55 protein-coding genes (1 of these 55 running past the window's edge) are annotated in these 57,671 nt (G+C 48.6%); 32 read left to right on the top strand and 23 right to left on the bottom strand.

Annotated elements, in window-relative coordinates; translation table 11 throughout:
• Together tdh and kbl are read right to left on the bottom strand one after the other, a co-directional pair.
• Nucleotides 1–842, bottom strand: partial view of an L-threonine 3-dehydrogenase gene (gene tdh, locus LVQ77_RS20155; RefSeq protein WP_151995384.1) — the 5' portion only. 184 nt of this gene lie to the left of the window's left edge; only the first 842 of its 1,026 coding nucleotides appear in the window; its start codon is at nt 840–842; the stop codon falls past the left edge of the window.
• Between the two features lie 10 nt (nt 843–852).
• Complete coding sequence (gene kbl, locus LVQ77_RS20150; protein ID WP_151995385.1) at nt 853–2,049, bottom strand: glycine C-acetyltransferase; 1,197 nt, start codon at nt 2,047–2,049, stop codon at nt 853–855.
• Between the two features lie 216 nt (nt 2,050–2,265).
• Here kbl and rfaD point away from each other — a divergent pair, with 216 nt between their 5' ends.
• The 6 genes from rfaD to LVQ77_RS20120 are packed head-to-tail and all read left to right on the top strand — an operon-like array spanning nt 2,266 to nt 8,485.
• The gene (gene rfaD / locus LVQ77_RS20145) at nt 2,266–3,198 is read left to right on the top strand and encodes an ADP-glyceromanno-heptose 6-epimerase (protein WP_064515027.1); all 933 of its coding nucleotides are present in this window, start codon (nt 2,266–2,268) and stop codon (nt 3,196–3,198) included.
• A 16-nt stretch (nt 3,199–3,214) separates the two neighbouring features.
• Complete coding sequence (gene rfaF / locus LVQ77_RS20140; RefSeq protein ID WP_232905344.1) at nt 3,215–4,264, top strand: ADP-heptose--LPS heptosyltransferase RfaF; 1,050 nt, start codon at nt 3,215–3,217, stop codon at nt 4,262–4,264.
• On the top strand, nt 4,264–5,241 hold the full coding sequence (rfaC, locus tag LVQ77_RS20135; protein ID WP_232905343.1) for a lipopolysaccharide heptosyltransferase RfaC: 978 nt from the start codon (nt 4,264–4,266) through the stop codon (nt 5,239–5,241). Before rfaF ends, rfaC begins: the two co-directional genes overlap by 1 nt.
• Before the next feature lie 6 nt (nt 5,242–5,247).
• Nucleotides 5,248–6,333 (top strand): glycosyltransferase family 9 protein, encoded by a 1,086-nt coding sequence (locus LVQ77_RS20130; protein WP_232905342.1) that lies wholly within the window; start codon nt 5,248–5,250, stop codon nt 6,331–6,333.
• A 35-nt stretch (nt 6,334–6,368) separates the two neighbouring features.
• The gene (locus tag LVQ77_RS20125; protein ID WP_232905341.1) at nt 6,369–7,283 is read left to right on the top strand and encodes a glycosyltransferase family 2 protein; all 915 of its coding nucleotides are present in this window, start codon (nt 6,369–6,371) and stop codon (nt 7,281–7,283) included.
• The gene (locus LVQ77_RS20120; RefSeq protein WP_232905340.1) at nt 7,277–8,485 is read left to right on the top strand and encodes an O-antigen ligase family protein; all 1,209 of its coding nucleotides are present in this window, start codon (nt 7,277–7,279) and stop codon (nt 8,483–8,485) included. The genes LVQ77_RS20125 and LVQ77_RS20120 overlap by 7 nt, the downstream gene beginning before the upstream one ends.
• Nucleotides 8,486–8,506: 21 nt before the next feature.
• On the opposite strand, the gene LVQ77_RS20115 is transcribed toward LVQ77_RS20120, so the two are convergent.
• Nucleotides 8,507–9,466 (bottom strand): polysaccharide deacetylase family protein, encoded by a 960-nt coding sequence (locus tag LVQ77_RS20115; RefSeq protein WP_232905339.1) that lies wholly within the window; start codon nt 9,464–9,466, stop codon nt 8,507–8,509.
• Nucleotides 9,467–9,625: 159 nt separating this feature from the next.
• Here LVQ77_RS20115 and rfaQ point away from each other — a divergent pair, with 159 nt between their 5' ends.
• From rfaQ to coaD, 7 genes are all read left to right on the top strand, one after another.
• Nucleotides 9,626–10,702, top strand: a complete 1,077-nt coding sequence (gene rfaQ / locus LVQ77_RS20110) for a putative lipopolysaccharide heptosyltransferase III (protein WP_370645068.1) — start codon at nt 9,626–9,628, stop codon at nt 10,700–10,702.
• Complete coding sequence (locus LVQ77_RS20105) at nt 10,699–11,826, top strand: glycosyltransferase family 4 protein (RefSeq protein ID WP_232905337.1); 1,128 nt, start codon at nt 10,699–10,701, stop codon at nt 11,824–11,826. Before rfaQ ends, LVQ77_RS20105 begins: the two co-directional genes overlap by 4 nt.
• 3 nt (nt 11,827–11,829) lie before the next feature.
• On the top strand, nt 11,830–12,930 hold the full coding sequence (locus LVQ77_RS20100; RefSeq protein WP_232905336.1) for a glycosyltransferase: 1,101 nt from the start codon (nt 11,830–11,832) through the stop codon (nt 12,928–12,930).
• A gap of 20 nt (nt 12,931–12,950) precedes the next feature.
• Entirely contained in the window at nt 12,951–13,952 is a 1,002-nt protein-coding gene (locus LVQ77_RS20095) for a glycosyltransferase (protein ID WP_232905335.1), read from the top strand.
• A gap of 166 nt (nt 13,953–14,118) precedes the next feature.
• Nucleotides 14,119–15,393 (top strand): lipid IV(A) 3-deoxy-D-manno-octulosonic acid transferase, encoded by a 1,275-nt coding sequence (gene waaA, locus LVQ77_RS20090; RefSeq protein WP_034461461.1) that lies wholly within the window; start codon nt 14,119–14,121, stop codon nt 15,391–15,393.
• The gene (locus tag LVQ77_RS20085) at nt 15,393–16,169 is read left to right on the top strand and encodes a glycosyltransferase family 2 protein (RefSeq protein ID WP_232905334.1); all 777 of its coding nucleotides are present in this window, start codon (nt 15,393–15,395) and stop codon (nt 16,167–16,169) included. Before waaA ends, LVQ77_RS20085 begins: the two co-directional genes overlap by 1 nt.
• Entirely contained in the window at nt 16,166–16,654 is a 489-nt protein-coding gene (gene coaD / locus LVQ77_RS20080; RefSeq protein ID WP_232905333.1) for a pantetheine-phosphate adenylyltransferase, read from the top strand. The genes LVQ77_RS20085 and coaD overlap by 4 nt, the downstream gene beginning before the upstream one ends.
• Before the next feature lie 116 nt (nt 16,655–16,770).
• Here the strand turns inward: coaD and mutM are convergent, their stop codons facing one another.
• The 4 genes from mutM to radC form a co-directional block, all read right to left on the bottom strand.
• Nucleotides 16,771–17,580 carry a bifunctional DNA-formamidopyrimidine glycosylase/DNA-(apurinic or apyrimidinic site) lyase gene (gene mutM, locus LVQ77_RS20075; protein ID WP_232905332.1) on the bottom strand — a complete coding sequence of 270 codons (810 nt, stop codon included), beginning with the start codon at nt 17,578–17,580 and terminating at the stop codon, nt 16,771–16,773.
• A 72-nt stretch (nt 17,581–17,652) separates the two neighbouring features.
• Nucleotides 17,653–17,820 (bottom strand): 50S ribosomal protein L33, encoded by a 168-nt coding sequence (rpmG, locus tag LVQ77_RS20070; protein ID WP_002208990.1) that lies wholly within the window; start codon nt 17,818–17,820, stop codon nt 17,653–17,655.
• 13 nt (nt 17,821–17,833) lie between these two features.
• Nucleotides 17,834–18,070 (bottom strand): 50S ribosomal protein L28, encoded by a 237-nt coding sequence (rpmB, locus tag LVQ77_RS20065; protein ID WP_034461465.1) that lies wholly within the window; start codon nt 18,068–18,070, stop codon nt 17,834–17,836.
• Between the two features lie 216 nt (nt 18,071–18,286).
• Nucleotides 18,287–18,964 (bottom strand): RadC family protein, encoded by a 678-nt coding sequence (gene radC / locus LVQ77_RS20060; RefSeq protein ID WP_232905331.1) that lies wholly within the window; start codon nt 18,962–18,964, stop codon nt 18,287–18,289.
• A gap of 164 nt (nt 18,965–19,128) precedes the next feature.
• Here radC and coaBC point away from each other — a divergent pair, with 164 nt between their 5' ends.
• The 3 genes from coaBC (at nt 19,129) to slmA (ending at nt 21,493) form a co-directional block, all read left to right on the top strand.
• Nucleotides 19,129–20,340, top strand: coding sequence for a bifunctional phosphopantothenoylcysteine decarboxylase/phosphopantothenate--cysteine ligase CoaBC (coaBC, locus tag LVQ77_RS20055; RefSeq protein ID WP_232905368.1), 1,212 nt, complete (start codon nt 19,129–19,131; stop codon nt 20,338–20,340).
• Nucleotides 20,318–20,776 carry a dUTP diphosphatase gene (dut, locus tag LVQ77_RS20050; protein ID WP_064514998.1) on the top strand — a complete coding sequence of 153 codons (459 nt, stop codon included), beginning with the start codon at nt 20,318–20,320 and terminating at the stop codon, nt 20,774–20,776. Before coaBC ends, dut begins: the two co-directional genes overlap by 23 nt.
• 120 nt (nt 20,777–20,896) lie before the next feature.
• Complete coding sequence (gene slmA, locus LVQ77_RS20045) at nt 20,897–21,493, top strand: nucleoid occlusion factor SlmA (protein ID WP_151995400.1); 597 nt, start codon at nt 20,897–20,899, stop codon at nt 21,491–21,493.
• Nucleotides 21,494–21,523: 30 nt separating this feature from the next.
• Here slmA and pyrE read toward each other — a convergent pair whose 3' ends face one another.
• Both pyrE and rph read right to left on the bottom strand, forming a co-directional pair.
• Nucleotides 21,524–22,165 (bottom strand): orotate phosphoribosyltransferase, encoded by a 642-nt coding sequence (pyrE, locus tag LVQ77_RS20040; protein ID WP_151995401.1) that lies wholly within the window; start codon nt 22,163–22,165, stop codon nt 21,524–21,526.
• Nucleotides 22,166–22,222: 57 nt separating this feature from the next.
• The gene (gene rph, locus LVQ77_RS20035; protein WP_034461471.1) at nt 22,223–22,939 is read right to left on the bottom strand and encodes a ribonuclease PH; all 717 of its coding nucleotides are present in this window, start codon (nt 22,937–22,939) and stop codon (nt 22,223–22,225) included.
• Nucleotides 22,940–23,063: 124 nt separating this feature from the next.
• Between rph and LVQ77_RS20030 the strand changes: the two genes are divergently transcribed.
• Complete coding sequence (locus tag LVQ77_RS20030; RefSeq protein WP_151995402.1) at nt 23,064–23,927, top strand: YicC/YloC family endoribonuclease; 864 nt, start codon at nt 23,064–23,066, stop codon at nt 23,925–23,927.
• A gap of 236 nt (nt 23,928–24,163) precedes the next feature.
• Entirely contained in the window at nt 24,164–24,781 is a 618-nt protein-coding gene (locus LVQ77_RS20025; RefSeq protein WP_151995403.1) for a trimeric intracellular cation channel family protein, read from the top strand.
• Here LVQ77_RS20025 and ligB read toward each other — a convergent pair.
• Nucleotides 24,775–26,466 carry an NAD-dependent DNA ligase LigB gene (gene ligB / locus LVQ77_RS20020; protein ID WP_232905330.1) on the bottom strand — a complete coding sequence of 564 codons (1,692 nt, stop codon included), beginning with the start codon at nt 26,464–26,466 and terminating at the stop codon, nt 24,775–24,777. The genes LVQ77_RS20025 and ligB overlap by 7 nt on opposite strands.
• Nucleotides 26,467–26,722: 256 nt before the next feature.
• Between ligB and gmk the strand changes: the two genes are divergently transcribed.
• Genes gmk through recG form a run of 5 tightly spaced genes read left to right on the top strand, consistent with a single transcriptional unit; the run spans nt 26,723 to nt 32,586 of the window.
• Nucleotides 26,723–27,346, top strand: a complete 624-nt coding sequence (gmk, locus tag LVQ77_RS20015; protein WP_034461475.1) for a guanylate kinase — start codon at nt 26,723–26,725, stop codon at nt 27,344–27,346.
• A gap of 54 nt (nt 27,347–27,400) precedes the next feature.
• The gene (rpoZ, locus tag LVQ77_RS20010) at nt 27,401–27,676 is read left to right on the top strand and encodes a DNA-directed RNA polymerase subunit omega (RefSeq protein WP_034461476.1); all 276 of its coding nucleotides are present in this window, start codon (nt 27,401–27,403) and stop codon (nt 27,674–27,676) included.
• An 18-nt stretch (nt 27,677–27,694) separates the two neighbouring features.
• Nucleotides 27,695–29,806, top strand: a complete 2,112-nt coding sequence (gene spoT, locus LVQ77_RS20005; protein WP_134187697.1) for a bifunctional GTP diphosphokinase/guanosine-3',5'-bis pyrophosphate 3'-pyrophosphohydrolase — start codon at nt 27,695–27,697, stop codon at nt 29,804–29,806.
• 4 nt (nt 29,807–29,810) lie between these two features.
• On the top strand, nt 29,811–30,500 hold the full coding sequence (trmH, locus tag LVQ77_RS20000) for a tRNA (guanosine(18)-2'-O)-methyltransferase TrmH (protein ID WP_151995405.1): 690 nt from the start codon (nt 29,811–29,813) through the stop codon (nt 30,498–30,500).
• Nucleotides 30,501–30,504: 4 nt separating this feature from the next.
• Nucleotides 30,505–32,586 (top strand): ATP-dependent DNA helicase RecG, encoded by a 2,082-nt coding sequence (gene recG / locus LVQ77_RS19995; protein ID WP_232865986.1) that lies wholly within the window; start codon nt 30,505–30,507, stop codon nt 32,584–32,586.
• Between the two features lie 4 nt (nt 32,587–32,590).
• Here the strand turns inward: recG and gltS are convergent, their stop codons facing one another.
• Nucleotides 32,591–33,793 carry a sodium/glutamate symporter gene (gene gltS, locus LVQ77_RS19990; RefSeq protein ID WP_232865985.1) on the bottom strand — a complete coding sequence of 401 codons (1,203 nt, stop codon included), beginning with the start codon at nt 33,791–33,793 and terminating at the stop codon, nt 32,591–32,593.
• Between the two features lie 229 nt (nt 33,794–34,022).
• Here gltS and LVQ77_RS19985 point away from each other — a divergent pair, with 229 nt between their 5' ends.
• Nucleotides 34,023–35,414, top strand: coding sequence for a nucleobase:cation symporter-2 family protein (locus LVQ77_RS19985; protein ID WP_232865984.1), 1,392 nt, complete (start codon nt 34,023–34,025; stop codon nt 35,412–35,414).
• A 125-nt stretch (nt 35,415–35,539) separates the two neighbouring features.
• Entirely contained in the window at nt 35,540–37,222 is a 1,683-nt protein-coding gene (locus LVQ77_RS19980; protein WP_232905329.1) for an AsmA family protein, read from the top strand.
• 22 nt (nt 37,223–37,244) lie between these two features.
• On the opposite strand, the gene fabY is transcribed toward LVQ77_RS19980, so the two are convergent.
• From fabY to typA, 5 genes are all read right to left on the bottom strand, one after another.
• Nucleotides 37,245–38,186: a fatty acid biosynthesis protein FabY gene (gene fabY / locus LVQ77_RS19975; RefSeq protein WP_232865982.1), complete on the bottom strand. Its 942-nt coding sequence runs from the start codon at nt 38,184–38,186 to the stop codon at nt 37,245–37,247.
• A 44-nt stretch (nt 38,187–38,230) separates the two neighbouring features.
• Entirely contained in the window at nt 38,231–38,668 is a 438-nt protein-coding gene (gene dtd, locus LVQ77_RS19970) for a D-aminoacyl-tRNA deacylase (protein WP_064514968.1), read from the bottom strand.
• Nucleotides 38,665–39,537, bottom strand: coding sequence for a virulence factor BrkB family protein (locus LVQ77_RS19965; RefSeq protein ID WP_064514966.1), 873 nt, complete (start codon nt 39,535–39,537; stop codon nt 38,665–38,667). The genes dtd and LVQ77_RS19965 overlap by 4 nt, the downstream gene beginning before the upstream one ends.
• Entirely contained in the window at nt 39,534–40,130 is a 597-nt protein-coding gene (gene yihX, locus LVQ77_RS19960) for a glucose-1-phosphatase (protein ID WP_232905328.1), read from the bottom strand. Before yihX ends, LVQ77_RS19965 begins: the two co-directional genes overlap by 4 nt.
• Nucleotides 40,131–40,283: 153 nt before the next feature.
• The gene (gene typA, locus LVQ77_RS19955) at nt 40,284–42,110 is read right to left on the bottom strand and encodes a ribosome-dependent GTPase TypA (protein ID WP_064514962.1); all 1,827 of its coding nucleotides are present in this window, start codon (nt 42,108–42,110) and stop codon (nt 40,284–40,286) included.
• A 343-nt stretch (nt 42,111–42,453) separates the two neighbouring features.
• On the opposite strand from typA, the gene glnA reads away from it, so the two are divergent.
• From glnA to glnG, 3 genes are all read left to right on the top strand, one after another.
• Complete coding sequence (gene glnA / locus LVQ77_RS19950) at nt 42,454–43,863, top strand: glutamate--ammonia ligase (protein WP_151995412.1); 1,410 nt, start codon at nt 42,454–42,456, stop codon at nt 43,861–43,863.
• Between the two features lie 132 nt (nt 43,864–43,995).
• Nucleotides 43,996–45,045: a nitrogen regulation protein NR(II) gene (gene glnL / locus LVQ77_RS19945; protein WP_232865980.1), complete on the top strand. Its 1,050-nt coding sequence runs from the start codon at nt 43,996–43,998 to the stop codon at nt 45,043–45,045.
• Between the two features lie 8 nt (nt 45,046–45,053).
• The gene (gene glnG / locus LVQ77_RS19940; RefSeq protein ID WP_232905327.1) at nt 45,054–46,463 is read left to right on the top strand and encodes a nitrogen regulation protein NR(I); all 1,410 of its coding nucleotides are present in this window, start codon (nt 45,054–45,056) and stop codon (nt 46,461–46,463) included.
• A gap of 31 nt (nt 46,464–46,494) precedes the next feature.
• Here the strand turns inward: glnG and hemN are convergent, their stop codons facing one another.
• Nucleotides 46,495–47,868 carry an oxygen-independent coproporphyrinogen III oxidase gene (hemN, locus tag LVQ77_RS19935; protein WP_232905326.1) on the bottom strand — a complete coding sequence of 458 codons (1,374 nt, stop codon included), beginning with the start codon at nt 47,866–47,868 and terminating at the stop codon, nt 46,495–46,497.
• A gap of 149 nt (nt 47,869–48,017) precedes the next feature.
• Entirely contained in the window at nt 48,018–48,539 is a 522-nt protein-coding gene (yihI, locus tag LVQ77_RS19930) for a Der GTPase-activating protein YihI (protein ID WP_232865978.1), read from the bottom strand.
• A 586-nt stretch (nt 48,540–49,125) separates the two neighbouring features.
• On the opposite strand from yihI, the gene yihA reads away from it, so the two are divergent.
• The gene (gene yihA, locus LVQ77_RS19925) at nt 49,126–49,782 is read left to right on the top strand and encodes a ribosome biogenesis GTP-binding protein YihA/YsxC (protein WP_193216279.1); all 657 of its coding nucleotides are present in this window, start codon (nt 49,126–49,128) and stop codon (nt 49,780–49,782) included.
• A gap of 96 nt (nt 49,783–49,878) precedes the next feature.
• Here yihA and spfP read toward each other — a convergent pair whose 3' ends face one another.
• Together spfP and polA are read right to left on the bottom strand one after the other, a co-directional pair.
• Nucleotides 49,879–49,926, bottom strand: coding sequence for a small protein SpfP (spfP, locus tag LVQ77_RS22520; protein ID WP_071892919.1), 48 nt, complete (start codon nt 49,924–49,926; stop codon nt 49,879–49,881).
• 153 nt (nt 49,927–50,079) lie between these two features.
• The gene (gene polA / locus LVQ77_RS19920; RefSeq protein ID WP_232905325.1) at nt 50,080–52,872 is read right to left on the bottom strand and encodes a DNA polymerase I; all 2,793 of its coding nucleotides are present in this window, start codon (nt 52,870–52,872) and stop codon (nt 50,080–50,082) included.
• Nucleotides 52,873–53,317: 445 nt separating this feature from the next.
• Between polA and yihG the strand changes: the two genes are divergently transcribed.
• Nucleotides 53,318–54,205, top strand: coding sequence for a 1-acylglycerol-3-phosphate O-acyltransferase, YihG family (gene yihG, locus LVQ77_RS19915; protein ID WP_232905324.1), 888 nt, complete (start codon nt 53,318–53,320; stop codon nt 54,203–54,205).
• A gap of 31 nt (nt 54,206–54,236) precedes the next feature.
• Here yihG and dsbA read toward each other — a convergent pair whose 3' ends face one another.
• The 3 genes from dsbA to LVQ77_RS19900 all read right to left on the bottom strand — a co-directional run bounded on the left by dsbA (nt 54,237) and on the right by LVQ77_RS19900 (nt 56,221).
• Nucleotides 54,237–54,860: a thiol:disulfide interchange protein DsbA gene (gene dsbA, locus LVQ77_RS19910; RefSeq protein ID WP_034461503.1), complete on the bottom strand. Its 624-nt coding sequence runs from the start codon at nt 54,858–54,860 to the stop codon at nt 54,237–54,239.
• A gap of 28 nt (nt 54,861–54,888) precedes the next feature.
• Nucleotides 54,889–55,875 (bottom strand): serine/threonine protein kinase, encoded by a 987-nt coding sequence (locus LVQ77_RS19905; RefSeq protein ID WP_232905323.1) that lies wholly within the window; start codon nt 55,873–55,875, stop codon nt 54,889–54,891.
• 76 nt (nt 55,876–55,951) lie between these two features.
• Complete coding sequence (locus LVQ77_RS19900; protein WP_034461496.1) at nt 55,952–56,221, bottom strand: YihD family protein; 270 nt, start codon at nt 56,219–56,221, stop codon at nt 55,952–55,954.
• Between the two features lie 72 nt (nt 56,222–56,293).
• Here LVQ77_RS19900 and mobA point away from each other — a divergent pair, with 72 nt between their 5' ends.
• Complete coding sequence (gene mobA, locus LVQ77_RS19895) at nt 56,294–56,875, top strand: molybdenum cofactor guanylyltransferase MobA (protein WP_232905322.1); 582 nt, start codon at nt 56,294–56,296, stop codon at nt 56,873–56,875.
• A complete protein-coding gene (gene mobB, locus LVQ77_RS19890; protein ID WP_232905321.1) occupies nt 56,876–57,379 on the top strand; it encodes a molybdopterin-guanine dinucleotide biosynthesis protein MobB in 504 nt (167 codons plus the stop codon).
• The last annotated feature ends 292 nt before the right edge of the window (nt 57,380–57,671 follow it).

The raw sequence follows: 57,671 nt of genomic DNA, 5'->3' as shown, positions 1-57,671 counted from the left end.
AAGCCCTTGAAGATGACTTTCGTCCAGTCGATAGACATATCTGACGGAGGAATACCCAGCATCGCAATACGGCCACCGTGATTCATGGTATCGAGCATGGTACGGAATGCCGGTGGAGCACCTGACATTTCCAGACCCACATCAAAACCTTCAGTCATGCCCAACTCTTTCATTACGTCGGTCAGGTTTTCTTTGCTGACGTTCACCGCGCGGGTCACGCCCATTTCACGCGCCAGCTCAAGGCGATATTCGTTCACATCGGTGATCACGACATTACGCGCACCAACGTGTTTAGCGACAGCCGCCGCCATAATACCGATTGGGCCAGCGCCTGAAACCAGCACATCCTCCCCAACCAGATCGAAGGACAGCGCTGTGTGAACAGCGTTGCCGAACGGGTCAAAGATAGAGGCTAAATCGTCTGAGATGTTGTCAGGGATTTTGAAAGCATTGAAAGCAGGCAGCACCAGGTATTCTGCGAAACAACCCGGACGGTTTACACCAACACCTGTCGTGTTACGGCACAAGTGAGTACGGCCGGCACGGCAGTTACGGCAGTGACCACAAGTGATATGGCCCTCACCGGAGACGCGGTCGCCAATTTTAAAGCCTTTAACTTCCTGCCCGATGCCAACCACTTCACCCACATATTCGTGACCGACAACCATCGGAACCGGAATAGTTTTCTGCGACCATTCGTCCCAGTTATAAATATGCACATCGGTGCCGCAGATTGCGGTTTTACGGATTTTGATCAGCAGATCGTTATGACCCATTTCAGGCGTGGGTGCATCCGTCATCCAGATGCCTTCTTCTGCTTTCAGTTTCGCTAATGCTTTCATGACCGCTCCCTCAGGCGATAACGCCCAACTGTTTACCGATACGCGTAAATGCGTCAACCGCACGTTCAATTTGTTCAGTCGTGTGGGCCGCTGACATCTGAGTACGGATGCGCGCCTGACCTTTTGGTACTACCGGGAAGAAGAACCCAGTGACATAAATGCCTTCTTTTTGCAGTTCACGCGCAAAGTTCTGCGCCACAACCGCTTCACCTAACATCACAGGGATGATGGCGTGATCCGCACCCGCCAGGGTAAAACCTGCTGCGGACATTTTCTCGCGGAACAAACTCGCGTTTGCCCACAGACGAGCACGAATTTCAGCGCCGGTTTCCAGCATTTCCAGAACTTTGATGGATGCTGAAACGATAGCCGGTGCCAAAGAGTTAGAGAAAAGATATGGGCGAGAGCGCTGGCGCAGCCACTCAATCACTTCTTTACGACCCGCGGTATAGCCGCCGGATGCGCCGCCGAGCGCTTTGCCCAACGTGCCGGTAATGATGTCTACACGATCCATCACATCGCAATATTCATGCGTGCCACGACCATTTTCACCGACAAAACCAACCGCGTGAGAATCATCAACCATCACTAGCGCGTCATACTTATCAGCCAGATCGCAAACGCCATTCAGGTTCGCAATCACGCCATCCATAGAGAACACACCGTCGGTGGCAATCATGATATGACGAGCCCCTGCCGCACGCGCTTCTTTCAGGCGAGCCTCAAGCTCTTGCATATCGTTGTTTGCATAGCGATAACGCTGCGCTTTGCACAGACGCACGCCATCAATAATAGACGCGTGGTTCAGGGCATCAGAAATAATCGCATCTTCTGGGCCGAGCAGCGTTTCAAACAGGCCGCCGTTGGCATCGAAGCAGGAAGAGTAAAGAATCGCATCTTCCATTCCGAGGAAGCCCGCAAGTTTACCTTCCAGCTCTTTATGGCTGTCTTGTGTTCCACAAATGAAACGCACAGATGCCATCCCAAAACCATGTGTATCCATGCCCTGCTTTGCGGCATCGATCAGTTGCGGGTGGTTAGCGAGCCCCAGATAGTTATTGGCGCAGAAGTTAATGACATGGCTGCCATCAGCAACGGTAATATCGGCTTGTTGAGCAGAAGTAATGATACGTTCTTCTTTAAACAACCCTTCCGCTCGTGCGGTTTCAAGTTGGGTTGTTAACTGTTGGTAAAAATCTCCGCGCATTGCGATTCTCCAGGCATGGCTAATTTCGGCACATATTACCCAAACCTATACCAGGACACGAGATTACGCTTCAATGAAATTGAAATTTGCAGCATAAATCACGAGGCGTAGAAACTTCCTCATATTAGGCGGGTCCATGAATGTAATGGTATGATAAGAGCCATTAGCGCGTGAGGTATTGTGCCTTACGGCCCTCTTTTTTTAAGGTTTTCGCTTATGATTATTGTCACCGGCGGTGCTGGCCTTATTGGCAGCAACATCATTAAGTCACTGAATGATATCGGCCATACTGATATCCTGGTGGTCGACAACCTGAAGGATGGCACCAAGTTCGCCAACCTCGTAGATTTGAATATTGCCGACTACATGGATAAAGAAGACTTCTTAATCCAGATTATGGCAGGTGAAGAATTCGGCGATATAGAAGCAATTTTCCATGAAGGTGCTTGTTCTTCCACCACCGAGTGGGATGGCAAGTACATGATGGATAATAACTATCAGTACTCAAAAGAAGTTCTGCATTACTGCCTTGAACGCGAAATTCCATTCCTGTATGCCTCATCAGCTGCAACCTATGGCGGCCGCAACAGCGATTTTATCGAGTCTCGTGAATTTGAGCAGCCGCTGAATGTTTACGGTTACTCCAAATTCCTGTTCGACGAGTACGTGCGCCAAATTCTGCCTGAAGCTAACTCCCAGATTACTGGCTTCCGTTACTTCAACGTCTACGGGCCGCGCGAAGGCCATAAAGGCAGTATGGCAAGCGTTGCATTCCATCTGAACACTCAGTTGAACAACGGCGAAAATCCAAAACTGTTTGAAGGCAGCGATAGCTTTAAGCGTGACTTCATTTACGTGGGTGATGTTGCAGCGGTTAACCTGTGGTTCTGGCAGAACGGCGTATCCGGTATTTATAACTGCGGTACCGGTCGTGCGGAATCCTTCCAGGCCGTTGCTGACGCAGCCCTGGCATTCCATAAAAAAGGCAGCATTGAGTACATTCCTTTCCCGGAAAAACTCAAGGGCCGCTATCAGGCATTTACTCAGGCCGACTTAACCAATCTGCGTGCCGCAGGTTACGACAAGCCATTCAAAACTGTTGCCGAAGGCGTAACAGAATATATGGCCTGGCTGAACCGTGACGCATAAGCAGGTAGCCTGACGCATGAAAATACTGGTGATTGGCCCGTCATGGGTGGGCGACATGATGATGTCGCAAAGTCTCTATCGCACGCTCAAGGCGCGCTATCCCCAGGCAATCATTGATGTGATGGCACCGGCATGGTGCCGTCCATTACTGTCACGTATGCCAGAAGTTAACGAAGCGTTGGCGATGCCACTTGGGCATGGCGCTCTGGAGATTGGCGAACGTCGCCGTCTTGGACACGCCCTGCGTGCTAAACGTTACGATCAAGCCTATGTGCTGCCAAACTCATTCAAATCTGCACTGGTTCCTTTCTTTGCCAATATCCCACAACGTACCGGCTGGCGCGGTGAAATGCGCTACGGATTGCTCAACGACGCTCGCGTGCTGGATAAGCAAGCCTGGCCATTAATGGTCGAGCGTTACGTTGCGTTAGCCTATGAGAAAGGGGTAATGCAGTCGGCTAAAGATCTCCCCCATCCGTTGCTATGGCCTAAGTTGCAAGTTAACGAAAGCGAAAAGCTCCAGACGACTGCTGCATTTAGCCTCGATGCCAAACGTCCGATTATTGGTTTCTGCCCTGGTGCTGAATTTGGTCCGGCGAAACGCTGGCCGCATTATCACTACGCAACCCTTGCTGGCAAACTCATTGATGATGGCTATCAAGTTGTGTTGTTTGGTTCGGCAAAAGATAAAGAAGCCGGGAATGATATTGTTGCCGCATTAACCACGCAGCAGCAGGCTTATTGCCGTAATCTGGCGGGAGATACTGAACTCGAGCAAGCCGTCATTTTGATTGCCGCTTGCCAGGCTGTGGTCACCAACGATTCCGGTTTAATGCACGTTGCCGCAGCGCTCAATCGCCCACTTGTTGCGTTGTATGGCCCAAGCAGCCCAGACTTTACCCCACCGTTATCGCATAAAGCGCGAGTCATTCGCCTGATTAGCGGCTATCACAAAGTGCGTAAAGGTGACGCCGCAGAAGGCTACCATCAAAGTTTGATTGATATTACTCCTGAGCGAGTGATGGAAGAGCTTGCAGCCTTGCTGCTAGCGGAGAACGAAGCGTAATGCGGGTATTAATCGTCAAAACATCGTCAATGGGCGATGTGCTGCATACTTTGCCTGCGCTGACTGACGCAATGAACGCCATTCCTGGTATCCGCTTCGATTGGGTAGTAGAAGAAGGCTTTGCACAAATCCCCACCTGGCATCCGGCTGTCGATAAAGTTCTTCCAGTGGCGATTCGTCGCTGGCGTAAAAGCTGGTTTTCAACTGCAGTGAAAGCCGAGCGTGCGGCATTCTCTCAAGCGCTACGTGTTGAGAATTACGATCTCATCGTTGATGCTCAGGGACTAATAAAGAGCGCAGCTCTGGTGACTCGTAAAGCCCGCGGGACAAAACATGGTATGGACTGGAATAGCGCCCGTGAACCGTTAGCCAGCCTCTTCTACAATCACCGGCATTCAATCGCGAAACAGCAACATGCTGTGGAACGTACACGTGAGTTATTTGCCAAAAGTATTGGTTATCAGAAGCCTGAAAAACAAGGCGACTATGCAATAGCCCGGCATTTTCTGGCTACCGCGCCGTCAGATATGGGGGAATATATGATTTTCCTTCATGCCACCACACGCGATGAAAAACACTGGCCGGAATCACACTGGCGAGATCTTATTCAATTAATGCACAATACTGGCTTACGTATTAAACTCCCGTGGGGCGCAAATCACGAGCACGAACGGGCAATTCGTTTAGCTGAAGGATTTGATAATGTTGAAGTGTTGCCACGTCTGTCCCTTGAACAGGTAGCCAAACAACTTGCCGGAGCCAGAGCTGTTGTCTCCGTCGATACCGGATTAAGTCATCTGACCGCCGCATTAGGTCAGCCAAACATCACATTGTATGGTCCAACCGATCCGGGTTTAATTGGTGGCTACGGTGAAAATCAACATGAAATCAGGGGCGCAGGAAAAAGTATGGCTAACATCTCCGCTGTAGACACATTTACCGCACTCCAGAAAATTAGCCACTTAAAGACAGAATAACGATTAATGAGCTATCTAATCCTCTTTATCCTCTTTCTTCCGTTCAAATTGATCGGAAAACTGTTTTATAAAAAAACAGGCCGGAACTTACTCATTCAAACGGCAAAAATAGGCGATTTCGTCAACGTAACGCCCTTGCTCGCCCATCTGAAGCATAGTGATGTTTTGATCAGCAAAACCGTTCTTCCTTTGGCTAAGCATGATGAAACTATCGATACCATTTTCTTGATTGAAGAACATAAAAAGAGCCTATGGCGCAAGTTTCGCCTGGCTTTCAAATTTATGAATCGCTACGAAAATGTTTACTTGTTACATCCAAATAGTACGAATCTTTTCTTTGCATCCGTCTGCAATGCGAAGAACAAACAGTACCTGTCGACTTACACGCGTCGCTGGTATCAAGCTCCGCTTTACTTTACAGCTACTGGTACTGTTGAACACAGAAAAGACCAATTAACTGTCGACGATTACCTTAAGCTCGCTGAGCGTAACCTGAGCTGGCGTAATGTTCCTAAGCATGCAACCCGGCCATTAAGAAAGCCTGAATCCTACCCAATATCGCTTGATAAACAAAACGTTATCAAAATTGGCCTGAGTATATCTGCAGGAAACAAGTCAAAAACTATTCCTGCCGTAGTATGGAAAAAAGTATTTGATGCGTTAGGTGACCTAAATTGTATTTACTATGTTTTCGGTCCTCAAAGCGAACAAGTATGGCTCGATGACTTGCATCGTGAAGTCGGAGTACGACAAAATATTGTGAGTCTGATTGGCGAATTACCTTTGGAAGACGTCCCTTTTGCCATCAGTAAAATGGATTTCTATATTGCATCAGACTCTGGAAATGTTTATATAGCAGATGCAGTTGGTGTCCCTATTGTTCTCATTTATGGCCCGTGCTGCATTGAAGAGCAACGTCCATTAGGTAACGTTCTGTTGATTGGTCACAAAGAGTATGAAAAATCATATATCTTTGAAGCCCCTTACTATTTTGATCGCTCAAGAGAAGAGATGTTTGCGTTGAGTGATGATGATCTTGAAACAATAAATAATTTCATCCGTAACAATGTCAATGAAACTACCAGAAGATAACTCAATTCTGCTTTTTGCTATTAATGAGTAGGTATATGGCCACCCTCCCTTTTCTAAGCATAATTATTGCAGCACATAATTGTGAAAAAACCATCGATGCTACATTTGATAGCCTTATCAACGCGCTAGGCCCTGCGATAAGTGAATCTGAGATAATTATCATTGACGATGGTTCAGAAGACTCCACTGCCAAGAAAATTTCGGCTTTCGCCGAAAAATTCTCCCAAGTTATCATCTCTTCAGTAAATTATAAAAATATTGGGAAAGTTCGCCAACATGGTGTTTCCTTGTCACAAGGTAAATACATCACAATGTTGGATAGTGATGATATCATCAAGGCCAAAACTTTAACGCCCATCTTTAATTTTTTAAATGATGTCAAACCTGACATGCTTCTCACTCGTTTACACGAAATTCGTGATCTTAATAAAATAAATCACCAGTGGTCGGGTTTAAATCCTGAAAAAATATCTCAGAATGAAGCTATAACTCGTTTTCTTATTCATAAAGATCTTCAAGCTCATCTTATTGGTCAATTTATTAAACGTGATATTTATCTTGAAAATGAAATTCCTCCGATGACATGCTATGAGGATTTTTATATTTTCCCTAAAATGTTGACGCAAGCGATAAACATTTATTTTCAGTTTGACAGCCATTATTACTATATAAAAAGGCAAGGTAGTTTATCTACCTCATTGGATCAGGATAAAATAAAAAATCTACTCATATGTACGATTAAGATGGAAGATGATTTACCAGTGAAATTCCGTCATCTTATATTGTGCCACTGGCTAGATATCTATCTGAAATACTATGATTCTTTGATAGAAAATGATCATCGAGCTATTGTTAAAAAACATGTAGTTATGACTCATTCATTTGGTTTTTTCCTAAACCGCCATGTTCGATTCAGTTATAAGAGAAAAGCTTTGAGTACATTATGGTAAAATTAAAATCTCGCATTTACGTTTCGGTTTTTATTTTTGCAGCTCTTTCGGTCGCATTCGCATTACTCAGTAACGGAAGGCAAAAGGATTTTTACTACATAGCAGTCTATTTGAGCATCATTGGCATAATCATTGAGCGGAAAAACCTCACCTTTAACAAATTTAACATTGCCTATCCGATAATGCTAATCGGTGTTGTAAAATTAATCTGGTTCTTATGGCTTGGTAAAGATGCAAATGGCTACAATACTTACAGCGATCAGTTTGGAGCAGGCAAAAAATTATTACTTGGCGGTGTGTTAGTTTTTTATATCACTCAATTCAGCCATTATATTCGAGCGATAAATTATAAAAACGTCATGCTTGCCATAATTGGCATTGCTTTTGTTTCAGCATCTTGCTATGCATTTTGGCAATCCTGGAACGGGATGGGACGGGCTGAAATGGCAATTAACAGAGCAACGATTTCTGCATATGTTTATTCAACGCTGAGCATTATTTTTGTTTATCTATTATATATTCAGAAAAAACCTTCATGCTATATTATAGCCGCATTAAGCATTGTTTTATCATTTATAGTTGTCATTTTAACCGGCACTCGTGCAGCAATTATTCTTCATTTGCTAATCATCGCAATGATGACGGTTTATTACTTTAAAAAACTTCACTTTAAGTCAACATTAATTGTATTAGTTATCGCACTACTTGCCAGTGTTGCTCTCTACAAAAACTACATTCACCCGAAAATACAACAAACATATAATGAAGTAACACTCTACCAGGAAGGTAAGGATAACACTTCTCTCGGTGCCCGCTTCTCTATGTGGACGGTTGGTTTAAACAACTTTGTTAACGCCCCATTTGGGCAATCTATGGAATCTCGATTTAATTACTCAGCGCAATATGTCTCAAAAAACCCTCAATATAAATCCACAATGGAATTTATCAACGTACATCTTCACGATGAAACGATTGAAACATTATCGCTGCAAGGGATATTTGGTGGGTTAACATTGTTGTGGTTCTATGTGAGTATATCCTGGGTAGCAATCCGCGACCGCAATACACCATTGTTATTTACAATGAACTGTTTAGCGGCATACGGTTTAAGTGATGTTTTACTTTTAAGCTCAGAAGCTGTTTTATTTTACATCGCTCTAATTGGAATCTGTGGAATTAAACTTCCCGAAAAACGCATTTAGAGAGAACGAAAAAGCCGGATTTTATCCGGCTTTTTTTGCGTCATAATACTCAGCCAGCGTCATCCCCACCGTTCTTTCAGCAAGCAAGGAAAATAACGTCTCTAAATCCTGATATAACTGCTCGATATCAGCTTCATTTTTAAATGTAGGGCTACCACCCGGCATAAACTCCGAGGAATGGAGCATAAACTCCACGTAGTCATTACCCTCAGCTAATGTTTTCTCCGCAACCGCTATCATTTGCGCGGCGTTACCACCCGATGGGCGCAACCAATTAACGGAAGGACTACGATATTTCCCACGAAGCCGGTCATAGCTTTGTTTAAAGCTATTCATTAACGGGCTGTGCTTATATTGAATGCTCATTGGGACTTCGAGCAGCGTAGAGTTACCGGACTGGCTAATATTTTCCAGATCCATGAAATAAGCCTGGGTCGGGAAATGTTGATAATCCGTTCCACCATTGCCTGTTGGGGCCCCCTTAGCATTTCGCCAGTTAACCCTTGGGGTCACTGAACAATCCACCTTATAACCCAGCTCCACCAAAAGTTTGGCGTAACGACTATCAAATGCCCAACGACCTGCACGATGGCTGATCATTTTTGTGCCGAAAGTTTCTTCCAATAGAGTGGTCATATAAACCACCTTCTCGCGTAGGACCTCATCAGGATACTCAATAAGATAAGGCTGCCAGCGCCAGTCATCACCAGTTAAATCATAATCCGGTGGGCTATTCCATGCATGCAAGTGCATGCCAACTTCACCCTGGCCACGAGCAATTACATCCTTAGCAAATTCGATGTAATCAGGGTCGATAGCCATTTCATAATTTGTCAGCCAAACCGGTTTAAAACCATATTTCTCACACAATGCCTGGAAACGAGGTAAAAAACGGGCATTCTCAGTTTTGATTTGCCGGTGGTTTTGCCACAGATTATCGCCTTCGGTATCAATAGTAATGATGAATGCTGGTTTAGTCATTTCCGTCTCTGAGCTAACACGAGGTTTACATCATGTTACGCAGCCTGTCTGATTAGGGCAAACCGCTTACGTTCAAATTTCTGACTTCTGAGCACAAATGTAGCAACCATACTCAAGGTCTATTAGAATCACCCTCTGGTTGATCACCTAAAGATGATAATGAATAACGCCTTGAATTCTCTCGCAAGCGAGCCACCTGCTCGCATTCTACTGATAAAGTTGCGCCATCATGGTGACATGCTGCTCACCACCCCAGTGATCAACTCATTACATCAGGCATGGCCACAGGCAGAAATTGATGTCCTGCTGTATGAAGAAACACGCGATATGCTAGCGGCTCATCCATTCATTCATCGTATTTATGGCATTGACCGTAAGTGGCGAAAACTCGGTACTCGCCAGCATTTATGCAAAGAATGGCAGTTACTCAAAACGCTGCGCGAGCAAAAATATAATCTGGTTATCAACCTTGCCGATCAGTGGCGTAGCGCCATTGTGACTCGTTTCACTGGCGCCCCTTCACGTATCGGTTTCGATTTCAATAAACGTCGCGGGTGGTTCTGGCGCAATTGCCATACGCAGCTTGCATCGGTAGCCCACCATCAGACTCTGCATACCGTTGAACAAAACTTATCCATCCTTGCTCCGCTTGGTATCTCTGAATGTCGCAGTGTGACAATGAGTTACCAGCCTGAAGACTGGCAAACCGTGCAAACTACGTTGCAAAGCAAAGGTGTGGAAGGTTCATTTATCGTGGTGCAGCCTACATCCCGCTGGTTCTTCAAATGCTGGGATGAGAGCAAAATGGCGCAAACTATCACAGCGCTACAAAATGACGGCCATACTCTTATTTTGACTTCCGGTCCCGATAAGAATGAAAAAGCGATGATTGAGAAAATCCGCGCATTATGCCCGCCAGAACGCATTCATTCCCTCGCAGGCGAATTAACCCTGCGACAATTAGCGGCGCTCATCGATCATGCTCGCCTGTTTATTGGCGTAGATTCGGTGCCCATGCATATGGCTGCCGCGTTAAGAACGCCCTGCATCGCATTATTTGGCCCGTCAAAATTGACGTTCTGGAGCCCGTGGGATGTCGTCGGCGATGTTATCTGGGCTGGAAATTTTGGTGAGCTTCCCGATCCAGACAAGATTGATACCAATACGAAAGAACGTTATCTCGATGCCATTCCGGTTGATGTCGTTGTTGCTGCCGCAAGGAAACAGTTGTTATGAAGCGCTGCCGTCTGGCAATCGTCCGCCAAAAATATCGCCCGGATGGAGGTGCCGAGCGTTTCGTTTCACGTGCACTTGAAGCATTAAGTGCCCATGACATGGAACTCAACGTTATCACCCGGCAGTGGGAAGGCGAACGCCAGGATAACTGGCATATTCATATATGTGACCCAATGAAGCTTGGTCGAATCAGCCGTGAAAAAGGCTTTGCTGATGCGGCCAGGAAACTTTGGCAACGTGAAAATTTCGATATTGTTCAGAGCCATGAACGCATCGCAGGGTGTGATATTTATCGGGCTGGTGATGGCGTTCATCGCCGCTGGTTAATGCAGCGAGCCAGAATTTTACCGGCATGGCGTGGAAAGTGGTTGTTTATGGACAGATACCACCGCTATGTCATGCAAGCTGAAAGGGCTATGTACCAGGCTCCTGAGCTAAAAGCCGTAATCTGCAATGCGGAAATGGTGAAGCAAGAAATCATCGAAGATTTCTCTATACCTGCTAACAAGATACATGTCATCTATAATGCCATTGACTCCTCCCGCTTCGTTCCAGCAAATGAAGAATTGAGAGCTAAGTTACGTAATGAAATGACCATCCCACAAAATGCGGTGGCGCTGGTTTTTGTAGGATCGGGATTTGAGCGCAAAGGACTTGCCAGTGCGATAAGAGCCATCGCGGGCACAGATCGCTATCTTGTCGTTGTCGGACAGGATAAAGCCGATAAACAGTACCAAGAACTGGCACAATCGTTGGGATGCCAGAACCGAGTGCGGTTTATGGGGATGCAGAAAAACACACTACCTTTCTATCAAGCTGTTGATGGACTATTACTGCCAACGCTATATGATCCATTCCCTAATGTGATACTTGAAGCAATGGCATGTGGTTTACCGGTTATTACTTCACACACCTGTGGTGGTGCTGAATTTATTACAACCGGACAAAATGGATACGTTTGTGATGCACTCGATATCCCACGATTGTCAGAAGCGGTAATGGCGATACCATCGCGCTTTGTTGATGAAAGTATGGGGATATTTGCTCGTGAACGAGTCAAGGATGCGACACCGGAAAAACTTTCACAGCAACTTATTTCGCTGTATCAAAACATACTGGATTAGATGATGCGTATCCTAATGGTTATTGATGGTTTACCTGGCGGCGGTGCTGAAAAAACCGTTCTAACCCTATCGCAAGGTTTGGTGGGCATGGGCCATCAGGTTTCCGTATTTTCTCTGCGCCGTGTCTGTGACTATGACATCCCTGAAGGCGTTGATTATCAAGTCATTCTGGATACCTGCAAAAAACCCTGGCGCAAGCTAACTGAACTCTCTCGCCGTGCAGCTCTGCTCGATAGCGCAGTTGAACAAGCGCAGAAAAAAGGGAAATTTGACCTCATCTTTTCGCATCTGCATAAAACCGATCGCATTGTTGCCCACACAAAATCTATACCGCGTGAAAAGCTCTGGTATTGCGTGCATGGCATGTTCTCCTTCTCGTATCTCCAACATCGCCATGGCTTCTCCCGTTGGTTAAAACGTAAAAAAATTCAAAGTGTTTACCAGAACAGTAACGTCGTCGCCGTCTCTAAAGCGGTGCTGCAAGATATTACTCAGGGTTTCGACATCACGCTTTCCCGCAGCTCCGTGATACATAACCCATTCGACATTGACGGGATTCATTTACGAGCGAAAGAGCCATGTGAGATGGCGGGGCAGGACTATCTCATTCATGTTGGGCGTTTCCATGAGCATAAGCGCCATGATCGACTCATCAATGCCTATGCACTTAGTAAGATTCAGATTCCATTAGTCTTGATGGGTAGCGGTAGTGAAGAACGCATTGCCGAAATTAAAGCAATGGCTTCTGCCGCGGGCGTTGCCGACCGCGTCATTATCAAATCATTCGTTCCCAATCCTTATCCGTGGATTGCCAATGCACGCATGCTGCTGTTGAGCTCAGATTGCGAAGGGTTTGGTAACGTATTAGTGGAAGCTCTGATTTGCCAGACACCAGCAGTCAGTACTCGCTGCCCGGGTGGGCCTGCAGAAATTCTCACAGAGGGACTGGCACGTGGCCTTTCGGGTATGACTGCTCAGGAACTTGCGAATACCATGCTGGATATTTATAGCAATCCACCGATTATCGATTCCACGAAGATTGAGTCTTATAGCATTGGTGCCATCTGCCAGCAGTACTTGTCGCTGGCGGCAGAAGAAAGATAACGAAATTTTCAGGTAATTTTATGCCACAAAACCTACGTCCACTTCTTAGCGTTGTCGTTGCTGTTTATAACGGCGAACTTTTCTTGGCGAAATTTTTTGCCTGCCTTGAAGCTCAGAATATCAGCAGCATGGAAGTCATTATGGTGAACGATGGTTCAACCGATGGCTCGATGGCGATAATTGAAGCATGGCGCAGCAAATTCCCCGGCATGAAAGTTCTGGAGCAGGAAAACCAAGGCGTTTCTATTGCACGTAATACAGGACTTGCAGTGGCTACAGGCCAATACCTTTCCTTCCCGGATATTGATGACGACTTTAAACCTGGTATGTACCGCCATCTTCTTGATTTAGCGCTGAAAAACAACCTGGATGTTGTCACGTGCAATGGTAATTACGTCTATGAAAATAATAAGAAACCTTCACGCCCAATTTTCCCGCAGGACAAACTTCAGTCTACTGATGTACTGACCGGCCCACAGTGGCTAAAGCGCGCTCTCGATTCACGCAAGTTTCTGCATGTCACGTGGCTGAATCTTTATCGCCATGATTTTATTCGTGAACATGGATTTACGTTTGAACCTGGTTTGCGCCATCAGGACATTCCGTGGACAACTGAAGTGTTACTAGCCGCAGAACGTGTTCAATATACTGACGAGCAATACTACGATTACTACATTCATTCAGCCTCGGTTTCCCACAAACCCGATACTGATGACACACTCATCCGCTCCGCTCGCCACTACATGAAAATTCTGGAGATGCTGGATGCTATTAACCAGCGCTATCCTGAAGCCGTCAAAAACATTCCAGCCTGCAATTGGCAAATTGCAAAAGAAGGCCTTGGAATACTGCATACTTTCAACAGTATGAAAGATCCGCATAAAAAGAAGATGATCATCCAGGAGTTTTTTGATCGCGGTATCTGGCGCCTTATCTGGAAAAATGCCCGCGGCTTCCGCCTGCGCTGGCGCTTGGGGCGTCGTTATCTAAAACTAAAGAAAGCAACACGAGTACCTGGTTGAGAAGCATTTCTTTTACGGGTAGTGCTTACTACCCGTCATTTTTGCAACACGACACAAACTGCTCCGAATACTAAGCAATGCCTTCGTGAAGTTACCAAAACAATAGCTTTAAGCTTCCCGAATGCTTAGAATTTGCCCGCCGATAATGAAAATACGGAAAATTCGCTTGGAATCGTTGTATACCGCACTGTTCTATCTTATTCAGCCAATTGTATGGCTGCGACTATTACTCCGTAGCCGTAAAGCTCCCGCGTATCGTAAACGCTGGGCGGAACGCTACGGTTATTGCCGTGGAAAAGTGGAGCCCGATGGTATTCTTCTGCATTCAGTTTCCGTAGGTGAGACACTGGCGGCAATTCCGTTAGTGCGAGCCCTACGCCATCGTTACCCAACGATTCCGATTACCGTCACCACGATGACCCCTACTGGCTCTGAACGTGCTCAGTCGGCGTTTGGGCAAAACGTACATCACGTCTATTTGCCTTACGATCTCCCCTGCGCCATGAAGCGCTTTTTCAACACCGTGCGTCCGAAATTAGTCATCGTGATGGAAACCGAGCTATGGCCAAACATGATCAACGAATTACATAAACGTAAAATCCCGTTGGTCATTGCCAATGCCCGTCTCTCTGCCCGTTCGGCAAATGGATATAAAAAGCTGGGTAATTTCACTCGTCGCCTGATGAGCAAAATCACGCTTATTGCTGCGCAAAATGAAGAAGATGGCGGCCGTTTCATCGAACTAGGATTGAAACGCTCGCAACTGACTGTTACCGGCAGCCTGAAATTTGATATCTCTGTGACTCCAGAGCTTGCCGCACGCGCGATTACGCTACGCCGCCAATGGGCTCCACATCGCAAAGTCTGGATTGCTACCAGCACCCATGATGGCGAAGAGAGCATTATTCTTGATGCGCACCGCCAGTTACTGGCCAAATTCCCTGATTTATTACTCATTCTTGTCCCACGCCACCCGGAACGTTTTAAAGACGCACGGGATATGGCTCAGAAAGCTGGTTTCAGTTACATCATGCGCAGCAGCGGAGAAAAACCGTCCAACAGCACGCAAGTGGTGATTGGCGATACGATGGGTGAACTGATGATGCTGTACGGAATTGCCGATCTCGCCTTTGTTGGTGGCAGCCTGGTTGAGCGTGGAGGTCATAACCCACTGGAACCTTCTGCTCATGCAATTCCGGTCTTAATGGGCCCGCACACCTTCAATTTCAAAGACATATGTGCCAGATTGCAGAATGCTGATGGGCTGATTACCGTCACCGATGCCAACTCACTGGTCAATGAAATCACCACTTTGCTGACTGATGAAGATTATCGTCTTTACTACGGTCGCCATGCAGTTGAAGTGCTTCACCAGAATCAAGGCGCACTGCAACGCTTGCTACAATTACTGCAACCGTATCTGCCACAACGGAGCCATTAATGCCCAATCGTTTGTCCGTCGTGATGATCGCTAAAAATGCGGCAGACGTATTGCCAGAATGCCTGGCTTCAGTCTCATGGGCAGATGAGGTGGTGTTGCTGGATTCAGGAAGTACCGATTCTACCGTCGAGATAGCCCTTCAGGCAGGTGCGAAAGTTTTCATTAATGAAGACTGGCAGGGTTTTGGCAAACAACGTCAGTTCGCACAGAGCTATGCCAGCCACGATTATATTTTGATGATCGATACCGATGAGCGCGTCACACCCGAACTGGCCAGCGCCCTCAAAGCGGTACTAGAAAATCCTCAGCCAGATACTGTTTACAGCATTGCACGCCGCAACCTGTTCCTCGGACGCTTTATGCGCCACAGCGGCTGGTATCCCGATCGTGTGACTCGCCTCTATGCCCGTTCGCGCTATAGCTATAATGACAATCAGGTTCATGAATCTCTCGAAGCACCCGGAGCAAAAGTTGTCCCACTTAAAGGGGATTTGCTCCATTTGACCTGCCGTGATTTCGCAAGCTTCCAACGCAAACAGTTAAATTATGCGACCGCGTGGGCGCAAGAGCGTCATCAACGCGGCAAACGAGTCTCCATTGCAGGTATTTTCGGTCACACCTTCGGGGCATTTTGTAAAACTCTGTTGTTGCGTGCTGGTTTTCTCGATGGGAAGCAGGGCTGGTTACTTGCGGTCGTCAATGCACAATATACGTTTAACAAGTACGCTGAACTCTGGGCACTGAATCAAAGCTACACGGAAAACAAACCACTATGACCACCCGAGCGATTTACCCAGGCACATTTGATCCCATTACCAATGGTCATCTGGACATAGTGACTCGCGGTGCGATGATGTTCGATACCTTAATTCTGGCTATCGCTAACAGCCCGCATAAAAAAACCCTCTTCACACTGGAAGAAAGAGTTCAGCTCGCTCAGGGGGTTACGGCGCATTTGCCTAATGTAGAAGTTGTCGGATTTAGCGACCTGATGGCGAATTTTGCGAAGACCCAGCAGGCGAATGTCCTGGTCCGCGGGCTACGCACAGCAGCAGATTTTGAATATGAGATGCAGCTGGCTCATATGAACCGTCATTTAATGCCAGAGCTTGAAAGCGTATTCCTGATGCCCTCGAAAGAGTGGTCTTTTGTCTCTTCATCGCTGGTAAAAGAAGTCGCCCGCCATCATGGTGATGTCGCTCATTTCCTGCCGAAAGCAGTTTGCAAAGCGTTACTGAAAAAAATGAACCAGCCCCAATAGCATTCGAGTTGTAGGTAGGCGGCAAGGAAGCTAATCCCCAGGAGCTTACTCTAGTAAGTGACTGGGGTTAGCGAGCGCAGCAAACACCCCTGCGGCTTGAAGGATGATGGGGATAATTAATTTTGGCAATGGCGGCAATAAAAAGTGCTGCGTTGCCCATGCTTGCTGATAATAATTGGCGCACCACAAACCCTGCATGATTCACCTGCCCGTCCGTAAACCTGTAATTCCTGAGCGAAATAGCCCGGTTTACCATCAGACTGAAGGAAATCTTTTAGCGTCGTCCCGCCTTGTTCTATCGAACGAAGCAGCACCGCTTTTATCGTTTTAACCAGTAAATCACATTCTATTTGAGACAATGACTGCGCAGCTCTGTCCGGATGGATCCCCGCAGCAAACAGCGATTCACTGGCGTAAATGTTACCCACTCCCACCACCAGCTTGTTATCCATTAGCCACGGCTTAATGGCGATTTTCTTTTTCGCGGATTTTTCACGCAGATAATCAGCCGAAAACTCGTCGCTCAGTGGTTCTGGGCCAAGATGCGCCAGCACATTGCTACCTTCCAGCTCCTTCGCCCACAGCCATGCACCGAAACGGCGCGGATCGGTATAACGCAGGACTTTGCCATTGCTCATCACCAAATCGACATGGTCATGTTTTTCAGCGGGATAATCTTCAGGAAGAATGCGCAGGCTACCCGACATGCCAAGATGGATAATAATCCAGCCATCGGGAAGTTCGAGCAGCAGGTACTTAGCGCGACGCTGCACACTTAAAACGGGTTTATCACTCAGAGCATGGATTTCATCGGAGACAGGCCAACGCAGTCGACCATTACGCACGACAGCATGCAAGATGGTTTCACCAACCAGATGCGGCTCTATACCACGTCGGCTGGTTTCTACTTCAGGTAACTCAGGCATCAATCCTCCACACTCAAAGTCCTAAAACAAAAAAACCCCGCCGAAGCGAGGTTTTCATCAAAGATACTAAAATTATTTAATTTTAGCTTCTTTGTACAGTACGTGTTGACGGACAACTGGATCGAATTTTTTCAATTCCAATTTTTCCGGCTTAGTACGCTTGTTCTTCGTGGTGGTATAGAAGTGACCAGTACCAGCAGAAGAAACCAGCTTGATCTTCTCGCGAACACCTTTAGCCATGACTTAGTTCCTCTTAGTACTTCTCGCCACGGGTACGCATATCGGCCAAGACCGTTTCGATACCCTTCTTATCAATTACACGCATACCTTTAGCAGATACACGCAGTGTGACAAAACGCTTCTCGCTCTCAACCCAAAAACGGTGAGAGTGCAGGTTCGGCAGGAAACGGCGTTTGGTCGCGTTCATTGCGTGGGAACGGTTATTACCGGTCACCGGACGCTTGCCAGTAACTTGGCAGACTCGGGACATGTCTATTCTCCAAAAATCAAATTAGCTCGAGCTTCGTATAGGGTTATGGCGCCTCGTCAGGCCGCAAGCCTGGTCCCTGGCGGTTCAATGTGAACCACAGTGCCAGGCGCATAATGCCAAAACCCGAGATTCTCAAAGGTGGCGTAGTATACGCTGCCTAACGCATGTGCTCAAGTCCCGAACAGACAAAGATCCCCAAGGATCGCGCAATTCGTCTTAAATCCACCCACGTTCGGCAAAAGAAACGTACTCTCCACGGCCAATAACAAGATGATCGAGCACTCGAATTTCCATAAACAGGCAAGCTTTTACGATACGTTCAGTAATAACACGATCAGCTTTACTCGGTTCTGCTCGACCAGACGGGTGATTATGCGCGAGTATTAGCGCCGCTGCATTGGATTTCATCGCTTCACGCACAATTTCTCTCGGATGAACCTCAACATGGTTCAATGTTCCCGAAAACATAGGGCAATGTTTAATCACCCGATGCTGATTATCTAAAAAAATAACCATAAAGATCTCACGCTCTGCTGTGGTCAGTTGGCTTTGGATGAAATCCCTTACGGAATCAGGCCCCTTGAGCGTTAATTCCTCAACACCACGAGAATAGTAATAACGCCTCGCAAGCTCAGCAATGGCATTCAACTGGGTGTATTTCGCGATCCCAATACCTTTCACATCTTTGAATTGCGAATAATCAGCCGACAGCAGCCGACTTAACGAGCCAAACTGATGTAGCAAACTTTGCGCAAATGCCATGACATTCATATTCCTGCATCCAGTGCGTAAGAAAAGCGCCAGTAACTCCACATCAGATAATGCGCTAGCCCCAAACTTTAAAAGCTTTTCCCGCGGCATATCCGCTTTGTCTTGCCTCAATGACTCATCCATCAGAACCTCCCTGCCCTTCGTTATCACTATTTAGCACAACTCAAGCAACGCATACGACACGCAGATATTCTCCATGCGGGATGTCTCGCAAACTGCAAAAAGTCGATACCGAATGAGTGTGGTAAAATATTCAGATGACTGTGACTTCTGGTGGAAAAATCATGATTGGGCTTGCTGGCAAAAAAATTGTTCTGGGTGTGAGTGGTGGTATCGCTGCTTACAAAACGCCAGAACTGGTACGCCGTCTGCGCGAACGCGGCGCTGAGGTGCGGGTAGTAATGACTGAGGCCGCCAAAGCCTTTATTACGCCACTGAGTTTACAAGCCGTGTCAGGTTATCCTGTGTCAGATAGCTTGTTAGATCCCGCAGCAGAAGCGGCTATGGGGCATATCGAATTAGGCAAATGGGCTGATTTAGTTATTCTTGCGCCGGCGACAGCTGATTTAATTGCCCGCATTACCGCAGGGATGGCAAATGACCTGGTGAGCACGATTTGCCTTGCGACACCCGCACCCGTTGCCGTTTTGCCAGCCATGAACCAACAAATGTATCGGGCAACAGCAACTCAGCACAATCTTGAGGTTTTATCTACGCGCGGCCTATTGATCTGGGGGCCCGATAGCGGCAGCCAGGCCTGTGGCGATATAGGTCCTGGCCGTATGCTTGACCCCTTAGCGATTGTTGAGATGGCAGCGCAACATTTTACTGTCATCAAAGATCTGCAACATCTTAATGTCATGATTACCGCAGGCCCAACTCGTGAACGCCTGGACCCGGTGCGTTACATCACCAACGATAGCTCAGGGAAAATGGGCTACGCAATTGCAGCTGCTGCTGCTGCACGTGGTGCAAATGTGACATTAATTTCCGGCCCTGTTTCTTTGCCAACTCCACCATGGGTAAAACGCATTGATGTCACCACGGCCCTCGAAATGGAAGCCACGGTTCAACAACATGTCCAGGGGCAGCAAATTTTTGTTGGCTGTGCGGCTGTTGCAGACTATCGTGCCGCCGCCGTTGCTGAAGAAAAAATCAAAAAGCAAGGCGATGAAATCACAATAAAAATGATAAAAAACCCGGATATTGTCGCCGGTGTCGCAGCACTTTTAACTCATCGTCCTTATGTTGTTGGGTTTGCCGCCGAAACAAATAATGTGGAAGAATACGCCAGGCAAAAACGCGTGAGTAAAAACCTCGATCTGATTTGTGCGAACGATGTTTCACAAGAAGGTCAGGGATTTAACAGCGAAAACAATGCATTGCACCTTTTCTGGCAGGATGGAGATAAAGTCTTACCTCTTGAGCGTAAGGAACTCCTTGGCCATCTTTTACTGAACGAGATAGTTACCCGTTATGATGAAAAAAATCGACGTTAAGATTCTGGACCCACGCGTTGGCCAACAGTTCCCACTGCCGACTTATGCAACTTCCGGCTCCGCAGGTCTTGACCTACGAGCCTGTCTGGATGAGGCCGTAGAGCTTGCTCCTGGTGTCACCAAGCTTATTCCAACCGGGCTGGCTATCCATATCGCCGATCCATCTCTGGCGGCAGTCATTCTGCCTCGTTCAGGACTTGGTCATAAGCATGGCGTAGTGTTAGGCAACCTTGTCGGGCTGATAGACTCCGATTACCAGGGTCAGTTAATGGTTTCCGTGTGGAACCGTGGACAAGACCACTTCACCATCGAACCCGGCGAACGCATTGCACAAATGGTGTTTGTGCCTGTCGTTCAGGCTGAATTCAATTTGGTAGAAGATTTCGACTCTAGTGACCGAGGCGAAGGCGGTTTCGGCCATTCTGGTCGCCAGTAACTTCGTTTATAAACGTAACCCCACAGCGTAAAAAATGTGAAAAAACCGCAAACTTTAAGTTTGCGAGCGCTGTGTGGCTACTTGCCTGACAAGTGTGTTATTTCAGGGGTATTTTAGAACATGGCAGAAAAACAAACCGCGAAACGGAATCGTCGCGAAGAAATACTTCAGTCTCTGGCCCAAATGCTTGAATCCAGTGATGGAAGCCAACGAATCACAACTGCCAAGCTCGCGGCGGCTGTTGGCGTTTCCGAAGCTGCACTTTATCGACATTTTCCTAGTAAAACGAAAATGTTCGATAGTCTTATCGAGTTTATTGAAGACAGCCTAATTACCCGTATCAATCTCATTTTGAAAGATGAGAAAGACACACACTCTCGGTTACGTTTGATTGTTCTACTGATTCTCGGGTTTGGCGAACGCAACCCTGGGCTTACACGTATTCTCACCGGCCATGCGCTGATGTTTGAACAAGACCGCCTGCAAGGCCGCATCAACCAGCTCTTTGAACGTATTGAAGTACAATTGCGTCAGGTGATGCGAGAAAAGAAGATGCGTGAAGGCGAAGGGTTTGTTACCGATGAATCGCTGCTGGCAAGCCAACTTCTGGCATTTTGCGAAGGGACATTGTCGCGTTTTGTACGTAGCGAATTCCGCTATCTGCCTACCGATGATTTTGATACCCGATGGCCACTGGTTGCCTCCCAGCTTCAGTAATTGAAAAGGGCCTTTTAAAGGCCCTTTTTCTTACACACCGTACTGAGTACGGTATTCCTGCACAGCCGCTAAATGCACAGCCATCTCAGGTTTTTCTTCAAGGTATTCAACCAAGTCTTTCAGAGTGATGATTGAAATCACTTTGCACTGGTAATCACGCTCAACTTCCTGAATCGCTGATATCTCACCACGGCCACGTTCCTGGCGGTCCAGAGAAATTAGCACGCCAGCCAGTGATGCATTATTAGCGGCAATAATTTCCATGGACTCACGGATTGCGGTACCTGCGGTGATTACATCATCCACCAGCATTACACGCCCTTGCAGCGCGCTACCAACCAGATTGCCACCTTCACCATGGTCTTTGGCTTCTTTGCGATTAAAGCAATATGGCAGATCAAGCTCATGATGTTCGGCCAACGCAACGGCGGTAGTCGTCGCGATTGGAATCCCTTTGTAAGCCGGCCCAAACAGCAAATCAAACTCAATTCCGGAATCCACTAACGCGGCAGCGTAAAAACGGCCCAATAGTGCCAGGTCGCGCCCGGTATTGAACAGCCCGGCATTGAAGAAATAAGGGCTGGTACGCCCGGATTTCAGCGTGAATTCGCCAAACTTAAGTACCTGCTTGTTAAGCGCAAACTCAATAAACTGGCGCTGATACGGTTTCATGGATTTGCTCCTCAGTAATTAAGACAAAAAAAAGGCGACTCTCAGAGTCGCCTAAAATCAATTTTCTAACGCCGCCTTCTGCGCCGTTACGATAGATTCAATTCCCCCTCGCGCCAGCGCCAGTAGCGCCAGTAGCTCTTCATGGGTGAACGGCTCGCCTTCAGCGGTGCCCTGAACCTCAATCATTCGGCCATCTTCCATCATCACGACGTTCATGTCGGTTTCTGCGGCAGAATCTTCAACATATTCCAGATCGCAAACAGCAGCACCATTAACGATACCAACTGATACTGCAGCTACCATCCCTTTCATCGGGTTGGTTTTTAATTTACCTGCGGCCACCAGCTTGTTCAGTGCATCAGCCAGAGCAACACAAGCACCAGTGATTGAAGCTGTACGAGTACCGCCGTCAGCCTGCAGAACATCACAGTCCAGCGTAATGGTGTATTCACCCAGAACTTTCAAATCGACTGCTGCGCGAAGCGAGCGAGCAATCAGACGCTGAATTTCAAGAGTACGACCGCCTTGCTTACCTTTTGCTGCTTCACGGAAGTTACGAGTATGCGTTGCACGAGGCAGCATCCCGTATTCTGCTGTGATCCAGCCCTGGCCCTGGCCTTTCAGAAAACGCGGAACGCCTTCTTCAACAGTGGCGGTGCAAAGTACTTTAGTGTCGCCGAACTCGACCAGCACGGAGCCTTCTGCGTGTTTGGTGTAATTACGAGTCAGGGTGACTGGACGCACTTGTTCGGCGCTACGACCTGATGGACGCATGGGTTATCTCCGGGCTAAAACGAATGTGGCTGCGCATTATACGGACTTCACTCGCTTATTCCTATCCTGGAAGTCCAGGCATGGCTATAATCCCCACATCTATTACGCAATACGGTTACGAAATATGATCCGCAGTATGACCGCCTATGCCCGACGTGAAGTAAAAGGCGAATGGGGCAGCGCCTCCTGGGAGTTACGTTCGGTAAACCAACGCTATCTCGAAACTTATATTCGTATGCCGGAACAGTTCCGCAGCCTCGAACCAGTGGCTCGCGAGCGTATCCGCACCCGCTTAACCCGTGGAAAAATTGAATGTAACCTGCGTTTCGAACCTGATGCTCGCTCTCAAAGCTCTTTGCTGCTCAATGAAAAACTGGCTAAACAGCTAGTTGAAGCAGCTAACTGGGTGAAAATGCAGAGTGACGAAGGCGAAATCAATCCGGTTGATATTCTGCGCTGGCCAGGCGTGATGTCGGCTCAGGAACAAGATCTTGATGCCATCACCGCTGAAATTCTTGCAGCCCTTGATGGCGCACTGGATGACTTCATTATTGCTCGTGAAACCGAAGGCGAAGCTCTGAAGGCGATGATTGAGCAACGCCTGCAAGGCGTGAGCGCTGAGGTCGTCAATGTTCGTGCACAGATGCCTGAAGTTTTAAAATGGCAGCGTGAACGCCTGGTGGCAAAACTGGAAGATGCACAAGTTCAGCTTGAGAATAACCGTCTGGAGCAAGAACTTGTGCTGATGGCTCAGCGTGTCGACGTTGCTGAAGAGCTGGATCGCCTGGAAGCGCACGTCAAAGAGACATACAACATTCTTAAGAAAAAAGAAGCTGTTGGCCGTCGCCTCGACTTTATGATGCAAGAATTCAACCGCGAGTCGAATACTCTGGCATCAAAATCTATCAATTCAGATGTCACCAATTCAGCGATTGAATTGAAAGTGCTGATCGAACAGATGCGTGAGCAGATTCAGAACATCGAGTGATGTTCACATTGCCTTTCTAAGCCCGCACTATGCGGGCTTTTGTCATTTAAGCGACCTTAAGCATCAATTTAAGTAACCCACTTCAAATAGATAAACCACAGAAAACCCCTACCTTTCTGCTATAAGAAACATTTATGCATTAGTAAATGTAATCAAACCCGCTTCGCTTTAAAAAAACTCAATCGTGACATTGTTCACAAAACGTTACCCTCTCAGCGTTTCCACTGGAGGTATCAATGCTATTACACATTCTTTATTTGGTCGGGATTACCGCCGAGGCAATGACCGGCGCACTCGCAGCAGGCCGCCGACGCATGGATACTTTCGGTGTCATCATTATTGCGACGGCTACTGCACTTGGCGGTGGTTCTGTACGTGATATTCTGCTTGGGCACTACCCGTTAGGCTGGGTGAAACACCCTGAATACGTCGTGATTGTGGCCATTGCCGCTGTACTCACCACGGTGTTTGCTCCTGTGATGCCTCATCTGCGTCGTCTTTTCCTGGTTCTCGACGCACTTGGGTTGGTTGTTTTCTCTATCATCGGTGCACAAATCGCCTTGGATATGGGTGAAGGCCCAATCATCGCCATTATTGCAGCCGTAGTGACCGGTGTATTTGGTGGTGTCCTGCGCGATATGTTCTGTAAACGTATCCCACTGGTTTTCCAAAAGGAACTGTATGCTGGCATAGCATTCGCCTCAGCAGTGCTCTATATCGTTTTGCAGCACTATGTTTCGAACCAGGACGTGGTGATCATTTCCACACTTATCTTCGGATTCACGACACGTTTGCTGGCATTACGTCTGCGCCTTGGATTGCCTGTGTTCCACTACAAACATGCAGATCACTGATCAATAAATCCCCGAATTCCTTGCTGTGCCAGAAAAGCCGCTAGTGCAGCTATTTGGGGATGATTCACAAACTCCACCAGCTTTTTTGCCCTTATGGAACCGACTCCCGGCAGCTTTTGCCAACTAAGCTCATCTCTGGCAACCAAATGTGACCATTGTGAATCGGGCATTGTGGTAAGTACTGCTCTTGGTAGTGGCAAGCCAAATGCCAGCAGCCACTGCCTGAATGGTTGCTGTCGGGCTTGCGAGAATTGCTGCCACAGATGTGCCGTTCTGGCCACAGACACATTACCAATCTGAGACAAATCATTCTGAGTGACTGCCAACCAGGAAAAGATATGTTCCAGGTTGAGATTTTGTTGGAGTTGCCGCCAGGAACGCACACTAACCCCGTTGATATCCAGTATTTCCGGAGAGCTTAACCACGTAAGACGAGCAATAAACTGCTCACGACACCTGCTCTCAAAATAGAGGCAGCTCAGCGTCGTGTTCTTTTGTTCGGATGGTGGTTGCGGTTTATTACGCGGATTAACTCGCCACACAACCTCGTCAAAACGAGGAATTCCCTGCCCGGCAAGGCTCACCATTATCTGATCGCCTGCGACAATATCCAACGTCTGCCATTTTCTAACTGAACCGATATTTACTCGTTTAACGTGTTTATCATCAATTTGTAAGGGATGCAGATTAAGTACAACGGAGACTTTGCCCGTACGCCCCACAGCAAACTGAACGCTTTTAACTTCAGCAACTTGCTGTAATGGTGGATATTTCCATGCAACTACCCATGCAGCCTTTCCCGGAGCCCAGTACTTTCCCGTTGGTTCAACCCCGTCTCGGACAACCACGCCATCTGTCACAAAGGGTAATGGGGTCGTAAACCATGACTCGCGCAGCTTCGATATCTCATCCATAGAATTAACGGACTTTGACCAGGTTTTAGTCAGCGGGAAACCGGCCTGAGCAAGTACTTCCATTTTCTGGTTCATTTGCGTTGGCCCGTCGGGCCAGGCCCATATAAAGATCCCCAACTCTTTGAGTAAAGCAGGGTCACCCTTGCGCATCATAGCGCCAGCAGTTTTTCCTCGGGCGTTAATGCTGCCCATTGTTTTCTGTACGTGATTATCTCTTTTCCAGAAGATCTCACCCTGCAGCACACTATTGGCAAGTGGGCCGATAAGGGTTTGAGGGATGTCAGGAATCATTTTGGCTTTTACTGTCCAATCCTGCCCTTTTTCACCATCACCCCGGCTCAGAAGTTGAACGAGGCGACCCTGGCGATAAACCAATGTCACTGCCACACCATCCACTTTCGGCTGTACCCAGAGATCGGTTTTGCCTTTTACCCACAACGCAACGGCTGCTCTGTCGGGAAGTTTTTTAACGCCAGTATGAGCAACGGGATGAAGCGCTTTGCCGTGTGTGAATAATCCAGGCTGTTGAGGTTCTTCTGTTGGGCTAAAGCACCGCTGCCAATTATTGAACTGGTTACGTAGGCCATCGTATGTAGCATCACTGACGATACTGATACCTTGTTGATAATAGGCTTGATCCCATTCCCCAAGCTTTTCTTTCAATGTCGCCATCTCCTGCTGGGCTTGCTCAGAGGACCAGACCGGACATGATGCTGACGCCATTGCGCTGAACATCCCCAGCAACCCGATAAACTTTGTTATCCACCTCATATGACCCTCCGTGTAGAAGCAAAGAGAGATATAACGCTCAAAAACAAGCTGTGCGATTGGGTTTTAAAAAGGATGCGAGGGGCTTTCAGAGGTTTTTAATGTGTTGCAGTAATACGGCATGTTTTTTGGAAATCCTTGCGCAAAATGGCAGAAATATTGCTGGGGAGTGCGACAAATTCTCCGTGACACGTAGACGGCGTGTATAATAGGGCCGTATACGCACTTCTTTTTATGCTTACCGAATAAGTTAGAACTCATGGCTCAAGGCACGCTTTATATCGTTTCCGCCCCAAGTGGCGCGGGGAAATCCAGCCTCATCCAGGCTTTGTTAAAGACACAACCGCTGTATGACACGCAAGTTTCTATCTCCCATACCACTCGTGGTATTCGTCCGGGAGAGAAACATGGCGAGCACTATTTCTTTGTGGAAAAGGAAGAGTTTAAGCAGATGATTGCTGAAGACGCGTTCCTTGAACACGCGGAAGTGTTTGGTAATTACTACGGCACTTCACGCCATGCCATTGAGCAAGTTTTGGCAACAGGTGTAGATGTTTTTCTGGATATCGATTGGCAAGGTGCCAAGCAGATTCGTGAGAAAATGCCGCAAGCCCGCAGTATTTTTATTCTGCCACCGTCGAAAGACGAGTTAGACCGTCGCTTACGTGGCCGTGGGCAAGACAGTGAAGAAGTTATTACGAAGCGAATGGAGCAGGCTGTTGCAGAAATGAGCCATTACGCTGAATATGACTATTTAATCGTCAACGACGATTTTGACACCGCACTGTCAGATTTAAAAATTATCATTCGTGCCGAGCGTCTACGAATGGGTCGCCAAAAAGCGCGACATGACGCTTTAATCAGCAAACTATTGGCAGACTGAGCCCAGTTTCAGTATCATGCCCAGTCATTTCTTCATCTGTGGAGCATTTTAATTATGGCACGCGTAACTGTTCAGGACGCTGTTGAGAAAATTGGTAACCGTTTTGACCTGGTTCTGGTCGCCGCACGTCGCGCTCGTCAGATGCAAACTGGTGGTAAAGATCCACTAGTGCCTGAAGAAAACGATAAAACGACTGTAATCGCACTGCGCGAAATCGAAGAAGGGTTGATCACTAACCAGATTCTCGATGTTCGTGATCGCCAGGAACAGCAAGAGCAGGAAGCCGCAGAACTGCAGGCTGTTACCGCTATTGCTGAAGGTCGTCGTTAATTAGCCTGCGGGTAGCCCTTGTATCTGTTTGAAAGCCTGAATCAACTGATTCAACCATACTTGCCCGAGGAGCAGATAAAGCGACTTCGGCAAGCATACCTTGTTGCGCGTGATGCTCACGAGGGACAAGCACGTTCAAGCGGTGAACCCTATATCACCCATCCCGTAGCTGTAGCCTGCATTCTGGCCGAGATGAAACTCGACTATGAAACGTTAATGGCTGCACTATTACATGATGTGATCGAAGACACCCCTGCCACCTACCAGGATATGGAACAACTGTTTGGCAAAAGCGTTGCCGAACTGGTGGAAGGGGTATCTAAGCTCGACAAACTGAAATTCCGCGATAAGAAAGAAGCTCAGGCTGAAAACTTCCGCAAAATGATCATGGCGATGGTGCAAGATATCCGCGTCATTCTGATCAAACTCGCCGACCGTACGCATAACATGCGCACTCTCGGGGCTTTGCGCCCTGATAAGCGTCGCCGCATTGCTCGCGAAACCCTCGAAATTTACAGCCCTCTGGCACACCGTCTTGGTATTCATCATCTGAAAACCGAGTTGGAAGAGCTGGGCTTTGAAGCGCTATACCCGAACCGTTACCGCGTGATTAAAGAAGTGGTTAAAGCGGCACGCGGTAACCGCAAAGAGATGATTCAAAAAATCCTCTCTGAAATCGATGGTCGTTTGCAAGAAGCCGGTATTCCGTGCCGCGTCAGCGGTCGCGAAAAACACCTTTATTCCATTTACTGCAAAATGACGCTCAAAGAGCAGCGTTTCCACTCGATTATGGATATTTACGCCTTCCGCGTAATTGTTCACGACATGGATACCTGTTACCGCGTTCTTGGGCAGATGCATAGCCTATACAAGCCACGTCCGGGCCGGGTTAAAGACTATATCGCCATTCCAAAAGCGAACGGATATCAGTCACTGCATACTTCAATGATTGGCCCACACGGTGTGCCGGTTGAAGTGCAAATCCGTACTGAAGATATGGACCAGATGGCAGAAATGGGTGTTGCTGCTCACTGGGCTTATAAAGAGCAAGGTGAGAGTGGTACTACCGCGCAAATCCGTGCCCAACGCTGGATGCAGAGCTTGCTGGAGCTCCAGCAAAGCGCCGGTAGCTCATTTGAATTTATCGAGAGCGTAAAATCCGATCTGTTCCCGGATGAGATTTACGTTTTCACCCCGGAAGGGCGCATTGTCGAATTGCCGGCTGGTGCGACACCTGTCGATTTCGCCTATGCCGTACATACCGATATCGGCCACGCATGCGTTGGTGCTCGTGTCGACAGACAACCCTATCCGCTGTCTCAGTCGCTCAGTAGCGGCCAGACAATCGAAATCATTACCGCACCGGGCGCTCGCCCGAATGCCGCATGGTTGAATTTCGTTGTGAGCTCTAAAGCCCGCGCCAAAATTCGCCAGATGCTGAAAAACCTTAAACGTGATGACTCTGTTAGCCTCGGGCGCCGCCTGCTTAACCATGCGTTAGGTGGTAGCCGCAAGCTTGCCGAAGTTCCGCCAGAAAATATTCAACGAGAGCTTGAGCGCATGAAACTCGCCACGCTTGATGATTTGCTGGCTGAAATTGGCTTGGGTAACGCTATGAGTGTAGTTGTCGCGAAAAACCTGCAAGGTGAATCACAAGCGTCTTTACAGGCGAATGCTCTGCCGCATAGCCATCTGCCTATCAAAGGTGCAGACGGCGTGCTGATTACTTTTGCTAAGTGTTGCCGCCCAATTCCTGGCGACCCGATAGTAGCTCACGTTAGCCCTGGTAAAGGGTTGGTTATCCACCATGAGTCTTGCAGGAATATTCGTGGCTACCAGAAAGAAGCCGAGAAGTTTATGGCGGTGGAATGGGATAAGGAAACTGAGCAAGAGTTCCTCACTGAAATCAAAGTAGATATGTTCAACCATCAGGGTGCGCTGGCAAATCTGACGGCTGCTATCAACACAGCAGGCTCAAATATCCACAGCCTGAATACCGAAGAAAAAGATGGTCGCGTCTATAGTGCGTTTATCCGTATGTCTGCCCGCGATCGTGTTCATCTGGCTAATATTATGCGCAAAATCCGCGTGATGCCGGATGTGATCAAAGTTACCCGCAACCGAAACTAGTGTTATGAATCCTCAACGTTATGCGCGTATTTGCGAGATGCTCGCCAGGCGTCAACCTGATCTGACCGTCTGCATGGAGCAAGTCCATAAACCTCATAACGTCTCGGCGATTATTCGCACCGCAGATGCCGTGGGTGTACATGAAGTCCACGCAGTCTGGCCGGGTAACCGAATGCGCACCATGGCCTCTTCTGCTGCGGGAAGTAATTCCTGGGTTGAAGTTAAAACGCACCGCGACATTGGCGAAGCAGTTGGCTATCTAAAAAGCAGCGGGATGCAAATCCTCGCCACCAACCTTTCTGATAAAGCCGTCGATTTCCGCGAAATTGATTACACCCGTCCGACCTGTATTTTGATGGGACAGGAAAAAACCGGTATCACCCAGGAAGCTCTAGCACTGGCAGACCAGGACATCATTATTCCGATGATCGGGATGGTGCAATCGCTCAATGTGTCCGTAGCTTCCGCACTTATTCTTTATGAGGCACAGCGCCAGCGCCAGAATGCCGGGATGTACCAGCGCGAAAACAGCACCCTGCCGGAATCCGAACAACAGCGCCTGCTGTTTGAAGGCGGCTACCCTGTACTGGCGCGAGTTTCCCGCCGTAAAGGTTTGCCCTACCCACATGTGAATCAGCAAGGTGAGATAGAAGCTGATGCCGCATGGTGGGCCACAATGCAATCTGCGGAGTAGCTGGATGAAAGGCCGTTTGCTGGATGCCATACCGTTAAGCACGCTTGCCGGAGTCGGCGCCAGCCAGAGCGGCAAACTGGCCAAAATTGGCCTGTACACCATTCAGGATCTTCTGCTCCACCTGCCGCTTCGCTACGAAGACCGTACCCATCTCTACCCTATCAATGACCTGCTGCCAGGCGTTTACGCCACGGTGGAAGGTGAAGTGCTGAACTGCAATATCAGTTTTGGCCGCCGCCGTATGATGACCTGCCAGATTTCTGACGGTACCGGCATCCTGACGATGCGTTTTTTCAACTTCAACGCGGCAATGAAAAACAGCCTCGCGACCGGTAAACGCGTGCTTGCCTATGGTGAAGCAAAACGCGGCACGCACGGCGCAGAAATGATTCATCCTGAATACCGCGTTCAGGGCGACCTCAGTACGCCAGAATTACAGGAAACGCTGACGCCGGTTTACCCGACAACCGAAGGTATTCGCCAGGCTACATTGCGCAAGCTGACCGATCAGGCTCTGGAATTGCTCGATACCTGCGCCATTGCAGAATTGCTCCCGGCTGATTTGAGTAAGGGAATGATGAGCTTGCCAGAAGCGCTGCGCACTCTACATCGTCCGCCGCCATCAATGCAGCTCGCCGATCTGGAGACGGGAAAACACCCGGCTCAACAGCGCTTAATTCTCGAAGAATTACTGGCACATAACCTGAGCATGCTCGCGCTTCGTGCTGGTGCTCAGCGTTATCATGCGCTGCCTTTGCATGATCATGACGATTTAAAAAACCGCCTGCTAGCCGCCCTGCCGTTTAAACCAACCGGCGCGCAGGAACGAGTCGTAGCGGAAATCGAGCACGATTTGGCGCTGGATGTCCCGATGATGCGCCTGGTACAAGGTGATGTGGGGTCTGGTAAAACGTTGGTTGCCGCACTCGCCGCGCTGCGTGCGATTGCGCATGGCAAACAAGTGGGCCTGATGGCTCCAACCGAATTGCTCGCCGAGCAGCACGCTAATAACTTCCGCCAGTGGTTTGCGCCGCTGGGCATTGAAGTGGGCTGGCTTGCTGGTAAGCAAAAAGGCAAAGCGCGTATCGCTCAACAGGACGCGATCGCCAGCGGTCAGGTGTCGATGGTAGTGGGAACACATGCGATCTTCCAGGAACAGGTGCAGTTCTCGCAACTTGCACTGGTTATCATTGATGAACAACATCGCTTTGGTGTTCATCAACGCCTGGCGTTGTGGGAAAAGGGCCAGATTCAAGGCTTCCATCCACATCAGTTAATCATGACTGCAACCCCCATTCCGCGCACTTTAGCGATGACGGCCTATGCCGATTTGGATACTTCGACCATTGACGAACTCCCACCAGGCCGAACGCCAGTCACCACCGTCGCGATCCCTGATACCCGCCGCAACGATATTATCGACCGGGTGCGTGGAGCTTGCAGTGATGAAGGCCGTCAGGCGTACTGGGTTTGTACGTTGATTGAAGAATCAGAATTGCTCGAAGCCCAGGCCGCGGAAGTCACGTGGGATGAGCTAAAAATCGCCCTGCCTAATCTGAATGTCGGCCTGGTTCATGGCCGTATGAAGCCACAGGAAAAGCAGGCTGTGATGCAGGCTTTCAAAGAAGGCTCAATTCATCTGCTGGTTGCGACAACAGTTATTGAAGTTGGTGTTGATGTACCGAATGCCAGCCTGATGATTATTGAAAACCCTGAGCGTCTGGGTCTTGCGCAACTCCACCAGCTTCGTGGCCGTGTGGGTCGTGGGGCGGTTGCATCTCATTGTGTGTTGCTTTACAAGTCGCCACTGTCGAAAACCGCACAACTACGTTTACAGGTACTGCGTGATAGCAATGATGGCTTCGTGATTGCTCAGAAAGATTTAGAAATTCGTGGTCCGGGGGAATTACTCGGCACGCGCCAAACGGGAAGTGCCGAGTTTAAAGTAGCAGATCTATTGCGCGACCAGGCGATGATCCCGGAAGTACAGCGCCTTGCGCGCCATATCCATGAACGCTATCCGGAACAGGCAACCGCGCTCATTGAACGCTGGATGCCTGAAACGGAACGTTATTCAAATGCCTGATAGCTTAGCCAAAGATTGGCAGCATCAGATACATCTTGATGACCAGCGCGTTGACGATATCAATAAAGAACGCGCCGACCATCGGTACTACCAAAAATGCCATGTGTGACGGGCCGAATCGCTCGGTAATCGCCTGCATATTGGCGATCGCCGTAGGCGTAGCCCCCAGGCCAAAACCACAATGCCCCGCAGCGAGTACCGCCGCATCGTAGTTCTTCCCCATTAAGCGGTAAGTCACGAAAATCGCATACAAAGCCATAAAGATGGTTTGCACCGTCAGAATTGCCAGCATCGGCAACGCCAGTGATGCCAGTTCCCACAGCTTGAGGCTCATCAGTGCCATGGCGAGGAACAGCGACAAACAGACGTTCCCCAGCACGGAAACCGCGCGTTCAAATACCCGGTAGAAGCCAAGCAGTGAGAGCGTATTGCTGAGGATAACCCCAACAAATAACACGCAAACGAATGTCGGCAATTCGAAGCTGGTGCCTTGAATGAGATGGCCGACAAACTTACCAACAGTCAGGCAGATAGCAATCATCGCGATGGTTTCTATCAACACCATAGAGGTGATCATGCGCCCTACCGCTGGCTTTTCGAATGCGGTTGGATCAATGCTATCTTCTGGTGTGCCATCGGGTGTTGAGGAGTGTTTGACCAGATAACGCGCCACTGGCCCGCCAATCAAACCGCCCAATACCAGACCAAAGGTTGCGCAAGCCATTGCCACTTCGGTGGCATTCTGGAAACCATAACGTTCGGTAAACAGTTTGCTCCAGGCTGCACCCGTACCATGCCCGCCTGATAACGTAATAGAACCCGCCAGTAAACCCATTAATGGATCAAGGCCCAACAGGCTCGCCATACCGATACCAATGGCGTTTTGCATGACCAGCAAACCCACCACCACAACCAGGAAAATACCGACAACTTTGCCACCCGCTCGCAAGCTAGACAGGTTGGCGTTCAGGCCGATTGTGGCAAAGAAGGCGAGCATCAAAGGATCTTTGAGGCTCATATCAAATTCAAATTCCCAACCGACACTTTTTTTGAGTACCAGCAAGGCAAGGGCGATTAAGAGTCCACCCGCTACGGGTTCAGGGATAGTGTATTTTTTTAATAGCGGTATGGTGTGGACCATTTTTCGGCCCAGTAATAACACGAGAGTCGCAGCAACAAGGGTAGAAAGGGTGTCGAGATAAAACATAGAAGTGCTCCTGTTTGCGCATATTTCTCACAGACGCTTTTAATTATCCTTCACTGGAATTTCAGGTTCTAGAAAAGTCAGCAGCTGGATTTTAACCAAAAAACAGTCGAAAGTTATATAAAAAGCTCGGCATATACACTTTTTATCTTAGGAAACACCCTTAGCAAACGTTTGCTTTTGGCCTTCAGTCCGCTAAAATCACCGTTTTTTCGGGAGGGGATAATTTCTAATGTCTGTTAATGCTGTTGAGTCTGAAGGTGCGCAACCGATTGCCCACGCTAGTTCCAGTGAGTTGATTTACCGCCTGGAGGACCGTCCACCTCTCCCGCAAACTCTATTCGCTGCTGGGCAGCATTTATTAGCTATGTTTGTTGCGGTGATCACACCTGCGATGTTGATTTGCCAGGCTCTGGGACTTCCAGCAGAAGATACCCAACACATTATCAGTATGTCCCTGTTCGCATCAGGCGTGGCATCAATTATCCAGATTAAAGCGTGGGGCCCGGTAGGCTCTGGGCTTCTGTCTATTCAAGGCACCAGCTTTAACTTTGTCGCACCGCTGATTATGGGTGGCATGGCATTAAAGAATGGCGGGGCTGATGTTCCGACGATGATGGCTGCACTTTTTGGCACCTTAATGCTCGCAAGCTGCACCGAGATGCTTTTATCGCGCTTCCTTCACCTTGCTCGCCGCATTATCACGCCACTGGTCTCCGGTGTAGTTGTGATGATTATTGGTCTTTCCTTAATTCAGGTTGGCCTGACATCTATTGGCGGTGGCTACGGCGCAATGAGCGACCACACCTTTGGCGCACCGAAAAATCTGCTGCTGGCAGGCGCAGTATTAGTGGTCATTATTCTTCTGAATCGCCAGCGCAACCCGTACTTGCGCGTGGCTTCGCTGGTTATCGCCATGGCAGTAGGTTACGCACTTGCCTGGGCGATGGGCATGCTGCCTGATGTTGCGCCATCAACCAATACTGATTTAATTATGGTGCCAACGCCGCTTTATTACGGCCTGGGCATTGACTGGAACCTACTGATTCCGCTGATGCTGATCTTTATGGTGACATCCCTTGAAACCATTGGCGATATTACGGCGACGTCTGACGTCTCCGAGCAACCGGTTTCTGGCCCGCTCTATATGAAGCGACTGAAAGGAGGCGTACTGGCCAACGGCCTGAACTCCTGCGTTTCTGCCGTATTCAATACTTTCCCTAACTCTTGCTTCGGCCAGAACAATGGCGTGATTCAGCTTACGGGTGTTGCCAGCCGTTATGTTGGATTTGTCGTCGCGTTGATGCTGATTGTGTTGGGCCTGTTCCCGGCAGTAAGTGGGTTTGTGCAGCACATTCCTGAGCCAGTTTTAGGTGGCGCTACTATCGTGATGTTCGGCACGATCGCTGCATCCGGTGTGCGTATAGTCTCCCGCGAGCCACTAAATCGTCGTGCGATTATGATTATCGCGCTGTCTCTGGCGGTGGGTATGGGCGTTTCACAGCAGCCACTGATTCTTCAGTTTGCTCCTGATTGGCTAAAAACGTTGCTCTCCTCCGGTATCGCTGCCGGTGGTATCACCGCTATCGTGTTAAACCTGATTTTCCCACCTGAAAAAAATTGATGTACCTCACGCGCTGGTTATTTGTTAGCGCCAGCGCGTGTTACCCCTCCTGACAATCCCATCCTTGAGCTATAACGGTAAATGGGGCATAACACCCTTACCGAAACTTCATGGGATGGAAGACAATGAAATTTCTAGGAAAGCTGATCATAGCTTTACTGGTTGTCATAATAGTGGCACTCATAGCCGCTTATTTATTACTTCAAACTCGTTGGGGAGCATCCCAAATCAGTAGTTGGGTCAATGAGAAGAGTGATTACAATTTCTCTTTTGAAGTGATCGACCACAAGTGGGCATCGCCCACTCATGTCACGCTGACAAACGTCACCTTCGGACGCAAAGGCCAGCCAGCGACTCTGGTTGGGCAAAATATTGATATTGGCCTGAGCTCACGTCAATTTTCAGAGCCTTTGCACGTCGATACGATTTTGCTGCAAAACGGAACGCTAAATATCAGCCCCAATGCTGCCCCGCTACCCTTCCAGTCCGATATGCTGCAATTGAGCGATATGGCAATCAACAGCCCAAATACTGGGTGGGATCTGCACGCTCAACGCGTCAACGGAGGAGTAATACCCTGGCAGCCAGAGCAAGGTAAAGTGCTGGGTAATACTGCTGATATTCAATTTAGCGCCGGTTCCATGACACTCAACGGTGTTCCGGCTACCAACGTCTTGTTGCAAGGTGCGATTAATAACGAACAGGTGACGCTCTCAACCATCGGTGCAGACATTGCGCGTGGCTCGCTCACCGGTAATGCAAACCGCCTTGCCGATGGATCCTGGCAGATTGGCAGCTTACGGCTCAACGATATCCGCCTACAAACCAATAAATCCATTACCGATTTCCTGGCCCCTCTTGGCAGTGTCCCTTCACTGAAAATCGATAGTCTTGAGGTGACAGATGCACGCATGGAAGGAAAAGACTGGGCAATAACCGATTTAGATCTGAGTTTGCGCAACCTGACGTTGGCAAAGGGCGGCTGGCAAAGCGATGACGGGCGTTTATCGATGAATGCCAGTGATTTTATTATTGGTGCGTTGCAGCTAAACGACCCTATCGTGAATATCGATTTTAACCCGCAAACCGCTGTGATTCGCCAGTTCACTTCCCGTTGGGAAAGAGGCATGGTTCGCGCCTCAGGCGAATGGCAGCGCAATGAGAATAAACTGACACTTGATGAGCTGGTCTTTGCCGGGCTGGAATATACGCTGCCAGCCGACTGGAAAGCACGCTGGATAGAGCCTTTACCGCAGTGGTCAAACACGGTGACGATTAAAAAACTGTCGGCAAACCGTAATTTGATCATCGATATTGATCCCGCCTTCCCGTTCCAGCTCACCGCATTAGATGGCACGGCGAATAATCTCGAAGTGGTGCGCAATAGCCAGTGGGGAATATGGAGTGGGAACGCTACGCTGAACGCCGCGGCCGCCACGTTTAACCGCGTCGATGTTCGCCGCCCATCCATTTCATTGAATGCTGCTGACAGCCAAATATCTATTACAGAACTTAGTGCTTTTACTGGTGAAGGTATGCTGGAAGCGACTGGCGCTATCTCGCAGGCTCCGCAACGCAATGCGGCGATGAATCTGCGCGGGCGTGCGGTGCCAGTAAATGTGTTGCAGCAATGGGGATGGCCAGCGCTACCGCTTGAAGGCAACGGTAATTTGCAGCTTTCAGTAACCGGTAACCTTGCAGCTCAAACACCACTGAAACCCACGGTGAACGGGACACTACAGGCCACCAGCGCCGACGGAAAACAAGTACAACAGACCATGCAGAATGGGGAAGTACCCGGCGCATAAGCGCCGGGCTGTAACCCTTCAACTATTCTTCTTCGTTGCCGCCCTCTTCAAGCGGGCCAAAAGGTTTCGCGGGGAGAACCAGATACACACCTTCAAAAACAGCGCCTTGCGTATCATCACCGTAAAGCTCAACTTGCAACGCAACGCGAGCTTTGCGGCCACGCGCCAGGCGGTCGAGATCGCCGCTCAACGAACCTAAATCAGCAATCGCCCCCGGTCTTCCGGTGATCGGGCTGCTATATCGGATATGCGCATCAGCAAGAATAATCGTGCCGCCCAGATGGCGCTCCCGCAACATCAGCCAAATAAGTCCCCAGCCCGTCAGAGTCGCGAGCGAAAACAGGCTGCCGGCGAATAAGGTTTGATGGGGATTTTGGTTGCCCGCTTCTGGCATGGTGGTAATGAATTTCTGCCCGGTGTATTGCAGGATGCGCACGCCCATTTTTTCACTTAATGGAATGTGTTCGTACCAGGCCTGCTGCAACTGACCGCACCAGTCGGCGCGATGAAGAATGTCATCTAGCGAAGCGACGGGTTTTATCATCAAATAGTGGCGAATGGGCGTGGTCGAAGGCGTAGTAATTTCACCCTGATTCTCAAAGCCCAATTTGGCAAAGAACTCGACCGCATCTTCACGTGCGCTACATACCACACGTTTAACCCCTTCCTGGCGCGCGACAGTTTCCAGCGTCATTGCCACCAGCGTACCCAGACCTTTGTCTTGCACCGAGGGGTGAACCGCCATAAAACGGATCGCTGCTTCGTTATCAGCATTGATGTACAAACGGCCAATTGCGACCGGATTGCCTTCTTCATCTACCACCATCTGGTGGTGAGCTAAGGCATCCCAGGCATCGCGCTCGGAGCCTTTGGGTTGATGCAACGGCTTACGTAGCATCTCCCAGCGAAACTGGTAATAGAGCTCAAGCTCTTCTTCGGTTTGCGGTACGCGAAGGTGATACATACATGTACTCTCTCTTGTTACGCGGGACCGTAAAGGCTGCGAATTCAGACCTGTAACCAAAACGTCACTGGGCCATCGTTGGTCAGGCTGACTTTCATGTCGGCGGCAAAGCGACCTGTTTCGGCAACAATGCCCTGCTGTCGACAGCGTTGGACAAAGTATTCATATAGCTCTTCAGCAAGCTCAGGTGCTGCGCCACAAGAAAAACTCGGGCGCATACCGCGTTCGGTATCAGCGGCGAGGGTAAACTGCGACACAACTAGTACGCTGCCACCGGCTTGCTGAACATTCAAATTCATCTTGTCGTTTTCATCGCCAAAAATGCGGTAACCCAAAACACGTTCGCAAAGGCGATTCGCTTTCTGTTCGTTATCTTCTTTTTCGACACCCAATAACACTAAAAGTCCCGGGCCAATTTCACCCGTCACTTCACCGTCCACGGTGACGCGAGCGTGGGTGACACGCTGTATTAATGCAATCATGGTTCTTCCAATTCTTCCTGCTGTGCTTCGACACGGAGTTTGCGGTAATCACCGAGAGTGACAGTAATTTCGGCGCCGAGCAACACGATACACCAGGTCCAATAGACCCAGACAAATAAAATGGGGATCACGGCTAACACGCCGTAAATCAATTGGTAAGAGGGGAACATGGTGATGTAGAGGGCAAAACCTTTCTTCCCAAGCTCAAACAAAAGAGCAGCCACCAGCGAGCCAATCAGTGCATCTCGCACCGGGACTCGAGTGGTTGGAACAATGCTGTATAACATCCAGAATGACAGCCAGGAGAGCAGCAAAGGGAAGATACGCAACACGATATCAATCGTGCTGTTAAAGCCCGTCACCCAGCGCAGCGAAAGCAGATACGAACTGATCACCAGACTCGCACCTGCCAGCAGCGGCCCTAGCGTCAAAATCATCCAGTAGACGGCAAACGAGTATATTTTTGGCCTGGTTCGCGTGCTGCGCCAGATAGTATTTAGCGCGCTATCCACGGCATACATCAGCAGCAATGCAGTAACGATAAGGCCACAGGCCCCCACAGCAGTCATCTTGTTGGAGTTAGCAACAAACTGTTCGATATAGCGCTGGATGATATCGCCCGTCGCGGGCAGAAAATTTGAGAAGACAAAATGGCGCAGTTGGATGCTAACGTCGGCAAACATCGGGAAAGCTGCAAATAACGCAAACACTACCGCAACCAAAGGCACTAGTGAGAGCAATGACACGTAAGCAAGGTTACCTGCAAGCGTGGTCATATTGTCCTGGTCAATCCGATGCCAGAGCAATTTACCCCAGGCGATACAGGGCCTGAGGTGCTTGCTCGTTTTGCGATGAACGTCTTTTATCATAGGCTTTTTGAGAAATAATCGGGCACCGTGTTTTTACCGGTCACCAAAATGCTGGTGATCCCCACCTGTTGAGCTCCTTTAATATTATCGGCGTTGTCGTCAAAAAAGACGGCTTCACTGGCAGAAAAACCTTCTTCTTCGAGGAGTTTTTGATAGATCTCAACGTCGGGTTTACGCATGCCCATTTCCTGGGACAGATAGATTTTATCTGCCGCCTCGGCTATTTGCGGGTATTCACCTGGCCAGAAATAAGTATGTAAGCGGTTGGTATTAGAGAGCACAACGACACGATGGCCTTGTTCACGAAGTTTGTTTATCACATCAATAACTTCCGGGCGTAGGCCAACAAAAATAGCCTGCCAACCGGCAGAGAACTGATCAAAGCTCAACGCCATGCCCATTTCTTCGCATACCGCAGCAGCAAATTCTTCGTCGCTAATTTGCCCCCGCTCGTGGCGTTGAAACGCCTCGCCCATTACAAAGCTTTTCTGCAAATTCGCTAGCGGGACACGGCTGTAATCGCTCCAGACCCCCATTACTCGGTTGAAGTCGATATCAACGATGACGTTTCCTAAATCAAAGATATACAGCATAAGCCTCTCCTTTGCGCATGGACAAATAACTGTAGCGGTAAAGGGTAGCTTTGACTATCGCTGATAAAAAGGCGATCCGGGTTCTGCGAGTTATTAAGCAAAAAAAAGCCCCGCCTAAACAGGCAGGGCTTCAATGCTTTGCAGGAAAGAAACTTACGCTTCTTTGCTACCACGACCCGCACGTTTGCGGTCGTTTTCAGTCAGGTGACGCTTACGAATACGTACGGAAGTCGGAGTAACTTCTACCAGTTCGTCATCATCGATGAATTCCAGAGCTTGCTCCAGAGACATCTTCAGTGCAGGAACCAGAGTTGTTGCTTCGTCAGTACCGGACGCACGCATGTTGGTCAGTTTCTTACCGGTCAGGCAGTTTACAGTCAGGTCGTTAGAACGACTGTGAATACCGATGATCTGGCCTTCGTAAACTTCTGCACCGTGACCCAGGAACAGCTTACCGCGGTCCTGCAGGCTGAACAGCGCAAACGCGACTGCTTTACCCTGGCCATTAGAGATCAGCACGCCGTTCTGGCGCTGGCCGATTTCGCCTGGCTTAACGTCGTCGTAGTGGCTGAATGTGGAGTACAGCAGACCAGTACCAGAAGTCATGGTCATGAACTCAGTACGGAAGCCGATCAGGCCACGTGCTGGGATTAGGTAATCCAGACGGATACGGCCTTTGCCGTCAGGGATCATGTCTTTGACATCGCCCTTACGCTCACCCATCGCCTGCATGACAGAACCCTGGTGCTGTTCTTCGATATCCAGAGTCACGTTTTCGAACGGCTCTTGCATACGACCATCGATCATACGGTTGATTACTTTCGGACGGGACACAGCCAGTTCGAAGCCTTCACGACGCATGTTTTCGATCAACACAGACAGGTGCAGTTCGCCACGACCGGATACACGGAATGCATCCGCATCTTCGGTTTCTTCAACACGCAGTGCAACGTTGTGCACCAGCTCTTTGTTCAGGCGGTCAAGGATCTGACGAGAGGTAACGAATTTACCTTCTTTGCCACAGAACGGAGAGGTGTTGACGTTGAAGAACATAGTAACAGTTGGTTCATCAACAGACAGTGCTGGCAGCGCTTCAACATTTTGCGTATCGCAAAGGGTGTCGGAGATGTTCAGCTCGCCCAGACCGGTAATCGCGATGATGTCGCCGGCTTCAGCTTCGGTGGATTCAATACGCTCCAGACCGAGGTGAGTCAGTACTTTACCGACTTTACCGTTACGAGTTTTACCTTCGCTGTCGATGATAGTGATTTGCTGGTTAGGCTTCACTTTACCGCGTTTGATGCGACCGATGCCGATAACGCCAACGTAGTTGTTGTAATCAAGCTGGGAGATTTGCATCTGGAACGGACCATCAGAGTCAACGGATGGTGCTTTAACGTGGTCAACAATCGCCTGGTACAGCGGGGTCATGTCTTCCGCCATCTCATTGTGATCGTTACCCGCGATACCCATCAATGCTGATGCATAGATGATTGGGAAATCGAGCTGCTCGTCGGTCGCATCAAGGTTAACGAACAGGTCAAATACCTGATCAACAACCCAGTCAGGACGCGCGCCAGGACGGTCAACTTTGTTGATTACAACAATTGGCTTCAAACCGTGGGCAAATGCCTTTTTAGTTACGAAGCGCGTCTGCGGCATTGGGCCATCCATTGCGTCAACGACCAGCAGAACGGAGTCTACCATGGACATTACACGTTCAACTTCACCACCGAAGTCGGCGTGCCCAGGGGTATCAACGATGTTGATACGGTAGTCATTCCATTTGATAGCGGTGTTTTTAGCGAGGATGGTAATCCCACGCTCTTTCTCCAAATCGTTGGAGTCCATCACGCGTTCAGTGGCTTCAGCACGTTCGTTACTGAAAGTACCAGATTGCTGCAGCAGCTTATCAACCAGGGTAGTTTTACCATGGTCAACGTGCGCGATGATGGCGATATTACGCAGATTTTCGATCACAACTTTGCCTCAGGCATTAGAAATAGCGCGTTATTGTACACGTATTAATCGAAGGACATAACAGGATCACAAAGAACTTTTACAAACAATGTAAAAAGTAATGGTTTGTGATCGCTTTCACGGAGCAAAAAAGGGAGCCACAACGAAAATTGCACCAATATGGTGCTCAAATCTCAGACTGAAGCACTACATTGGTGCAAACTATCCATCGTGGTGCAGCCCTTTTGCACTATAGTGCGCATGATAGCGCCTTTTTGGGGTAATTTAAAAGTTGGCACAGATTTCGCTTTAATCATTTCAGGGCAACAAGCCAATTCAATGACCAAATCCGGGAGAGTTAAGTATGTCCGCTGAACACGTTTTGACGATGCTGAATGAACACGAAGTGAAGTTTGTTGATCTGCGCTTCACTGACACCAAAGGTAAAGAACAGCACGTCACTATCCCTGCTCATCAGGTTACTGCTGACTTCTTCGAAGAAGGCAAAATGTTTGATGGCTCTTCAATTGGTGGCTGGAAAGGCATCAACGAGTCAGACATGGTTCTAATGCCAGATGCGTCTACTGCTGTCATTGACCCGTTCTTCGCTGATTCTACGCTGATCATTCGTTGCGACATTCTTGAGCCAGGCACCATGCAGGGTTATGACCGCGACCCACGCTCCATTTCCAAGCGCGCTGAAGATTACCTGCGTTCTACTGGCATCGCCGATACCGTACTGTTCGGGCCAGAACCAGAGTTCTTCCTGTTCGACGACGTTCGTTTCGGTAGCTCTATTTCCGGTTCTCACGTTGCTATCGATGATATCGAAGGCGCATGGAACAGCGGCACCAAATACGAAGGCGGCAACAAAGGCCACCGTCCTGCGGTTAAAGGCGGTTACTTCCCAGTTCCACCAGTTGACTCCGCACAAGACCTGCGTTCTGCAATGTGTCTGACTATGGAGCAAATGGGCCTGGTTGTTGAAGCTCACCACCACGAAGTAGCAACTGCTGGTCAGAACGAAGTGGCTACCCGCTTCAACACCATGACTAAAAAAGCAGATGAAATTCAGATCTACAAATATGTGGTTCATAACGTTGCTCATGCTTACGGCAAAACAGCGACCTTTATGCCAAAACCAATGTTTGGCGATAACGGTTCTGGTATGCACTGCCATATGTCCCTGGCTAAGAACGGCGTAAACCTGTTCGCTGGTGACAAATATGCTGGCCTGTCTGAGCAAGCGCTGTACTACATCGGCGGTGTTATCAAACACGCTAAAGCCATCAACGCCCTGGCTAACCCAACTACTAACTCCTACAAGCGTCTGGTCCCAGGTTACGAAGCTCCAGTAATGCTGGCTTACTCTGCAGCTAACCGTTCTGCTTCAATCCGTATCCCAGTTGTTGCGTCTCCGAAAGCACGTCGTATCGAAGTACGCTTCCCGGACCCAGCGGCTAACCCGTACCTGTGCTTCGCAGCACTGCTGATGGCTGGTCTTGATGGTATCAAGAACAAAATCCATCCGGGTGAAGCAATGGACAAAAACCTGTACGACCTGCCGCCAGAAGAAGCGAAAGAGATCCCACAAGTTGCTGGCTCTCTGGAAGAAGCACTGAGCTGCCTGAACGAAGACCGCGAGTTCCTGACTGCGGGCGGCGTGTTCACTGATGAAGCTATCGATGCTTATATCGCGCTGCGTATGGAAGAAAACGACCGTGTGCGTATGACTCCGCACCCAGTTGAGTTTGAGCTGTACTACAGCGTTTAACTAAGTAGTCATCTCCAATTTTAGCCCATCGTTGATGGGCTTTTTTATCCACAAATAACCTGTTGCAGCAACGTTTTTTGCCGCCAGGAAACTATAATGCACCATCACAGTGCAATTATCGGAGACTGCTGTATGGCAACCGGCACACTGCCCGATGCTGGGCAGATCCTGAATTCTTTAATCAACAGTATTTTACTGGTCGATGACGAGCTGGCGGTCCATTACGCCAACCCGGCGGCACAGCAACTTTTGGCGCAGAGTTCGCGCAAACTTTACGGCACACCGCTACCAGAACTGTTGAGTTACTTTTCGCTAAATGTTGGCTTAATGCAGGAAAGCCTGACCTCAGGCCAGGGCTTTACCGATAACGAAGTCACACTGGTTATTGATAGCCGCTCTCATATTCTTTCCCTGACTGCACAACGTTTACCAGAAGGTTTCATCCTGATGGAAATGGCGCCGATGGATAACCAACGTCGTTTAAGTCAGGAGCAGCTACAGCAAGCGCAGCAAATTGCCGCTCGTGACTTAGTCCGTGGGCTGGCTCACGAGATTAAAAACCCTCTCGGCGGGTTACGCGGTGCAGCGCAGCTTCTGGCTAAAGCCTTACCGGACCCTTCGCTCACTGAATACACCAAAGTGATTATTGAGCAAGCCGACCGCTTACGTAACCTGGTCGACAGGCTGTTAGGCCCGCAGCAACCAGGCATGCACGTCACAGAAAGTATTCATAAAGTCACCGAACGGGTGATGAAACTGGTGTCGATGGAGTTGCCAGCGAATGTCACTCTGATAAGAGATTACGACCCAAGCTTGCCTGAACTGGCGCACGACCCGGATCAAATTGAACAGATTTTACTGAATATTGTGCGTAACGCGCTTCAGGCGCTGGGCAGTGATGGTGGCGAAATAGTGTTACGTACGCGTACCGCTTTTCAGCTTACTCTGCACGGCACTCGCTATCGCCTGGCTGCACGTATTGATATTGAAGACAACGGTCCGGGTATTCCGGCCCATCTGCAGGACACACTATTCTACCCAATGGTGAGCGGACGTGAAGGCGGGACCGGTTTAGGTCTTTCTATTGCACGCAACTTGATCGATCAGCATTCGGGAAAAATCGAATTTAACAGTTGGCCAGGTCATACCGAGTTTTCGGTTTACCTGCCTATTCGTAAGTAGAGGTCTTTATGCAACGAGGGATAGTTTGGATCGTTGATGACGATAGCTCCATCCGTTGGGTGCTGGAACGCGCACTGACTGGGGCTGGTTTAAGCTGCACAACATTTGAGAGCGGCAGTGAAGTCCTGAATGCTCTTGCAACCAAGACCCCGGATGTTTTGTTATCTGATATTCGCATGCCTGGCATGGACGGTCTGGCGCTGCTCAAGCAGATAAAACAACGCCACCCGATGTTGCCGGTCATCATAATGACGGCTCATTCAGATCTTGAAGCTGCGGTGAGTGCTTATCAGCAAGGCGCTTTCGATTACCTGCCTAAACCTTTTGATATTGATGAAGCGGTCGCACTCGTTGAGCGCGCCATCAGCCACTATCAAGAACAGCAGCAGCCGCGCAATGTGCAAGTTAATGGGCCAACCACCGATATTATCGGTGAAGCGCCTGCCATGCAGGATGTGTTTCGCATTATTGGCCGCCTCTCCCGTTCATCAATAAGTGTGTTGATTAACGGCGAGTCTGGTACCGGTAAAGAGCTGGTCGCACACGCACTACACCGTCACAGCCCGCGTGTGAAATCCCCTTTTATTGCGCTAAACATGGCTGCAATCCCGAAGGATTTGATTGAGTCTGAGCTGTTTGGCCATGAGAAAGGCGCGTTTACCGGCGCTAATCAAATTCGCCAGGGCCGTTTTGAGCAGGCAGACGGCGGCACACTGTTCCTCGATGAAATCGGTGATATGCCGCTGGATGTGCAAACTCGTTTGCTGCGCGTGTTAGCTGATGGGCAGTTTTATCGCGTTGGTGGCTATGCACCGGTAAAAGTTGATGTGCGAATTATTGCCGCGACGCACCAGAACCTTGAGTTGCGCGTGCAGGAAGGGAAATTCCGTGAGGATTTATTCCATCGCCTGAACGTGATTCGTGTTCATTTGCCCCCGCTGCGTGAGCGCCGCGAAGATATTCCTCGTCTGGCTCGCCACTTCTTGCAGGATGCCGCCAAAGAATTGGGTGTGGAAGCCAAACTGCTTCATCCGGAAACGGAAAATGCGTTAACGCGCCTGGCCTGGCCCGGAAACGTGCGCCAACTGGAAAACACCTGTCGCTGGTTAACCGTGATGGCTGCGGGCCAGGAAGTATTGATTCAGGATTTGCCTGCCGAGCTATTCGAGACAACCATTCCCGATAGCCCGGCGCATTCTCAGTCAGACAGTTGGGCAACATTACTGGCGCAATGGGCTGACCGCGCATTACGTTCCGGTCATCAAAACCTGCTTTCTGAAGCGCAGCCAGAAATGGAGCGCACATTGCTAACGACGGCACTGCGTCATACGCAAGGTCACAAGCAGGAAGCGGCTCGTTTACTTGGCTGGGGGCGAAATACCCTGACGCGTAAATTGAAAGAGTTGGGAATGGAGTAACAAAAAGGCGGCTTTCAAGCCGCCTTTAGTTTTATATGACACGGGAAAATTGTTGCAGTCGCGCCTTCTGCCGCAAATAACTATCAAAACACATGCAGATATTACGGATTAGCAGGCGGCCTTTTGGCGTCACCTGAATATGTTTGCCGTCGATATCCACCAGCCCATCGTTGGCCAGCGGTTCGAGTAGCTTCAAATCTTCCGCAAAATACTCTGCAAAGTTCAAATCCCAAAGCTGCTCGATTTCAGCAAATTTAAGCTGGAAGTTGCAGATCAGCGCTTTGATAACATCGCGTCGAATGCAGTCATCGCGGGTTAATGCCAGGCCGCGCCACAGCGCATCGCCCTGGCTATCTACCTGTTGATAATAAGTTTTAAGCTCTTTCTGGTTCTGCGCATAACAGTCGCCAATCATGCTGATGGCAGAAACACCCATCCCCAGTAAGTCTGTATCACCCTGAGTGGTGTAGCCCTGGAAATTACGGTGCAACTTCCCTTCACGCTGCGCAATCGCCAGTTCGTCATCTGGCCGCGCAAAGTGGTCCATGCCAATAAATTGGTATCCGGCATCGGTCAGCGAGCTGATGGTTTCTTGCAGGATATCGAGCTTTTGCTGGGCGCTCGGTAAATCTTCGTCTTTGATTTTGCGCTGCGCGGCAAATAAAGTCGGTAAGTGCGCATAGTTAAAGACACTTAAACGGTGCGGGCTCAGTTCTGCAACACGCTTGAGGGTGAAGGCAAAGCTTTCTGGCGTCTGTTTTGGCAGGCCGTAAATGAGGTCGATATTCGTCGATGTGAAACCGAGTTCACGGGCACGCTGAATCAGCGCGAAGATAAACTCTTCATCCTGCTCACGGTTAACCAGGCGCTGCACTTCTTTGTTGAAGTCCTGCACGCCCATACTCAGACGGGTAAACCCTTCCTGACGCAAATGGTCGAGCACATTGAGTTCAATTTCACGCGGATCGATTTCAATGGAAAGCTCGGCATCTTCATCGAAATGGAAATGAGCCCGTAGAAGCCCCATCAGACGGCTTATCTGCGCTTTACTGAGGTAAGTTGGAGTACCACCGCCCCAATGCAACTGACTGACGTGACGGCCTTTAAAGAGCGGCGCACGGTGGGCTATCTCTTGTTCAAGCGCATCAAGATACTGATCGGCCTTATGAGTCTGACGAGTGACGATTTTATTGCAGCCACAGAAGTAGCAAAGCTTGTGGCAGAACGGGATATGAATATACAACGACAGCGGGCGCTCGGGATAACGAGCAACCGCTTCAAGAAATGCCGCCTCACCGAAGCCTTCTGAGAACTCCAGCGCGGTAGGATAAGAGGTATAACGCGGCCCTGAATAATTATATTTCTGGATCAGGGCCAGATCCCAATCGATTAACTGCTCAGACATACTCACTTCCTCCGGTGATGCCGCATTCGTTGACGGCGCAACGATTTTTGCAATCGCGACAACCGCCGTAGTTTAACGAATAACCACAGCAGATAACACACCAGCGGAATAACCACGATAAGAACAGGTAATCCCATTGAGGTAGACTGTTAGTCAGTGCCTTTGAGAAGACGCATCAAATCATCGCCTTTCTCTTTTTCTTCTTCATCTTCGTCATCTTCATAGGCGATGCCGAGTTCTGCCATCAGCGCATCAATGCGATCAAGCTTAGCGTTAACCCAAGCCTGCTCTTCTGCGTTGAGTGTTTCACCTTCTTCAAGACGCTCTAACAGCGCATCCAGGCGCTCATCGTTCTCCAGCAAATCCAGTTCAGCCTGTGGTGTTAGCATAGGTTTCTCGACTTTAGGTTTGTGCTGTTTAGGTTTTTTGACCTGGACTTCAGTTACACCCAGGGCGATTGGTTTTTTACTGCCAATGCGCGGATCTTTAGCCTGTGTGCTGCCACTTCCACTTTTTTCCTGGGTGCCGCCGGTTGAACGGCTACCCGCTGCATGTCCGCTGCGTTTTTTCTCACGCTTACGGTCACGTGCTTCACGATCGATCTCTTCACGTGTTTTGCGACGTGCTTTTGAAGGTTTAGAGCCAGGTGCTGCTGAGTTTTGTTGCTTCATAATAAATTATCTTGAGCCATTTTTATTCAGTATAGAATTGCGGCGGAATCTAGCAGAAAGCAAGCAAAGAAAAAAGGCGGCAGGTTAACCTGTCGCCTTTTTCTTGTCTCTGGACCTATATAAGGTCACACAATCCCTGTTTGCACTCGACGCCCTGTCTTTCCCTTGCAAACAACTTCCGTGTAAATCCTTGTCCTTTTTAAACGTCTCCAGACGTTGCCTCATGGCATTTCCTTGGTTCTTCGCCATCCTGACGATCCTGAACCCTCATCCTGAGTTGCTATCCTTTGTGGCTATCCTTTGCCTGTGCCGCTTACTTTACTCTTAGCCTTTGATTCTACAAGACGACTATTTGGGTTAAGTCATTAATGTAATCCATCGAAAAACACCTAATACATTGTTATATATGTTCTTTTAATTATACCTGCATCTAACAACACTGCGTTGTCTGTCAATATGAATGGTCAATGTCTTACAAACCTCGGGCGGATTTCTGTAATCCTGTAAGCCTTGCCGAGAAACACGGCGTTTTCCCCATGTTCAGGTATAATCCCCAACAATGCTCATCCTGAGGGAGACAACCGTTTTGAAAAACTGGAATTACCAGCTGACCCACTTCGTGCTTAGCGCACCGGACATTCGCCATTTACCTTCTGATACCGGTATTGAGGTTGCTTTCGCAGGCCGCTCTAACGCAGGGAAATCCAGCGCATTAAATACGCTGACCAACCAGAAAGCCCTGGCGCGTACCAGTAAAACGCCTGGTCGTACGCAGCTCATCAACCTGTTTGAAGTGGCTGAAGGCTTACGTGTGGTGGATTTACCGGGCTATGGCTACGCCGAAGTACCAGAAGAAGTAAAACTGAAATGGCAGCGCGCGCTTGGCGAGTATCTGCAAAAACGTAATAGCCTGAAGGGATTAGTCATCCTGATGGATATTCGTCATCCACTGAAAGACCTTGATCAACAAATGATTAATTGGGCTGTTGCGAGCAACATTCCAGTGATGCTGCTGTTAACCAAGGCTGACAAGCTGGCATCTGGTGCTCGTAAAGCACAGTTAAAGATGGTTCGCGAAGCGGTGGTAGATTTTGGCGGTGATATTCAGGTAGAGGCGTTTTCGTCACTGAAAAAGATCGGTGTCGATGTACTACGTCATAAGCTTGATGGTTGGTATAACGATATCCCACCAGCAACCGAAGAAGATGATGTAGAAGAAGACGACGAAACAGCTGGCGAATAAAAAGAAGCATGGGTTCGCCCGTGCTTTTCCTTATTTTCCTGACTTGCGTGCAATAAAAAACGCCCCAGTCATTACTGACTGGGGCGGCTAAAATATTCAGCCAAATCCGATTACGTGAAGTAAAAGGTCTGAAAGATAGAACATCTTACCTCTGTACCCTACGCAAATAACTCTACTCCTTTTTATTCGGTTGAAAAAGCATTTTTTGTAGTTTTTTTTCACCCTTTACACTCCGATATTGAAGCGTCATCACAAAAAGCTATGAGTTATGTTGCTTAGTTACATAAATCGCTTTATTTAGTGAGCTTCATCCCAATTTACACCACTTCCGACTTCCACCAGCAATGGCACATCTAGCGTCATACTGCCTTCCATCAGTTCGTGGATTTTCTTCGATACCGCTTCCAGATCTTCCTGATGAACTTCAAACACCAGTTCATCGTGTACCTGCATGATCATTTTTACACGTGGCTTTTCTGTTTCCAGCCAGGCATCAACGGCAATCATGGCGCGTTTGATAATGTCTGCAGCGGTCCCCTGCATTGGGGCGTTGATTGCCGCGCGTTCTGCACCGGCACGACGAGCAGCATTGCTGGAATTGATGTCCGGTAAATACAAGCGGCGGCCATCCAGCGTTTCGACATAACCTTTATCCTTCGCCTGCGTCCGGGTACGTTCCATATATTCCAGCACGCCCGGGTAGCGTTCGAAATAGAGATCCATATACTTCTGCGACTCTTTACGTGGAATGTTGAGTTGGCGTGACAAACCAAACGCACTCATACCGTAAATCAGGCCAAAGTTGATGGCCTTAGCGCTGCGGCGCTGTTCGCCTGAAACGCTATCCAACGGCATCCCAAAGACTTCTGCCGCTGTCGCACGGTGAATATCTTTACCTTCCGCAAATGCAGTAAGCAGCCCTTTATCACGGGAAAGATGCGCCATAATGCGCAGTTCGATTTGCGAGTAGTCGGCGGAGACAATCAGATAATCTTTTGGCGCAATAAAGGCCTGGCGAATACGGCGACCTTCTTCATTACGCACCGGAATGTTTTGCAGGTTCGGCTCTGTAGAAGAAAGACGACCGGTCGCCGCGACAGCCTGATGATAAGAGGTATGCACGCGTCCGGTTTTCGGGTTAATCATCAGTGGCAGCTTATCGGTGTAAGTCGATTTCAGTTTTGCCAGGCCACGATGCTCAAGAATAACTTTTGGCAGTGGGTAATCCAGAGCCAGCTCTTCCAGCACTTCTTCAGAAGTCGACGGTGCACCACCAGGCGTTTTCTTCAGCGGCTTAATCCCCTGCTTTTCAAACAGAATAGTTTGCAGCTGCTTTGGAGAAGAGAGGTTAAAGGCTTCGCCCGCGATTTCATGGGCGGTGATTTCCAGCTCCGCCAGGCGTTTGGTGAGTTGCTCAGAATGCGTATGCAGCACGGATGGATCGATTTTCACGCCATTGCGTTCAATCCGCGACAGCACAGGCACTAGTGGCATTTCAATATTTTTAAAGACGCTGAGTGGCCCCTCGCGCTTTTCGAGTTGCGGCCACATCTTCAGGTGCAACTGCAACGTAACATCCGCATCTTCTGCGGCGTAACGCCCGGCCTGTTCCAGATCTATTTGGTTAAAGGTCAGCTGCTTTTTACCCTTGCCGGCAATCTCTTCAAAAGTGATCGTGGTGTGCTTCAACCAGCGAGAAGACAAGCTGTCCATATCATGGCGGCCCGCGACGCTATCAAGAATGTAGGACTCGAGCATGGTATCGAAGGCAATGCCACGTAGTTCGATATCATAGTTTTGCATGATGCCACGGTCATACTTGAGGTTCTGTCCAACTTTAAGAACGCTTTCGTCCTCAAGCAATGGCTTCAGCAGTTCAAGGGCACGCTCACGTGGGATCTGCACCGGAGCACCAATATAGTCATGCGCAACGGGGATGTAGCAGGCAACTCCGGGTTCAGTAGCAAATGAGAGGCCCACCAGGTTCGCACTGACGTTATCTAAACTGTCGGTTTCCGTATCAAAGGCAATAACCGGCGCTTTCTTCAGGCGGGTAATCCACTCTTCAAGCACGCTTTCTTCAAGAATGGTGACGTAGTTGTCATGCGAGAGTGCAATAGCTGGCTCTTCCGGTTCAACTTCAGCTTCAATCTCTACCGTTTTCGTGGATTGTGCCGCAGGTTTTGCACCCTTAGCTTGCATCCACTTGCCTGCTTCAACGTCAGTAATCCAACGTTTAAATTCATATCGTTTGAACAAGTCGAGAAGCTCTTCATCTGCCGGTTGCTGCACTTCTAACTGTTCACAGCCTAACTCAAGCTCCACATCTGTTTTGATGGTGGCTAGTTGATAGGAGAGGTAAGCAAGGTCTTTGCTTTGCTCAAGCTTCGCCGCCATGGTTTTTGCACCACGGAACGTCAATTCTGCGATTTTTTCTGGGTTGGCATATAGCGTATCCAGACCACCTAAACCTTGCAGCAGTGCCTGTGCGGTTTTCTCACCAACTCCTGGCACGCCAGGGATGTTGTCTGAGGAGTCGCCCATCAATGCCAGGAAGTCGATAATCAGCTCTGGAGGTACGCCATATTTGGTACGGACTTCATCCGGTCCAAGAATGGTATTCGTCATGGTATTGATAAGCGTGACGCCCGGCGTAACCAGTTGCGCCATATCTTTATCGCCGGTACTAATCAGCACCGGACGACCAACGCGTTCCGCCTCAAGTGCCAGAGTACCAATCACGTCATCGGCTTCCACGCCTGAAACAGCCAGCAGCGGCAAGCCCATAGCTTTAACCATTGCATGGAGTGGCTCAATTTGAGCTCGTAGATCGTCCGGCATTGGTGGGCGGTGAGATTTGTAATGCTCAAACAGCTCGTCACGGAAGGTTTTGCCTTTAGCATCAAAAACCACTGCTGCGTGGGTCGGTTGATACTGCAACAAGAGACTGCGCAGCATATTCAGCACACCGTACATTGCCCCGGTCGGTTCACCTTTGCTATTGGTCAGCGGTGGAAAGGCGTGATAGGCACGATAGAGATAAGATGAGCCATCAACGAGGATAAGTGGGTTTTGCGCGATCTGAACCATAATGTTCCGTTCCGTGACTGGTTTTAGTTTATGGCTAAAGGATGCCATAGCATGGCTGAAAACATGAACTTTTGAGGAAGATAAGGTGAAAAGTTTTGTTGATCTTCGAGATCGCCCTCAAGATCAATATTGTGGATAAGTTTGTGCATAATTTTTTAAGCAATTGATTGCGTATCTCAATGGAAATCCCACGCTCAATAAATATCTATATTTATCATTGTGTTGAGTTTTAATCATTCTCTCAGGTGACATTTATTGCGTGATCGATAAATGTGGATATAAAAATTAATTATGTTATAGACCGATAATATTAAAAACCCACAGTACCGCGTTTCTTAATCCACTTTATTTGTTTCCTCACTCAAGATTATTTTCTGATAAAATTCACCACCTATTATTCTTCTCCCACCATCTGACACTCTCTAACCATCTGAAAAATTTACTTATGTCGAGATTATTCGCCGCGATAACGTTGATTCTGAGTGTCGCTCTTACCATTCTGGTTACTATAGCCTGCTCGGTACCCATTATTGTCGCTGGCATCATTAAGCTGCTATTACCTGTTCCCGTCATCTGGCGATCAATCTCGGTATTTGCTGATTTTATGATGTACTGCTGGTGCGAAAGTTTAGCTTTCCTACTCAAGCTGAATCCGCATTTGAAATGGGATGTGGAAGGGCTGGACGATCTCAGTAAAAAAAACTGGTACTTACTGATTTGTAATCACCGAAGCTGGGCAGATATCGTCATTTTGTGCGTGCTATTTCGTAAACATATCCCGATGAATAAATACTTTTTAAAGCAGCAACTCGCCTGGGTACCATTCATGGGTCTGGCATGTTGGGCTTTGGATATGCCTTTTATGAAACGTTATTCGCGCGGCTATTTGCTTCGCCACCCAGAACGGCGCGGTAAAGACGTGGAAACAACCCGGCGCTCTTGCGAAAAATTCCGCTCTCATCCAACGACGATTGTGAACTTTGTCGAAGGCTCAAGATTTACTAAAGAGAAGCGTTTACAGACACGATCAGCCTTTCAAAACCTGCTTCCGCCTAAAGCCGCTGGCATCGCAATGGCGCTCAATGTATTAGGGAAACAGTTCGATAAGCTGCTCAATGTAACGCTCTGCTACCCTGAAAATTCGCAAAGTCCGTTCTACGATATGTTAACCGGCAAAATGACCCGGATCGTAGTGAGAGTTTCGCTTGTGCCGATTGCAGAGGATCTGCATGGAGACTATGTTAATGACAAAGGATTTAAACGACGCTTCCAGCAATGGCTGAATGCGGTGTGGCATGAGAAAGACGCTTTACTTACGAGTATCAAACAATAGAAGAAAGCCGGTCAGTGACCGGCTTTTTTAATTACTTTTTCTCGACCAGGAACTTGGCCACATCAGCATACTGCTGGACGAATACGTCCATATTGCTGGTGTCCATTCCTTGTGGATTCAGTTGGTATTTACCATTCACGAAAATAGCCGGGACACCCTGCAATTGCAGATCGGCCGCAGCTTTCTCTTGTTGAGCAACCAAGGATTTCACTACAAAACTGTTCCATGCCGCATCGTACTCTTCTGCTTTCACACCTGCATTAATGAAGACATTACGAATATCAGCAACATTCTGAACTGTTTGAGTTTTCTGAACAGCTTCAAACATTGGAGCGGTGATTTTATCTTCCACGCCCAGTGCCAATGCAACAGCCCATGCCTGAGTCAGATCCTTGCCCAATGGGCCCAGGAACTCAACATGGTATTTAGTCATTTTGGTGCCTTCTGGCAGTTTTTTCTTCACGGTATCAGAAACATGAAGCACTTCTTCAAACTGGTAGCAGTGCGGGCAGTAGAAAGAGAAGAACTCTAAAACCTGTGGCTCACCAGCAACAGGTTTTTCCAGAGTCACGAACTCTTTGCCGTCAGTGAACTGCGCTGCAGACACGCTAAATGCCAGGACCATCCCCGCCAGCGCCAGCCAAATCTTTTTCATCATCAAATCTCTCCTGAATAAATACTGATTAATACATTGGCGTTAATGTTAGTGGTGGTTCACGTAGAACCCGAACCTGCTCTGTAAAAGTCGCAGTTTGTGTTCTCCAGTAATCTTCGTCGGTAAGCCACGGAAAATTTCTGGGGAAGGCAGGGTCATCCCAGCGTCGAATTATCCACGCGAGATAATAAACCATACGCATTGCTCGTAAAGGTTCTATGAGTGCAATTTCGTCTGATTCAAAGGGGGTAAACTCTTCATATGCTTCGACAATCATTTCCAGCTGCATTCTCTGCTCGGTTTTGTCACCATTCAGAAGCATCCAGATATCCTGAATTGCCGGGCCATTACGTGCATCGTCCAGATCGACAAACAATGGGCCATCGCGCCAGAGAATATTCCCCGGATGGCAGTCGCCATGTAATCGTAGTGCCTGAAAATCTTCATGCCAGTGGAGTTTCACTTCCGCGATTAGCGCATCAGTTGCTTTGAGAAAGTTTTTCTTGAGAGCTGCCGGAATCAGATTTGTATGCTCAAACAGTTCACGTGGCTCAAACAAATACTCATTCAAGCCAATATCAGGACGAGCGGAAAATTGCTTACTACGCCCGGTTTGATGAATACGACCAAGGTAACGACCCACCCACTCCATCTGATCAAGGTTATCTGTTTCGTATTGTCGCCCACCTAAACTAGGAAACACTGCGTACATAAAACCTTGGTGGCGTAGCAATGTTTGGCCGTTGAAATGCAATGGCGCCGCGACTGGAACATCGTCTGCTTGCAGCTCAAGGGAAAACTGATGTTCTTCTTCTATTTGTTCTGGGGACCAGCGATGGGGGCGATAAAACTTCACCACATAACGTTTACGATCCTCGTCCTGAAACTGATAGACGCGGTTCTCAAAACTGTTTAATGGCGTCAAGCCGGAATCCACCCGTATACCCTGTTCGAAAAGGGCATCCATGATGGTATCCGGATGTAGTGTTTGAAAATTGAAAGCGCTGTCTGTCATCCAGCCAACCAACTGTAAATGCGAATAGTTGAGGATAACATTTCGCAGCCATTTAGGTGGGCTGGCTTACAAGCTTTTACTCTTTAATTACGCCGCGAGCACGCAGCAATGCTGTCTTAAAATCTTCTTCGTAGTCTTTCTGAATGCCAGGAATAACAGCATCTTTCGAAGAATCGCGCATTTTCAGATGATAGATAAGCACATCATCAGTGAGATCGGTTAATTCACCGGTATAACCTGACTCTTTGCTGAGTTTCTGCAAAAATTGAATCAAGTTGAGATCCGGCTCTTTCTGCCATGCGGGCTGAAGTAGCTCGAGCAGTTCGTTAAGGCGTTTACATTTCATGATTGTGCTCCATTCACATGAGAGATGTCACACGTTAGCAGGCTCAAACCCACATTAAAAGAGGCGATATAGGTGAGATGTTTAACAGAAGTTACTGGTGTGGTGTTGGCCGGTGGAAGAGCAACAAGGATGGGCGGTCAGGATAAGGGGCTCATAAACCTTAATGGCCAACCACTGTTTGAACACGTCATGAGTAAGCTAGTGCCTCAAGTGGGTAATGTGGTGATCAGTGCTAACAGGAATATTGAAATATATCAGTCTGTTGGGGTTAATGTCCTGAGTGATACGCTACCTGATTATCCAGGTCCACTGGCAGGAATCTTGTCTGCAATACAGCATCTGAGTGATGAATGGTTTCTGTTCTGCCCTTGCGATACGCCTAATATCCCGGACGATCTGGCATATAAACTGTGGATGCAAAAAGGTGAATCCAATGCAGTATGGGTGAATGATGGCGAGCGAGATCATCCAACCATTGCACTTATACACCGCAAGTTAGTCATAGATCTTGAGCAATATTTGGCTGCTGGCGAGCGCAGAGTGATGATTTTTCTGCGTGAAGTGGGCGGGAAACCTGTGCTGTTTGCGAATCAGATGCAAAACTTCATCAACGTAAATACACCTGAAGATCTTATGCAATGGGAGAAACAATAGATGCTGCCATTGTTAGCATTTGCAGCTTGTAGTGGGACGGGAAAAACGACGCTGTTGAAGCGGGTGATTCCTTTACTGAACGAACGAGGCATTCGTCCTGGGCTTATTAAGCATACGCATCACGATATGGATGTAGATAAACCGGGGAAAGATAGCTACGAGCTACGCAAAGCTGGAGCGGCACAAACCATCGTCGCCAGCCAAAAACGCTGGGCTCTCATGACTGAAACACCGGACGAAAATGAGTTAGATCTTTACTACCTCGCCAGCCGAATGGATGAGTCATCACTGGATTTGATATTGGTCGAGGGTTTTAAATACGAATCAGTACCCAAGATACTGCTCTATAGAGAGGGCACTTCTCTGAATGCCGGCGATTTAGTGATCGATCCCCATGTCATTGCCATCGCCAGTGATGTAAATCTGAACATATCACTTCCTATCCTGGACATTAATCACCCTGAACAAGTCGCTGATTTCATTATTAACTGGTTGAAAAAATAGAAATTTAAGAAAAAACTGTGAAAAGCAGGCAAGGATTTCATAAATCGCAAACAGCAAAAAGCCCTGCACATCAGTACAGGGCTTGTATTCGTATCATCCTGATACTCACCCCTCCGGGGCCGTCGCAAGCGACGTGCAACATTGCTCCCGACAATGTTGTCCACTTAAGCAAGCACAAAAAAGCCCCATGCTTTCGCATGAGGCTTGTTTGTTTATTTGGAGCCTGGCAGTTCCCTACTCTCGCATGGGGAGACCCCACACTACCATCGGCGCTACGGCGTTTCACTTCTGA

The organism is Buttiauxella cochleicola, from assembly GCF_021282435.1.
In the GTDB taxonomy this organism is placed as follows: domain Bacteria; phylum Pseudomonadota; class Gammaproteobacteria; order Enterobacterales; family Enterobacteriaceae; genus Buttiauxella; species Buttiauxella massiliensis.
The sequence above is the reverse complement of the archived record's forward strand: the minus strand, read 5'-3'. Positions and strand labels throughout refer to the sequence as shown.

Coding starts and splice junctions, on each gene's coding strand:
- LVQ77_RS19900 (WP_034461496.1), bottom strand. CDS start 56,221: ATGAAATGTAAACGCCTTAACGAACTGCTCGAGCTACTTCAGCCCGCA.
- trmH (WP_151995405.1), top strand. CDS start 29,811: ATGAATCCTCAACGTTATGCGCGTATTTGCGAGATGCTCGCCAGGCGT.
- coaD (WP_232905333.1), top strand. CDS start 16,166: ATGACCACCCGAGCGATTTACCCAGGCACATTTGATCCCATTACCAAT.
- rpmB (WP_034461465.1), bottom strand. CDS start 18,070: ATGTCCCGAGTCTGCCAAGTTACTGGCAAGCGTCCGGTGACCGGTAAT.
- glnG (WP_232905327.1), top strand. CDS start 45,054: ATGCAACGAGGGATAGTTTGGATCGTTGATGACGATAGCTCCATCCGT.
- LVQ77_RS19985 (WP_232865984.1), top strand. CDS start 34,023: ATGTCTGTTAATGCTGTTGAGTCTGAAGGTGCGCAACCGATTGCCCAC.
- rfaD (WP_064515027.1), top strand. CDS start 2,266: ATGATTATTGTCACCGGCGGTGCTGGCCTTATTGGCAGCAACATCATT.
- rfaQ (WP_370645068.1), top strand. CDS start 9,626: ATGAATAACGCCTTGAATTCTCTCGCAAGCGAGCCACCTGCTCGCATT.
- yihX (WP_232905328.1), bottom strand. CDS start 40,130: ATGCTGTATATCTTTGATTTAGGAAACGTCATCGTTGATATCGACTTC.
- LVQ77_RS20095 (WP_232905335.1), top strand. CDS start 12,951: ATGCCACAAAACCTACGTCCACTTCTTAGCGTTGTCGTTGCTGTTTAT.
- LVQ77_RS20125 (WP_232905341.1), top strand. CDS start 6,369: ATGGCCACCCTCCCTTTTCTAAGCATAATTATTGCAGCACATAATTGT.
- LVQ77_RS20030 (WP_151995402.1), top strand. CDS start 23,064: ATGATCCGCAGTATGACCGCCTATGCCCGACGTGAAGTAAAAGGCGAA.
- LVQ77_RS20105 (WP_232905337.1), top strand. CDS start 10,699: ATGAAGCGCTGCCGTCTGGCAATCGTCCGCCAAAAATATCGCCCGGAT.
- pyrE (WP_151995401.1), bottom strand. CDS start 22,165: ATGAAACCGTATCAGCGCCAGTTTATTGAGTTTGCGCTTAACAAGCAG.
- slmA (WP_151995400.1), top strand. CDS start 20,897: ATGGCAGAAAAACAAACCGCGAAACGGAATCGTCGCGAAGAAATACTT.
- radC (WP_232905331.1), bottom strand. CDS start 18,964: ATGGATGAGTCATTGAGGCAAGACAAAGCGGATATGCCGCGGGAAAAG.
- mobB (WP_232905321.1), top strand. CDS start 56,876: ATGCTGCCATTGTTAGCATTTGCAGCTTGTAGTGGGACGGGAAAAACG.
- rpmG (WP_002208990.1), bottom strand. CDS start 17,820: ATGGCTAAAGGTGTTCGCGAGAAGATCAAGCTGGTTTCTTCTGCTGGT.
- LVQ77_RS20130 (WP_232905342.1), top strand. CDS start 5,248: ATGAGCTATCTAATCCTCTTTATCCTCTTTCTTCCGTTCAAATTGATC.
- LVQ77_RS20120 (WP_232905340.1), top strand. CDS start 7,277: ATGGTAAAATTAAAATCTCGCATTTACGTTTCGGTTTTTATTTTTGCA.
- rfaF (WP_232905344.1), top strand. CDS start 3,215: ATGAAAATACTGGTGATTGGCCCGTCATGGGTGGGCGACATGATGATG.
- LVQ77_RS19905 (WP_232905323.1), bottom strand. CDS start 55,875: ATGACAGACAGCGCTTTCAATTTTCAAACACTACATCCGGATACCATC.
- LVQ77_RS20115 (WP_232905339.1), bottom strand. CDS start 9,466: ATGACTAAACCAGCATTCATCATTACTATTGATACCGAAGGCGATAAT.
- polA (WP_232905325.1), bottom strand. CDS start 52,872: ATGGTTCAGATCGCGCAAAACCCACTTATCCTCGTTGATGGCTCATCT.
- yihI (WP_232865978.1), bottom strand. CDS start 48,539: ATGAAGCAACAAAACTCAGCAGCACCTGGCTCTAAACCTTCAAAAGCA.
- glnL (WP_232865980.1), top strand. CDS start 43,996: ATGGCAACCGGCACACTGCCCGATGCTGGGCAGATCCTGAATTCTTTA.
- dsbA (WP_034461503.1), bottom strand. CDS start 54,860: ATGAAAAAGATTTGGCTGGCGCTGGCGGGGATGGTCCTGGCATTTAGC.
- gltS (WP_232865985.1), bottom strand. CDS start 33,793: ATGTTTTATCTCGACACCCTTTCTACCCTTGTTGCTGCGACTCTCGTG.
- rpoZ (WP_034461476.1), top strand. CDS start 27,401: ATGGCACGCGTAACTGTTCAGGACGCTGTTGAGAAAATTGGTAACCGT.
- dtd (WP_064514968.1), bottom strand. CDS start 38,668: ATGATTGCATTAATACAGCGTGTCACCCACGCTCGCGTCACCGTGGAC.
- dut (WP_064514998.1), top strand. CDS start 20,318: ATGATGAAAAAAATCGACGTTAAGATTCTGGACCCACGCGTTGGCCAA.
- yihG (WP_232905324.1), top strand. CDS start 53,318: ATGTCGAGATTATTCGCCGCGATAACGTTGATTCTGAGTGTCGCTCTT.
- gmk (WP_034461475.1), top strand. CDS start 26,723: ATGGCTCAAGGCACGCTTTATATCGTTTCCGCCCCAAGTGGCGCGGGG.
- LVQ77_RS20025 (WP_151995403.1), top strand. CDS start 24,164: ATGCTATTACACATTCTTTATTTGGTCGGGATTACCGCCGAGGCAATG.
- glnA (WP_151995412.1), top strand. CDS start 42,454: ATGTCCGCTGAACACGTTTTGACGATGCTGAATGAACACGAAGTGAAG.
- rfaC (WP_232905343.1), top strand. CDS start 4,264: ATGCGGGTATTAATCGTCAAAACATCGTCAATGGGCGATGTGCTGCAT.
- ligB (WP_232905330.1), bottom strand. CDS start 26,466: ATGAGGTGGATAACAAAGTTTATCGGGTTGCTGGGGATGTTCAGCGCA.
- LVQ77_RS19980 (WP_232905329.1), top strand. CDS start 35,540: ATGAAATTTCTAGGAAAGCTGATCATAGCTTTACTGGTTGTCATAATA.
- fabY (WP_232865982.1), bottom strand. CDS start 38,186: ATGTATCACCTTCGCGTACCGCAAACCGAAGAAGAGCTTGAGCTCTAT.
- mutM (WP_232905332.1), bottom strand. CDS start 17,580: ATGCCTGAGTTACCTGAAGTAGAAACCAGCCGACGTGGTATAGAGCCG.
- LVQ77_RS20085 (WP_232905334.1), top strand. CDS start 15,393: ATGCCCAATCGTTTGTCCGTCGTGATGATCGCTAAAAATGCGGCAGAC.
- recG (WP_232865986.1), top strand. CDS start 30,505: ATGAAAGGCCGTTTGCTGGATGCCATACCGTTAAGCACGCTTGCCGGA.
- rph (WP_034461471.1), bottom strand. CDS start 22,939: ATGCGTCCATCAGGTCGTAGCGCCGAACAAGTGCGTCCAGTCACCCTG.
- LVQ77_RS19965 (WP_064514966.1), bottom strand. CDS start 39,537: ATGATAAAAGACGTTCATCGCAAAACGAGCAAGCACCTCAGGCCCTGT.
- hemN (WP_232905326.1), bottom strand. CDS start 47,868: ATGTCTGAGCAGTTAATCGATTGGGATCTGGCCCTGATCCAGAAATAT.
- LVQ77_RS20100 (WP_232905336.1), top strand. CDS start 11,830: ATGCGTATCCTAATGGTTATTGATGGTTTACCTGGCGGCGGTGCTGAA.
- kbl (WP_151995385.1), bottom strand. CDS start 2,049: ATGCGCGGAGATTTTTACCAACAGTTAACAACCCAACTTGAAACCGCA.